This window comes from Mesorhizobium sp. M6A.T.Ce.TU.016.01.1.1 (assembly GCF_003997065.1).
GTDB classification, from domain to species: domain Bacteria; phylum Pseudomonadota; class Alphaproteobacteria; order Rhizobiales; family Rhizobiaceae; genus Mesorhizobium; species Mesorhizobium mediterraneum.
This window is the reverse complement of the sequence record NZ_RZTJ01000005.1, coordinates 228,187-279,991: the sequence shown is the minus strand read 5'-3', so window position 1 is coordinate 279,991 and position 51,805 is coordinate 228,187. Positions and strand designations below refer to the sequence as shown.

The following is a 51,805-nucleotide window of genomic DNA, read 5'->3' as shown; positions in this document are numbered from 1 at the left end:
GCCGCTGCACGAAGGCTGTAACGCTGATGCCGGCCTTGCGCGCCGCCGCCTCGATCTTGGTGCTTGTCGCTCGATCGCATCGGACCGAATACCGGTAGACGGCATCGGCGCGCTCGGCTTCCCTAAAGCTCAGCCCGCCCATCAAAACCCCCTCGGCGGCACGAACAGGCAAATGGTCTTGCCGTCATTGGCGCCGGCGACAGAGCACCAGTGGAACTTGCCGTCTGGGCTCCGCCTGATCTTCGGATCGGACATGTTGATCAGTTCGCCGGTGCGGCGAATTTCATAGCCGCGCGCGCCCTCGACGATGTCGGCGTCTGGCACCTCGCGGCAGTCGTAGCCGGAGCAGCAGGAGAACGGATAAGCCCAGCCTTGCAGCTTGGCGGCAGTTGGCTTTGCATCGTGCGGCCACGCGTCGGTGGCGCAGATCGCGACAATGCCAAGCGCCATGCCGCCTATGGCAAGGCCAACTGCGCAGGCGGCCGGAAGGGAATGGATCATGCTTTCGCCCCTGTTTTGCGCCAGGCTTTAAGGATTTGTTCGATGGTCGCCTCGGCCACGCCCGTCGCTTTCGAGATCGCGGCGACGTCACCATGACCGGCGCAGGCGAAAACCAGCGTCACCTGGCGGTCCAGCTCGGCATCGTCGACGGGCGCGGCGCGCTCCTGGCCGATGCGCGCGGCAAACGCCGCATCGAACAGCAGCTTGGCCAGCCCGGTCGGCGACAGGCCCTGCTCGCGGGCGCGCTTGGCCACCGCTTCATAGACCTTCGGCGACACCTGGATGGCGAACTGCTTGCGCTCGGCCGGCTCGAACATCAGGCCAGCCTTTCCAGCACGCGCGGCGCAGCACGCTCGGCTCCGGTGCCGCGCCCTTCGGTCAGGCGGCGGTGAAATCGGCAGTAACAGCGACCGGGAGCGCCCGGCAGCCAGTCGGCCTCGGACACTTCAGCGGCGCAGAAGCGCGTGGCGATTCCTTCGCCGCGCAGCGGAAAGCGACATTGATGGCTGCCCAGGTCGACCATCAGCCTCCCGATCGCATTGCCGCCGGGCGCCTGTGGCGGATCGATGCCTTGCAACATGTCGGCAACGGTCCTCATGCCGCACCGCTGCTGACGACTGAGAGCCCGCCGGCGGCGCGGGCAGACGCCACCACCTTGCGATACTCGGACAGCGCATCGACCAGGGCGGCCAGCGAACGGTCGATCCGCCCACTTTCAGACGGGGTTAGCTTGCCGTCGGCGAAGGCCATGGCGCCTTCGGTCATCAGTTCGCCCATCCGAACAACCGCGTCGGCATGGACCGCCATCAGCGACCCATTGGCGGCAACCGCCTCGACGTCCGCCAAACGGCGACCGCGAACGGCGACGATCGCCTCGCTCATGTCGAAGCGGCCGGATTCCTCTTCCAGCGCGAAGATCGCCGGCAGTTCCATCAGTTCCGGGCTGTCGAGATTGTTCCAGCGGCCGACCACGCTTTTGGAATAGGAGCAGACTTCCGCGGCGCGCTCGATGCCGCCGGCGGCCGCGATCAGGTCGCGCTGCTTGGCCTTGAGCAGGAAGTGTCGGGCATTGGCATGTGGCACCATGGCTTGTCCTCGCGGCAATAAGGTTTCCCGCGCCGGGAAATCCCGGCGCTGTTTCCCGTGGCGGGAAAGGTTTTTCAGGTTCAGTGTGCGGGCGTCAGTTCAACTCAAGGCCCGTCAGATGATGCATTCATGGTCCGCCCCGAAATCGGTTGGCCGCCTTGCGGGCAAAGCCCGGCAGGTCGGCAAGGTCGCCAATGTCTTGCGCCCCGCGCGCCAGCAGCGGCGACAGGCCGATGGCCTCGCCGGCAGATGCGATCAGGGCAGCGACGATGTCGCGCTCGGGTCGGCCCTCATGGGCGGCGACCAGCGACAGGATGAAGGCCGAGGCTTCGGAAAGTGCGACCGCGCCGGCCGTGGAGGAGTGATCGGCCGGCGCGGCAGGCTCTGCGCAACGATGATCGGCTTGGGAGGCCTGCGCAGTGGGGAAACGAGGAACCAGACGGCCCCTGAATTCGCTTCTGTCGGGTGCACCGCTCATGCGCTGGCCTCCTCGACCGGATACAGATCAGGCCGCAGCACCTGGCGCGGCACGCCGGAGGCGCGCTCGATCGGGATCGCCATTTCGGCGGGGATCATGCCGCGCAGCTTCCATGTCGAAACATGGCTGCGGCTCTTGCCGAGCAGTTCGCCGAGCTTGGCTTCGCCGCCGACGCGATCGCAAGCAGCGTTGAGCGCCGCCCGCCGTTCCGCCTTGATTCGCTCTTTGGGGTCTTGATTCATGGCGCGCACTCATACAAATGTAGGCAAGCCTGTCAATACCATTGTAGGCAATGTACCGAGTACATTCGTAGACATGAGTACTTTTGGCGATCGAGTGAGGGCGGAGCGCACGGCGCAGGGCCTGAGCTATCAGGAACTGGCCGACAGGGTCACCAAGGCCACCGGCATCAGCTGTCCGCGTGTCACCATCGAGAAGATCGAGGACCGCTCGAGCGAAATGTCGAAGTGGTCGACCGGTATCGCCGCGGCGCTAAAGGTCGATCACGACTGGCTGTTGACCGGCAAGGGCCAGAAGCAGGTGCTTGCCAGCGTCGACAAGCGCCTGAAGCGCTTGAAGCCGGACGCCTTCGAACGCCTGCATCGTCAGATCAACGCGCTGATCGACGACGAGGAACGTTCGCAGACGCACTGACGAATCGTTAACCGATCCGTCGGGAAGTTATCCACAGCCCCCTGAACGTGATTTGCATTTCAACCCCTCCGTGTTCTTAACCATTGCGTAAAGAATAGGCAGGGGTGAATAGCAAATGAGCGGAGTGCGTGACAACAGTGGTGTTGAGAAGACATCCAGCACTTTATTTACTGATGCTCGTATTAAAGCCGATCACGAGCTGCTGGCCGTTCGCGCAGCTGTTCATCCCGACGGAAACGAAGCAAAACTGACGCTGCACACAAGTCACGGCAGCGTGACCGTGACCGTGCAGCATGAACAGCTGGCGGCAATCCACGCCGAGATCCAGGCCGCCGCCGCGCTGATGCTATATCGCCAAGCGATGCAGGCTGACGAGGGCATGACGGCCTTCGAGGATGCTTTCCGCGCCGCGCTGATGCCGGCGGACTGTTCCGTCTCGATCGACCGCCAGACTTCCGACCGCTTGTTCATGCTGCAGTTCATCGACCGCTTGCCGCTGGCCATCCGCATGACGCCGGAGCAGGTCGCCGAAGCGCTTGAACAGCTCGGCATCGTCTCGCGCCTCTCCGCCAACTGACCTTCCCGCCTACGAAGCCCGCATCGATTCGCCGCCGCCGCCGGTTAGCTCATCCCGACTGATTTACTGTCTACATTTGTATTGACTGCGCCTACAAGTGTATGCCAATGATCTCCCGAGAAAAACGGGAGTGCGACAAATGTCGAAGCAGCCCAAGCCGTGCCCCTTCGCCCATCCGATCAATGTCGGCTCGGCGATCGAGCCGATAAACAACCATTTTCATGGCGTCTGCCACGACTGCGGCGCCGAAGGCCCGCAAGCCGAAACGTTCGCCGAAGCCCTGAAGGCCTGGAACGCACGCCGCAGCGGCGACGGGCACGGCAAGCAATGAACACCGCGCATAATCCCGCCGAAATGCTGATCGCCGCTGCCGCCATCTCGCCCGAGATCGAGGCCTGGATTTCACTGCAGCTGAAGGCCGGACGCAGGCCTTCCGAGATACTCGGCCTGATTGGCGGCACCAACGTCATCCCCTTCAAGCGCAAATCACCAGCTGAGGAAAACCGAAATGCTTGACAGCATCTGCTATTGCCTTGCCGACGACGTGCGCATCCATATCGCGCTGTCTTCGTCGTTCATGTTCGCGCTCACCTTCTGCAGCCTCGCCTTTGGTGTGCGGCCATGAACGCGAGGCTCAGCCAGATCCCACGCCGCTTCGTTCCGGTGGCGCCGCCAAAACTCTCGCGGGTGAGCGTGCCGCCGCACGGCAGCGTGCAGCTGATCTGCGCGCGCTGGCCGGATTGCCAGTGCGGCGACGACTGCATCGACATCTTGCCGGCGCGTTCACCGGCCGTTCGTCGGATCCTCGTCGCGATGCTGATCGCCGTCGCGCTGATCGGCGCCGGCCTGTTCTATGCGGGGCTGCGCTGATGGAACTAAGTGAGAAGCAGTCTCTAGCGCTCGCGGCCGCGCACCAGGCGGCTGAAGCCGTGGCCGAACTCCTCCGCTATGCCCGCGAGGGCGAATGGATCGACTCCGAATTCCATCCCGATATCGAACCGCTGGAAAAGCTTTGCGACGCCGCCAAGCTGACGGCCGAGATCCTTTCCGATGATCCCGACCCTGACGGCGACCGCAACCAACTCGCGGGTGCCCTCGAAAAGTTCCTATCGGGGTGGGCGTAATGGGCCTGCGGAAAGAAACCCTGGGCTACCCGAGCCGGACCGATGCCGTCCTGGCGCTCCGCAGGCTGGGCGTCTCGACATCAGAGATCGCGGCGCGCATCGGGATTAAGACAACGACAGTCTCAGCGCTCGAGCATTCGGCCGGCCGCGCCAAGCGCGCTCCGCGCCCAGTTGAGGAGCTGTGCCGTACGGTTCTCTTCCCTGTCGAAATCCTCGATGCGCTCGGCCCCCACGCGGCTAAGCGGAACATGCACCCGAACCGGCTGGCCCGTCTCCTCGTCGAAACCGTCGTCGACGAAAAGATGATCGATGCCGTCCTCGACGACGCCGACGATCTGGAGGGTTGGGCGTGATGGCGAACGGTATGCGCCCCTGTTTTCTGTCGACCGGTCAGGAACGCGTGTTCGAGATGCTGGTCGGATATGCCCGCTGCGGCATCTCATCATGCGGCGAAGATCATGCCCGTTTTGCTTTGGAAGGTTTGGTCCCGCTCACGCACGACATCAGCGCGATCATGCGCTGCGCCAAGGCCGATCTGGAGGTAACCCTCCATGACTGAGCGGACCGATCTGCACAACCTCCCTGACGCTCTTACCCGCCTCGCAGACCTACACACGGCGATGGCCGTCGAGCTCGCCGAAATCTGCAAAGAGCTCGGCTGCACGACAAAGCCGGGTGTCGCCCTGCGCTTCGTCAAGGAGTTGCGCCGTGATCTCGGCCGCGCCCACGAGCGGCATGGCGAGCTTCTGCACTCGTGGGACCAGGCCACTCCGACGGAGCGGCAAGAACTGGATCGCCTACGCCGTGGTTGGGGACCCTCAACCCCCACAGAACGGATGGCACGCAGAACTGACCTTCGCGAGGCCATGTCCGTCGTCGAGCGGGCGATGGACGCTGTCGCGCCTGATAGCAAGGCTGACGAGGATCTGACCGTCGATCACTTCCAGTCGGCCTACGAAAAGCTATCCGAGAGACATAGGGCAATCATCGCACTCCTTCATGCGATCCCTGCTTTGCAGGCTCCTGATTTGCCAGATCCCGCGCGGCCGGAGGAGGTGCAGCATGGCAATTGACCGCGCGCTCGCTGCCCAAGCTTACCACCTCAGCAAAAAAGGGCTGAAGGGCAAGGCCATCGGCGAGACGCTGAAGGTCACGACCGCCGAGGCGAACACGCTGGCCGGCTATCGCCTTACCGAGAGCGAACGGCTCGGCCTGCGGCTGCTGGCCGAAGAACACCGGTGGCGTCTTGATCGGGGCGACATCTCCAGTCCGAAGAGCCATCACATTTCGGCGCGAGCGCGCAAGGGTGCCGGCTGGTTCAACGCCATGGCGTCGAAGAGGCTGTTCACGCGACGCTGGTCGGACAAGGAAAAGAGGGACCTTCACGGCCTAGGCTTCGTCGACCTGGCTGGCAATGGGCATGTCTGGCTGACCGCCGCCGGCTGGGCGTTCGTGCTCGCTACAGAGGTGTCGCCATGAAGCTGCCCAAACCGGCCGTGCGAACATTGCGAGACAGGCCTAGCCAGCCCAGCCCAACGCTCGTCGCGGCGTTGAAGGCTGCCTCGCACGCGCTGCGCTCTTATCAGTACGGCAACAGCGCCACGGATCTCGCCCAGTCTACCGCGGACTTCTGCGATGAGGCCCTCAAGTCGGTCGGAGAAGCGCCATGAGCGACGCACCACGCAATCTCGACGAGAAGCTCGTATTCGCCGTCTCCCCTGCCGGGCAGGGCGACGGCGTTCCAATGCTCCTAGTTGGCGTCCCTAGTGGCGCATGGGAGTACATGAAGGACGGCAAAACACATCACTTCGACCTGACCAAGGCCGGGTTGCCAATAAAGCTGATGTTCTTCGGCGCCGAGAGCCACGCCGCGGCGATGAAAGTCATCGACGACGCCATGAAGGCGAGCAGGTCCGCCTATCTCGACGAGCGCCGCACCGACTTCGCCATCAAGCCGCGGGCGAAGTCATGAGCATGGAACAGGTCCGCAAAAACTACGGCGTCCCTGCCAAACGCGGCGGGCGCGTCGAATACACAGGCGAAGGCAAGCCCGAACTTGGAACGATCTGCAGCGCCAGCAATGGTCGCCTGAATATCCGCCTCGATCGCTTCAAGCAACCGATGCCGTTCCACCCAACTTGGGAGTTGCGCTACTTCGATGAGGTACTTTCATGAATGAAGATCAAATCAAGAAGATGGTTGACCGCTTCCTGACGTGGCGGTTGCCGGATGACTTCAACCCGGACGCGGGCATCAGTTTCGAGAAGACCTTCAACGAGCACACCGCGTTTCCGAGGAAGCATGAGCCGGTCGGGACTAATCTGTTCGATGCGACACAGGCCACGGCGATGGTGCGGCACATGGTTGAGGGGCTTCCCGCTGTTTCCGACAAGAGCACGACAGAGGCGTTGGACCGCGGCATCGCCCTTGTCGAAGCCTTCCTCCGCTACTTCAACCCGAACGACCTGCCAGAGGACCAGTCGCAGCAATGGCAGCAGCTTGAACATTGGGCAAAGTCCGCCGACATCGGCGCTGGATCAGGGCTGGGAACGACCGACATCGAATGCCACAAGTCGGACACGCCAGATCGGGTCTGCTTCTACGAACAGGACTTCTATGTCCTATCGAACTTTTCCTCATTCAGCATCATGTGGGAGTGGACGCCACGGGAGGGCGATGTTCGCTTTGACACGTCTGAGGCGGTTTACCACTTCCTGAAATTCAAGCCGACGATTCCGTCCGGCGAACAACGGAATTTGATGCGCTGCATTCGGTATGCGCCATCGGCTCACGAAGCCTTCAAAATTGCCGAACGACACAAGCATCTTCGCCGTCCCGATTGGGATGACGTGAAGGTCGACATCATGCGCGACATCCTCCGCGCGAAAGCCGAGCAGCACGAGTACGTGCGCCGCAAGCTGCTCGCCACCGGCGACCGCGAATTGGTCGAGGACAGCTGGCGCGACGACTTTTGGGGCTGGGGCCCGAACCGCGACGGCAAGAACATGCTCGGCAAGCTTTGGATGGGAATCCGCGCAGAGCTTCGCGCCGCCCAAATTTCGTCCGGAGGAGTGGACCATGGCTGACAAATCCGCCATCGAATGGACCGACGCGACGTGGAATCCCATCGTCGGCTGTTCCATCCTGACGGCTGGCTGCACGCATTGCTATGCCATGGGCATGGCCGCTCGCATCGAGGCGATGACGGCTGCGCAGCAGGCGAAGGGCCAGACTGGCGCACCGCACTACAACGGCACCACGCGCAAGGTGAACGGCAAGCCCGTCTGGACCGGCAAGCTGGCCATGGCGCCGGACCATATCCTGACCGAGCCGCTGACGTGGAAAAAGCCGCGCCGCATCTTCGTCAACTCCATGGGCGACCTGTTCCACGAGGACGTGCCCGACGAATGGATCGACAAGGTCTTCGCCGTCATGGCGCTGGCCCCGCAGCACACCTTCCAGGTGCTGACCAAGCGCGCAAGGCGCATGCGGGAGTACGTGAACGGAATGCGTTCTTCGGTCCCATTTCTCGGCAGGATGCCCCTTGAGCGCATCCACCTCGAAGCGTCCGGCCACATGGAAGGCGATGGCGGCTTCATGGACACGCTGAAACGCCATGGCAACGTCTACAGCCTGTATTGTTCCGTGCCCTGGCCCCTGCCGAACGTCTGGCTTGGCGTCTCCGCCGAGCGCCAGCAGGAAGCCGACCAGCGCATCCCCGAGCTGCTGGCGACGCCGGCGGCGGTGCGCTTCGTTTCCGCCGAGCCGCTGCTCAGGCCGATCGATTTCGGCAAGATCATTCGAGCCGCCACCTTCGCGGGAAAGATCCATCCGGACGGCAAGACGCATCCGATCGGATGGATCATCGTCGGCGGCGAGAGCGGTCCAAGCGCGCGGCCGATGCATCCCGCGTGGGCGCGCTCGATCCGCGATCAATGCCAGGCCGCCGGCGTGCCGTTCTTCTTCAAGCAATGGGGCGCGTGGAAACCGACGGGCTCGGTCGACGGATATTGGAACGGGCCGGACAAAAACAGGCGCGAGTTCCCTAACTCGGAAGGCATTTCGATGCTGGGAGACGGTCGCATCTGTTGCCGAGACTTCACCGTCGCCGAACACGCGCGCCGCATGCGAGAGCGGATCGCCTCTTCTGCGCGAGCGATCGAAGTCGACCACAACGCTCTGGAAGCTTTCCATCGGTCAAACGATGAGGAGACCCGGCAAGACGACAATCCGCTCGAATATCAGTGGATGTATTGCGTCGGCAAGAAAGCCGCCGGCCGGCTGCTTGACGGCATCGAGCACAACGACATGCCGGAGGCGCGCTGATGTCGAACCCCATCCTGCTAGTGACCAATGCCGGCCACGGCGAAACGCCGGTTCCGTCCGAAGCGCTGTTGAAACCGGGCGATGTCTTGAACATCCACAACTCAGAGGATGACACGCAGCGCCCGGCAAAATGCGTAGCCGTCGCGCCGACCGGCGTGCCTGTCGAATACGCCATCGCCGATCAGACCGGTGTTGCTCGGCCTCTGATGATCAGCAAGCCGAAGCACCGCGAGCCGCTTTACGTCCTCGAGTGGGAAGGCCGGCAGTTTTTGGTCACCCACGCGAAAATCCGCAAAGGCCTTGACCGGGCAGAGAAGGCAGGACTCAACGCAGTGCCGGAGGCGCGCCGATGAGCACCGAAAATCCGACGGTCAATCGCTACTTTGCCGACAAGCACATCGACCGCATCGACCACGCGCTTGGTCGGCCGGTATGGCCGCTGCGCGAGACATACCGGAATCACTTCGCCACCGACGCCAATGGCGAAAAGGCGGCGGAATTCGACGCCTCTCCGCATTGGACTAAAATTGGCCAGCGTGACGACATGGCCTTCTACAGCGTGACGGACCAGGGCCGTGCGGCGCTGGCTGACCACATCGCGTGCCAGCCAGATGCATGGCAGCCCTTCCTGATCAGCTTTGATGGCTTCACCCGCATCGTGCCGGAGCGGACGCGGTCCAAGGCGAAATATGCCTATTACCTCATTGTCAGCGACGCGTGGTCCGAGCTGACCTTCGGCGAGTTCTGCAAGCGCGCGAGCGTGCGGAGGGCAGCATGATCGAAAAGCTCGCCGGCCAGCAGCAGATCGTCTGCGAATGCGGCGCCAGCCAGACGCGCACCTATCAGGCCGACGAGTTCGACGTGATGGTGTCCGACGCGCGACGCGAAGGCTTTGTCATCACCAAGGTCTCCGGCGAATGGCAGCACACCTGCGAGGATTGTTCGCGGCCGGCCCGGGCCCAGCGGAGGCTGCTGTGATCGATCTTCCCGAGTTCGCCCTCTCCGTCCGCCAGCCATGGCCATGGGCCATCCTCCATGGTGGCAAGGACATCGAAAACCGCGACTGGCCGACGAAGATCAGAGGGCTGGTCTGTCTGCATGCCTCGAAGGGGATGACGCGTGACGAGTATGAGGATTGCCTCGCCACCGTGCACCACATCAGCCTTTCCCATCCCTTCCCGCCCGGCCTGACCATGCCGGCGTTCGACGACCTCACCCGTGGCGGCATCGTCGGGACTGTGGAAATTGCCGGATGCGTAACCGACAGCGCCAGTCCGTGGTTCTTCGGGCGCTACGGCTTCGTGCTGCGCAATGCCGAGCCGCTCGACGAATTCATTCCGGTCAAAGGCGCGCTCGGCTTTTTTAGGTGGCGTGACAATCTCGCTGCGCCGAAACCCGCTGCAGCGCCGCGGCAGGGCAGCCTGATATGACCAAGCCAGTCCGCCTCCGCCTCTCCCGCGCCAAGGGTTTCGACTTGCAGGCGCATTCCCGGTCATTCAACGGCTTGGACGGCGTCAACGTGGCGCGGCCGTCGATCTTCGGCAACCCGTTCAAGGCCAGCGCAAAGCACGATCGCGCCTATGTCGTCCATCTCTTCAGCCATATGGCGTGCGGCTACACCTGCCTCATCCCGGATCCGTCGCCTCAAAAGCAGGATGCCGCACGCCTTTCGCTCTTCCGCAGCATTGGCAGCCTGACGGGTAAGAACCTCGCCTGCTGGTGCGCGCTCGACGGCAAGCCCTGCCACGCCGACGTCCTTCTCAACATCGCCAACGACCCCGAACAAGTCGCCAGCCGGCAGCGCTTCGCCGCCCGGTGCGAAGTGGTGAAGCCATGACTGAGGCACTGGACCCGAATGCGCTGGAATGCGCGATTGCCGCACACGATCGCATCCTTGCCCTGCCGGCAAGCCATGGCGACAAAATCCTGATCGCCGAAATCATCCGCGCCTATCTCGCCGCTCTCGGCTCACAGCCTGTTCCTGTGGCGGTGAAGGGGCTGCACTACCGGCCAATGGAATACGATGATTGGGGCATTATTCGCCATGGCGATAGTGACCGCATTTTCGCAGTCGTTCGCAGGCCTCTTTCCGAGGATGAGGCCGCTGAACACCGGAAAGCCGGAACAGACCCATTCGCTGAGTTGGCAAAAAGGCTAATCGCATCGTTCGCCCCTCCCTGGCGCCCCGGAACTGACTATTTTGGCGGAAAAGAGGATGCCATCGCAGCATGGAACCGCCGCGCCGCTCTCGGCACACAGCCTGTTCCTGTGGCGGTCACAGATGCGATGGTTCATGCCTACAAGTGCGCATTCGGCGAATATATGGACAAGTTCGCGCTCGGCCATATCACACCGCCAACGCCTGATGTCGGCTTCCATGCTGCCCACTACGCGCTCGGTGTTGCCCTCGCCCCTGCCCAGGCAATGCCGGGAGATATGACAGAGACGATAGCACTGATCCGAAAGCGCATGAACAGCGGCGAGTGCGACTTGCGCGATGTCGGCCGGATACTGACTGGCAGATGGGATCAAGACGTTCCGGCCGCAATTCTTGCCGCGGCTGCCGCAGTCGAAGACCTATCGGCACGGCTGGAGGCTGCCGCGCGGGCCAATAGCACTCGCCCCGACTATAACCTGACGTGTGAAGAATGCGGTCGCGCCCATATTCTCGACACCGTTATCCCAAGCGAAATCTGGAACCAGATTGCAGAGCCGCACAGCCTTCTTTGCACGCTCTGCATCGATAGGCGCATGCTTGCCAAGGGGCTGAAAGCCGAGTGTGAATTCTACTTCGCTGGCGGCGCCATGGAAAGCAAGTTGTACCCCGCGGCTGCCGCAACGCCTGTTCCTGTAGCGGTGAAGGGGCTGGAGTGGGAGGGTAACTACGCCAAGACACCATTCGGTGCCTACACAGTTTGCGAGAACACGGAAGAGCGGTGGGAATTCACGTTTCACAGTTACCCATATGGCGTCGCTGACGATACCACCTTCGACAAGGAAGGCGAGGCCAAAGCAGCCGCCCAAGCCGATTACGAAGCTCGCATCCGCGGCGCCATCGCCCCTGTGCAGGACGCTCTCAGGGTAGATGCCGAGAAGCTTTCGGCCATGACGGGCGAGGAACACACCGTCAAGTTCTTCGACATATGGAAGCCCATAGCAGAATACGACAGAGAGAAATGCCCTCTCGCCGCTGTGCTGGACTGGTTCACCTACCGAACCGACGAGACAAAAACGAACCACCCCGCCCGGTATGTCGCGAGCCTCAACGGCGAAACTAACACTTGGTTCGATGACGACGGCATGGAGTTGGACATTGATCCAACGCACTTCATGCCGCTCCCTACCCCTCCCAAGCCTTCCAACACCAGATGAGGAACGCCCCGATGACAACCCTGAATGCGATCGATCAACGCTGTGACTACTGCAAGTCCAATATGTTTCAGACTCCCAACCTCTGCGAGGATTGCCGGGAGAAAGGCCTCAATGAAGTTGGCCCTACCACCACCACCGCCGTTCTGTGCGCCCATGAGCCGATAGCTCACATCGTTGAAAAGCTGGATGGATCCAAGCGCACGGTGATGCTTGTCGAGAAATACGATCCGCGAAAGCTTAGCTTTTGGGAGAGCGAAGAAGCAAGGGATGAGCATCGCATCATCCCACTGTACCGCAAGTTTCATCATGAATAAGCAAAAGCTCATGTCGGCTCTTCAAGCCGAACTCAACCGGCAGTTCGAATACGGCGCGATCATGTTCCACCCGGATATGGGCGGTCAGCCGATGATCTCCTACCCGATAGGACACCCCGCGCCAAGGCCGGTCATCGATGTGGAGCGTTTGGCGGATGCTGGGCTTGGCGCGCTGGCCGAAGCCCATGCCCAGGCAGTGCCGGGAGATATGGTGCCCTTCGGCCTTGATGCCGAGAGCATTGAGGCTTTCAGGTTCAACAGCCTTAAGCCAGAAGAAATTGCCGGAGATGCGCTCACACAGGCAAAACGCATTGGAGAGTTGCTGCACTGGTTCGCCCGTTTGCAGCGCGGATCGGCCAACCCGAAATGGACCAGGGCGCACGCCATGGAGTTGGCGTATTACATCGCCACCACCGACGACCGCGCCCCTATCGATATCGCTCAAATTGAAAAGGATGCTTGGCTCAAGGGCGTAAAAGCAACGCACGACGAGCGCGGCATGATGCTTCGACTTGGCATGATCACAAAGGCCGAGTTTGACGCCGCCATAGCCGGTCAAGCCTCTCTCCCCGGGAGGCAGGAATGAGCCAGGCCGCCGAAGATGACACACCGATGCGCCTCCAGGAGGCCTGCGATTTGTTCTTCGGCGGCCGGGTCACGCCGAAGGGCCTCCGCGCCGAGGCCCGCAAGGGGAATTTGACAATCGAGCAGATTGCCAACAAGGATTTCGTCACGCCGTCCGCAATCAGGGAAATGCGACTCAAATGCCGCGTCGAAAAAGCCCGCCCCGCATCGTCCCAAGGCTCGACCGGGACGGGGTCAAGCGGCTCGTCATCCGCGACGGGTCCGTTTACAAGCGAACGGGATGCCTTGTTGGCGAAACTGATGTCGCGGCGGAAAAGCTCGCGGAATACATCGGGCAAAAAAAGCAAAAGCCCGTCGTCGTCGAACGTGGTCCCGATCACATCGCGTGCGCAGCAGCGCTAGATTATTACGTCACCGCCAAGCTGTCCCGCGACGAGGATACCGGCCCGCTAGAGGGCCGCGTCGCCTTCCTGACCATATTCTGGGGCGACAAGCCCTTGTCGGCGATCGACGGCGAAACCTGCCGCGAGTACGCCGAAAGCCGCATCCATCAAGCGGCTGCGCGCCGCGAACTGGAGGATCTTCGTGCCGCCGTCTACATGTTCTGCAAGGAGAAGCGGCTCAATTTCCGGCCGTATTTCGACCTGCCTGACAAGCCGGTCGCCCGTGAGCGCTGGCTTACCCGAAAGGAAGCCGCCGAGCTACTGCGCGGCGCGCTGCGCCTGCGGCGCGCCAGGCCAAAGACCTATGAATGCCTGCCGCGCTTCATCCTGATCGGCCTCTATACCGGCACCCGACACGCGGCCATCCTCGACCTCAACTGGAACCGCGGCCCCGCCGGCGGCTGGCCGGACCTCGATGCCGGCGTGCTCTACCGCAAAGGCGAGCGCGTGCGCGAGACGACCAAGCGCCGGCCGCCGATGCGGCTGCCGAGACGGTTGATCGCTCATCTAAAGCGGTGGAGGGCTAAAGACCACGGCAAAGGGCCGGTGATCCACGCCAAAGGCGGCGAGCCGATCGGCCTGATGCGCAAGTCGTTCGACGCGGCGCGCGTCGAGGCCAAGCTCGGCGAGGAGGTCACGCCACACATCATGCGCCACACGCGCGCGACCTGGTTGATGCAGCGCCGCGTGCCGATCTGGGATGCCGCCGGGTCGCTCGGCATGACCGTCAAGCAGATGGAATCGACCTACGGTCATCATCATCCCGACTTCCAGCAGGCTGCCGCCGATGCCTACTAGAGCGCCCCAAAATCGTCGTTTCTGGGCGCATAGCTGGGCGCACCGGCCGCAGTCCGCCTTCGAGCCAAGGCAGACCGCATTGATTTCATTGGTAAAAAGTGGTGGGCGATGACGGGCTCGAACCGCCGACATCTTCGGTGTAAACGAAGCGCTCTACCAACTGAGCTAATCGCCCGCTCCGGGCCGGACCTTTAAGCAGTTAGGGCAAGCTTCGCAAGGCCAAATGAGCGCACAATGCCCTTGCCGCTGATCGGATTCGGCAACAAAATCCTGCCTGTCAAAAAACCTTCTCCTGTTTGCTGTTATGCTGTCCTGCTCCGCTTGACACCCGGCGGCTTACCCCTTATCCACCGCCCCAACGACGAACACGGCTGACACGTGCTCGTCTTGCGCGGGTGTAGCTCAGTTGGTTAGAGTGCCGGCCTGTCACGCCGGAGGTCGCGGGTTCGAGCCCCGTCACTCGCGCCATTCTTTTTTGAATGGCTCAAGTCCTTTCGTACAAAAAGTTTCAACTTTCAGTTTCCTGAGAGTTTCAACTTTTTGTACTCGTTGCGTCACAAGCCGGCCATATGCGTTTGAGCATTGGATTTTCCCAGATCCGGTTCCCACTTTTGGGCCCGGTTCCCACTTTGGGTCGATGCTCTAACGGAGAAGAAGCCTTGGACGCCCTGAAATCGCTCATCGAATCGCACCGCTTCGACCTCGCGATCATGGTCCTGATCCTGATCAACGCCGTCACGCTCGGCCTCGAGACCTCGCCCGACGCGATTGCTGCTTTTGGCCCTCTCCTGACGGCCATCGACCGCGTAATCCTCAGCGTCTTCGTGCTCGAGCTCGCAATCCGGGTGATCGTCTACAGGACGCATTTCTTCCGCGATCCGTGGCGCATCTTCGACCTCCTCGTCGTCGGTTTCGCGCTTATCCCCGCGACCGGTTCGCTCTCCGTGCTGAGAGCGCTGCGCATCCTGCGGGTCCTGCGCCTGATCAGCATCGTTCCGTCGCTGCGCCGTGTGGTCACCGGCTTCATCACCGCCCTGCCCGGCATGGGCTCGATCATGCTGTTGCTCGGACTGGTGTTCTACGTCTTTGCGGTGATGGCGACGAAGCTCTACGGCTCGTCCTTTCCCGAGTTGTTCGGCGGCATACCGGAGTCGCTCTTCACGCTTTTCCAGGTCATGACTCTCGAAGGCTGGTCGGACGGCGTGGTACGCCCGGTCATGGAGGTCTATCCGACCGCCTGGCTGTTCTTCATCCCGTTCATCATCGCGACCTCGTTCACCGTGCTCAATCTGTTCATCGGCGTGATCGTTTCGGCGATGGAGGCCGAGCACGAGGCGGTAGAATCGGCCGACAGGGCAACGCTGCATAGCGATCAGGCCACCATCCTCGCGGAGATCCAGGCGCTGCGGGCAGAGGTCCGGGAATTGTCGGGCGTTCGCGGCTAACTAGCTACCGCAGACCCAGCAGCAATTTAGGCGGCTTTCAAACTCAGCCGTGAAAGAGCCTGCCGCTCCATTTGCGAAGCGGCAGGGTCCCCCAGACTACCCCCCAGACTGCCGGGGCAAGGTTGGCCCCGGTATTGTTGTCCATGCAATTGCGGCGCCAGACCCAGTGACCCATTACGGGACAACTATGCCAATGGCACAAGACAGGTTTGCTGATTCACATTAACTGTGGCTAATATGTCACCCTTGGTCGGAACGGAACAAAGTTGAGAGCGCCGGTGAGGCTGCGCGGCCTCAACCCTTAGCCAGCAACGCCTCGACCTCCTGCAACGTCGGCATCGACGGTGCGGTGCCGGGCCGGGTGACTGAAATTCCCGCGACGGCGCAAGCGAAGCGGACTGCTTGAAGCGGCTCCACCCCTCTCGCAAGTGCTGCGGCCAGGCCGCCGTTGAAGGCATCGCCCGCGCCGGTGGTCTCGACCACAGGGCCGGCGTTGACCACGGGAACATGGTCGGAACGGCTGGCCGTGTGCAGCAGCGCGCCTTTTTCGCCAAGCGTGATGATCACCGCACCGACGCCCTTGCCGAGCAGGCTTTCGGCGGCGCGGCGGGCATCGTCGAGGGAGGAAACCTTGATGCCGGTCAATTCCTCGGCTTCGGTCTCGTTGGGTGTGACATAATCGCAGAGCGTATAGATGCGCTCAGGCAGGCTCGCCGCCGGCGCCGGGTTGAGGATGGTCGTCACCCCTGCCCCGCGCGCGATCTCCAGCGCCCGCAGCGCCGCCTCGATCGGCTGCTCGAGCTGGGTGACGAAGACGCCGGCCGAGCGGATCAGGCCGGCGTTAGCCGCGATGTCGTCGGGCGAAATCAGCATGGCGGCACCGGGGCTGACGATGATGGCGTTGTTGCCGGTCGCCTCCTCGACGAAGATATAGGCCGCACCCGTATAACTCTGCGGCGTGTCGATGACGGCGCTCCTCACGCCGGCCTGCGCCCAGGTCTGCCTGGCCATATCGGCAAAGGGATCGACACCGAGGCGCGTCAAGAAGGTGACGTCGGCGCCAAGACGGCCGGCCGCAACCGCCTGGTTCGACCCCTTGCCGCCCGGGCCAAGCGTGAAGGATGTGCCAAGGATCGTCTCGCCCATGCGCGGCTGGCGGCTGGCGCGGTAGGCAGTGTCGGCGACGAAGACGCCCAATATGACGACAGGCTTGCCTGGCATCTCCCTACTCCGCGTTCGGCGGAACAACGCCCTTGCGGAACGCAAAACAGCCATAGAAGCGGCGCTCGCCGGTCTGGATGACGCAATAGGCCTTCTTGGCGCGTTCGTAGAAGGCGTAACGCTCGACCGAGATCATCGGCCATGGCTTGCCCTCGGCAGCGTCGATCTCCCTTTGCACTTCCTGTTGCACGGTGGGGATTTCGTCCGGCTTGCCGACGATCTCCATGCGGGCGGCCGCATCGTCGACGAAATTGTCCAACGGATAGAGCGACAGCACCGCCTTGACCGCGTCCGCCGCCGGCGCGTCGATGCGCAGCAATCGGCCAAGCACGGTCTGGCGCGCCACCGAATCGGAGGGGAAGTTGGTGTCGGCGATGATCAAATCGTCGCCATGGCCCATCGCCCGCAGCGCCTGGAGCACGTCGGCATTGAGCAGCGGATTGATCCCTTTGAGCATGGCATTCCTCCCGAACGGGCTTTTTTTGATGTGAAGTTAGAGACGACGGCCGGTCTCTGAGTCGAAGAGATGGACCTGGTCGAGCCGTGGTTTCAGGTGCAGCGTGTCGCCCGGCTTGAAGTCGTGGCGCTCACGGAACAGCGCCACCATCTCGCCTTCACCGAAACGCAGGAAGACCAGCGTTTCAGAACCGGTGGGCTCGACCACGGAAATCTTTGCCGGCACGCCGTCGGGTTGGATTTCGAGATGCTCGGGCCGCACGCCGTAAACGACGTTGCGACCATCCTCCACCTTACTGTTCGCGGCAATCGGGAACGGCGTCCCGGCAATCTCGACGACGGGCTTGTCGCCTTTGCGCACCACGCCCTTGAGCAGGTTCATCGACGGCGAGCCGATGAAGCCGGCGACGAACAGATTGGCCGGCCGGTCGAACAGTTCCAGCGGCGCGCCGACCTGCTCGATGCGGCCGTCGCGCATCACGACGATCTTGTCGGCCATGGTCATGGCCTCGATCTGGTCGTGCGTGACATAGATGGTGGTGGTCTTCAGCCGCTGGTGCAGTTCCTTGATCTCGGTGCGCATCTGCACGCGCAGCTTTGCGTCGAGGTTAGACAGCGGCTCGTCGAACAGGAATACCTGCGGGTTGCGCACGATGGCGCGGCCCATGGCGACACGCTGGCGCTGGCCGCCCGAGAGCTGGCGCGGATAGCGCTTGAGGTACGGATTGAGGTCGAGGATATCGGCTGCGCGCTTGACCCGCTCGGCGACCACCGCCGGGTCGGTCTTCCGCAGCTTCAGCGCAAAGGCCATGTTCTGCTCGACCGTTTTGTGCGGATAGAGCGCGTAATTCTGGAACACCATGGCGATGTCGCGCTTGGCCGGCGGCAGATGGTTGACGACGCGGTCGCCGATGGCGATCGTGCCGCCTGAAACGGTTTCCAGCCCCGCCACCATCCTGAGCAGCGTGGACTTGCCGCACCCTGAAGGACCGACCAGCACCACGAACTGCCCGTCGGCGATGTCGACGCTGACGTCGTGCAGGACCTTGACGGTTCCGAACGCCTTGGCCACATTGCTGATCGCGACTTGAGCCATGGGCCCCCCTTTCGTTGCGGTGAAGCTAAACAACGCAAACGGCTAGGGCAAGTCAGTCTTTTATAGATAAAAAACCCCATTCTCGTTGACACGGCACTTGGTTGTGAGAATAGTGAAAGGGCTCGGGTTATGACCCTGTTCCGGGCGCACCGGCACGCCAGTCCGGACCACGGAAATCGAAGCGTCGCGGGAGGAAACTTGGGCCGCTATTTCTAGGAGTCGCTGTTGTTGGGGAACACGTCCGGCGCTCCAAACGTCCGAAACAATCACCATTGAAATTCTGGGAGGAATAAAATGAAAGTCAGCCTTTACAACCAATTTATGCGCGCGGGAGCCACTCGCCGCGATGTCCTCAAGGGTGCGGCCAGCATGGCCGCGATCGCAGCGGCATCCGGCGCCGGGCTTGGCGCGCTGACGCGACCGGCCTCCGCAGCAAGCGAGCTGCGCGCGCAGATCCTGCAAATCCCCGGTGTCGGCAAGGGCCAGCCGACAGATGCCGACTTCCAGCAGGTCGGCGAGCTTTGCCTGGAGGCGACCAAGTCCAACGTCAAGGAAGGCGAGTTCGCCGGCGTCGAGCTCACCTTCATGGGGCTCAACAACCAGAACCTGCACAATGTGCTGTTTCGCGGCTTCCTGAAGCCGTGGGAGACCTATACCGGCGCCAAGATCAACTGGATCGACCTGGCGCAGGCGGACTACAACGCCCGCCTGCAGCAGTCGATCGCCACCGGCACCGTCGATTTCGACATCATCGAAATGGGCGCGCCGTTCGAAGGCGACGTCTGCGGCAAGGGCCTGACCTCCGAAATGCCGGACTGGGTCAAGGACCAGATCGACATGAAGGACGTCGTGGCCTATTTGCAGCCTCCGGTCGGCACCTGGGACGGCAAGCAGTATCGCGTGACCGTCGACGGCGACGCGCATAACTTCAACTACCGCACCGACGTGTTCGCCGATGCCGACCTCGCCAAGGCGTGGAAAGATGGCGGCGGCGAAGGCGAATGGGGCGTGCCGAAGACCTGGCAGCAGGTGCAGGCCGTGACCAAATTCCTCAAGGGCAAGCAGTTCCAGGGCCAGGACGTCTTTGGCTATCTCGACGCGCCCAAGGCGTGGGGCGGTTTCGGCTTCTACTTCCTCGGCAGCCGCGCCAGCGCTTACGCCAAGCATCCCGACGACAAGGCCTGGCTGTTCGACGCCGACACGATGAAGCCGCGCATCAACAATCCGGCCTGGGTGCGGGCGATCCAGGATGTGATCGACGCGCTGCCGTCGGAACCCGCCGACCAGATCAACGCCGACCCGAACACCACCGCCTTCCAGCAGTTCCTGGCCGGAACCGGTTCGATGGTCACCTGGTGGGGCGACGTCGGCTCCAACGTCAAGACCAACGACTCGTCGGTCGTCGGCGATGTCACCGGCTTCTCGATCCTGCCGGGCTCGGACGACGTCTACAATTCCAAGACCGGCCAGTGGGACAAGCTGGCCAGCGGCCCGAACTATGCGCCGAACTGCGCCTATCTCGGCTGGGGTGTCTATGTCATGGCCCGCGTCGACAGCGACGAAAAGAAGAAGAAGGCGGCCTGGTCTGCCGCGGCGCATCTCGGCGGCAAGGACCTATCGCTCTGGTGCGCGGCATATCCGTCCGGCTTCCAGCCCTACCGCAACTCGCATTTCGACATTCCGGAATGGGTGGCGGCCGGTTACGACGAGGCGTTCATCACCTCGTATCTCAAGTCGGAAGCCGACAGCTACAACCATCCGAACGCCGCGATCGAGCCGCGCATCCCCGGCATCTTCCAATATTACAGCGCCGCCGAGGACATTCTGGCCAACACGTTCGCCGGAAAGATGAAGGCGCAGGAAGGCGCCGACGCCATCGCAGCCGCCTGGGAGAAGCTGACCGACCAGATCGGCCGCGAAAATCAGGTCAAGCTCTACAAAGCCTCGCTCGGCATGTAGGCTGAGACTGTGGTGAACCGTGGTCCGGCGACGCGAAGCCGCCGGACTGCACCTAGACCGGCGAGCCGGTCATTAAAGCATTTAGTGAACGGACGAGACGCGTGGCTGACCAGACCTTGCCCACGAATGCGTGGCCGGCAAACGCCGCTCCATCCGATCTGATATCGCCGGGCCGCAAGCGGCTCGGCCGGGCTTTGATGGCCGCTGCGACGCTCGGCCTTCTGGCGGTGATCGCAGTTCAGATCCTTTACAAGACAGAGGTCGACACCATCGGGTTCGAGACCTGGCGGCCGGTCGTCTATGCCTATGTGCTGTGGGGTGTTGCGCTCGGCATCGGCCAGGTGCTGACACGCGGCGAAGACGGCCAGCGCGCGCTGTTCCTGCTGCCGGCGCTGCTGTTCACCATCGCCATGGTGATCTTCCCGACACTGTTCGGTTTCTACATCGCGCTAACCGACTGGAACCTCAGTTCCTTCTCCGGCCGGAAGTTCAACGGGCTCGACAATTTCTGGCAGATGCTGGCCGACCCTTACTACCGCAACGCGCTGTTCAACATGGTGCTCTATGTGCTCGCGGTGCTGGTCGAATATGTCATCGCTTTTGGTCTCGCACTGCTTCTCAACGCACAGATCCGGGCGCGCAAATTCTTCCGCGTCGTCTTCCTCATGCCGTTGATGCTGTCGCCGGTCGCAGTGTCGTGGATGATCGGCAAATCGCTGATGGAGTACCGGTTCGGGCCAGCCGCAACGCTGGCGCGCCAGCTCGGCTGGGAAAATCCCGCCTTCTTCTCCAACCCGATCACCGCCCGCATCTCGATCATGGTGCTGGATGCCTGGACGTTCATCCCGTTCATGATGATCATGCTGCTCGCCGGCCTTCAGGCGATGTCACGCGAGGTGCTTGAGGCGGCCAGGGTAGATGGCGCCAATGCCTGGCAGACCTTCTGGCAGGTCACCTTCCCGCTGATGCTGCCGGTGTCAGTGACAGCAATCATCCTGCGCATCATCTTCAAGCTGAAGCTTGCCGACATCATCATCACCGTCACCTCGGGCGGCCCGGGTGGTGCAACCGATTCCGTCTCAAGCTTCATCTATCGCGAGTATCGCGACCGCTCGAATGTCGGCTACGGCACCATGCTGGCGATGGCTTATTTGATCATCATCATCGTGTTCGTGACGTGGCTGTTGAAATTCGCCAACCGCTTCGTGCGCAACGTCAATTGATTGGGGCGGCAACATGAGCGTTCAGACCACCGAGTATGCCGCTTCCGAAATCCGCTCGCCGGCAAGCTTTTTCGCCAACCGCGTCTTCATCTATGGCGCGCTGGTGTTCTGGGCCTTCATCTGCCTGTTTCCGATCTACTGGACGATAACCACCTCCTTCAAGACGGCCGTCGACGTCACCCAGGGCCATCTCATCCCCTTCGTCGACTTCCGGCCGGACTGGAAGGGCTGGCGCTCGCTCGGCCTGTCACCGGATTCGATCTTCCGGACGTCGACGGTACGCGACGAGTTCATCAAGCGCTTCATGAATTCGGTCATCACCTCGGTCGGCGCGTCGAGCCTCGCCATTGTCATCGGCAGCCTCGCCGCTTACGGCCTCACCCGCTACCGCTATCACTTCGCCTGGTTCAAGAATGAGGACATCTCCTTCTTCTTCCTGTCGCAGCTGATCCTGCCGCCGGTGGTGCTCGCTTTGCCCTTTCTCGTGCTGTATCGGGAAGTCGGCATGCTCGACACGCGCATCGGGCTGATCCTGCTCTACACGCTGATGGTGCTGCCGATCGTCATCTGGATCATGCGCGACCAATTCAACTCGATCCCTGTCGAGCTGGAGGAGGCAGCGCTCGTCGACGGCCTGTCGATCTGGGGCGCCTTCTTCCGCATCGTCATGCCGATCGCCCTGCCGGGCATGGTCGCCGCCTTCATCCTGGCAATGGTGCTGTGCTGGAACGAGTATTTCTTCGCCGCACTCCTGACCTCGACTGACGCCAAGACCATTCCCGTGATGGTGGCGAGCCAGACCGGCTCGCAAGGCATCAACTGGTGGTCGATGGCGGCGCTGGCCACCGCCGCGATCACGCCGCTTGCCGTCATCGGCATCGCGCTGGAGCGCTATCTGATCATGGGCATGACCGCGGGCGCGGTGAAATAGACACCTGTCTTCCCTTCTCCCCTTGTGGGAGAGGGTGGATTGGCGCGTAGCGCCAAGACGGATGAGGGGTGTTGGAAGAAATGCGGCGCGCAAATGTCGAGGAATTTAAAGTGCTTACGTCTTCGAGGTAGAGATCCTTCCAGCACCCCTCATCCGACCGAGCTTCGCTCGGCCACCTTCTCCCACAAGGGGAGAAGGAAGAACCGCGCTAGGCCGTCAACATCGCCCTCAAATGATCGAGGATCATCGCGACGCCCTTTTGCCCCAGCTCCATCGAGGCCTCAGGGGCAGTCGCCGTGTACCATCCCGTATTGTCGGCGAAGTGGCTGGCGTCCACCGCTTGCGGGCACAGCGCCAGCATCAGCGACGTCTCGCCAATGCCGGCATGGTCGAACGGATATTGGCCGTTCATCGCCGCCGGCATGAGCGGATGCACCTGCACCCAGTTGAAGAAATTGGCGCCTTCGGCATGTTCGGCATAATAGCCGGCCATCGCCTCGGAGCCCCACCAGCCCTCGCCGCGCTCCTTCTCGAGGAAGCGAAAGATCGCCTGGCGGCCGGCGGTCTTGAAGGCGAGATCGGTCGGCATGCCGGCGGCAAAGTTCTCGGTCTGGTGGTGGATGATGGCGTGGATATTGCGAAAACCGATGCGCAGCAGACTATAGAACAGCTCTTCGCCGAACGGCGCCAGCACACTGCCACCGACCTGAACCGACCCATTGCCCTCCGGCCCCGCCACCGCGTAGCTCGCCGCGCCGTAGTAGAACGGCGGCAGGATGACGATGTCGGCTTCCTTTTCGAACAGATCCAGCATCTTGACGACCGCCAGCGTGTCCATGCCGACGGCCATGTGCTCGCCATGGTATTCGAGCACGCCGAGCGGGAGCACGACCGGCCAGTTCTCGGCGATCGCCTTGCGGATCTGGTGCGGCAGCATCAGCTCGTAGCGCATGAGCGCTTACTCCATGTCAGCGTGGTGGGCGCGCTTCGCCGCCCCTGGTCGCCGGCCATTCTGAGCCGGGACAGGCAAGGTGAAATCGGCAAGTCTTGCGGCGCTACCCTCGCCCATTCTGAACAGGTTTTTGTCGGCATTGGTCATGACGGTTCCACCAATTTGCCGGGACCCCAAACCTGCCTGAACGTTTTGGGCACGTTTCCTCCGAACAGCTTGTTTTTGCTCATGCTATCACCGTGAAATTCCGTGTCCAACGGCCCGAAGTGCTTCTGAAGTGCCACAGGCGTGATAGTGTCACGGCAATTGCGTAGGTGAGGAAATAGCAGGACATGAAGACACGGCATTTCGACCGCATCGGCAACGGCGGCATCAGTTTCACGGAACTCGGCTTCGGCACGGCGCCGCTCGGCAACCTCTATCGCGTCGTCTCCGACGACGATGCCAATGCCACGCTGGAAGCGGCATGGCAGGTCGGCTGCCGCTACTACGACACCGCGCCGCTCTACGGGCTCGGCCTGTCGGAAACGCGGCTCAATCCGTTCCTGCGTTCGAAAAAGCGCGACGACTATGTGCTGTCGACCAAGGTCGGCCGCATCATGCGCGCCTGCCCGCCGGAGCAGCGCACCGGTATCGGCAAATTCTTCGACACGCCGTCGCGCCGCGAGGTCTACGACTACAGCTATGACGGCGTCATGCGCTCCTTCGAAGCGTCGCTCGAACGTCTGGGCGTCGATCGCATCGACATCCTTTTCGTGCATGACGTCGACGTCTTCACCCATGGCAGCAAGGAGGCCTCGGACCAACGCATCGAGGAGTTCATGCGCTCGGGCTATTACGGGCTGCTGGCCCTGCGCGACCAGGGCGTTATCAGGGCGTTCGGCGGCGGCATCAACGAATGGCCGGTTGCCCAGACACTTGCCGAACGTGGCGACTTCGACCTTTTCCTGCTTGCCGGGCGTTATACGCTGCTGGAGCAGGAAGCGCTGCAATCCTTCCTGCCGCTATGCCAGAAGCGCGGCATCGGCATCGTTCTCGGCGGGCCGTATAATTCCGGGATCCTGGCAACCGGACCGAAGCCCGGCGCCTACTACAATTATTCCGAGGCGCCGCAGGACATTCTCGACCGCGTCACGCGCATCGAGGCCGTCTGCAAACGCCACGGCGTGCGCCTGATCGAGGCGGCACTGCAATTTCCGCTGCTGCACCCTTCGGTCGTGTCGGTGATCCCCGGCGGCCAGCGGCCGAGCGAGGTCGAAAGCAACCGCTCGCTGCTCGACGCGAAGCTGCCTTCGGCACTCTGGGCCGACCTCGAGAAGGAGGGGCTGATGCGCGCCGATGCGCCGACGGCATAAAGCCGCCTGCTTTCATCGGCTCGACACCTTCGGCCTCGCTTGGGTACAAGCGGCAATCCCTGACTGCATTCAATCTTGGACGCTTGCGCCTGCCGAACCGCGCTTGTGCAGGCGGGCGAAATAGATGCGCCTGCCCGACACGGATCCGAACAGCTCTTTCCCGACTAGCGTGCCGGTTTGGCTGCTGAGTTCGTAGTCTGCTTGCCGCAAGATCTCTACTAATGCCGGATCGGGCTGGTTTTCGTCCAGCCACATCAACACCGCAGGGTCCTGGAATAGCTCTTTCAGCTCCGGAACTTCGGGATTGAGCAGCACGAGGTCGCCCTCAGCAAGACGGAAATTTCCGACCCAAGAGGAATTGCCGAGGATCGTGCGCACCGGCCCGGTGGCCTGCAGGTCGTGATAGAGCTCTTTGAAGTCCAGCCTTGCGGTGCGAGATTTGCCTTCCCCGCCCATCAGTTGCGCATACCAAGTGAACGGTGTCACAAGCAGAGCTGTAACGACAGCCAAGGCGATCACGAAGCGCTGAACCTCTCGGCCGAACGCGCCCAGCTTTTCCATGCGTGCGGCAAGATAGAGCGGCAGCAGGAAAAGAACCGGCAGCAGCCAGCGGTTGCGCAACGACGTGCTGCCGCTTGCCAGCACCAGCAGCAGCACAGCAAGAAGGCCTATCAGCAATGCACGCTCAAGCAGCTTGTCCCGCGGTGCATTGAAGGCGTCCTGCCGTCGGGGGAAACTCCGTTTCCAAACGAAGCCGAGGACGTAGATGACAAGAGTCACGATGCTGAATGACGCGGTGGCATATATGATTTTGAACAACCCCTCGCCGCGGATGCCGATCATTCCGTCGTCATCATCGGCTATGCCAAACTTGGATATACGGGCGAAAATTGCGTCCGAATGGTAGTAGCTCCAAACTGTCGTCGGGGTCAGAACAAGCACGAAGACCGCCATGCTGAGCAGTATCCATGGTGAAACCAGCGTTGGTCGATAGGCGCGCACAGTCATCGCCGCCGGGAGCAGCGCTCCCAGCATGAGGACATCATTGAACTTGGCGAGCGTGGCCAGTGCGGCCGCCAGGCCGAAGCTCGCATAGGCCAGCGGCGTCCGGACATGGACGAGATGGGCGAAGGCGAGCAGCGTGACCGCGCAAAAGGCGAAGGCGGCTACCGAATGCGTCAAGCTGTGTTGCGCTTCCCAAAATAGCAGCGGCACCGTCATTAGTCCGAACATAGCGGCGGCGGCAGTGACCTGCTTATAGCCAAGCTTGCGCATCGCAGCATGGCTGGCGGCAAAGCCGACGAAAAGCAGGACATATCTGACGAGCTTGAGGCTGACGATGCTCGTCCCGAACCCTTGGCTTATTGTCCAGGCAATCCAGTTGTAGAGCGGTGGCTGCGAACCACCATAGCCGGCGGCGAGATGCGGCAGATAGATCAGTTGCTCGGCATCGTCGATGTTCACGCCGTTGCCGGCCCAAAGGCCAAGGAGCGACAGCGTCGCGGTTTGGAAGGCGAAATAAAGAGCGACGACGAGCACCGCGACGTAAAGCCGGCCGACCTTGTCGTCGGCAAGCCAATCAATCAGTTCTTCTACCTTCTGCAAGATGTGGTCGTCCCTTCGTGCCGAAGGAACGGCGTTACACGACTGGGGAGCAGAGGACAATTGGTGGCCGGGTTGCCCCAAAGCGCGTCGCGTTCGAACGGATTCATGCGACGCGCTTTAAACCCTTGTTTCTATGCATATCGTTATCGCAAAACCGCTGCGCACTTTTGCGCGACATGCATTAGGCGTCGGCACGATACTCCCATTGCCGGCTCCGGAACCATTCACCTTTGGTCCGACACTTTAATCGGACGCAAAAGAAAAGCCGGGCATGCCCGGCTTTTCTGATCTCTGAAAAGGGTAAGAAGGCGCTTAGTTTACTGCGTCCTTGAGGCCCTTGCCGGCCGAAAACTTCGGCACGGTGCGCGCCGGAATCTTCACTTCCGCACCGGTCTGCGGGTTGCGGCCGGTCGACGCGGCGCGTTTTGACACGGTGAAATTTCCGAAGCCGACAAGCCGGACATCGCCGCCCTTCTTCAGTTCGCCGGTGATCACGGAAAACACCGCATCAACCGCCGACTGCGCGTCACCCTTCGAAATACTCGCGGCATCGGCGACAGCGGACACCAGTTCGTTCTTGTTCATAAAAATTCCCTTCCATGAGAAAACCGGAACGTACGACTCATCCGGCAGGAAACGGACTTTAGAAAGAAGCGCTTCCGCAACCAAGTCGAAAAGCGCGAAAAAAATCAAAAAAAGCCCGGAATTCCGGGGTTTTTCACATGAAAAAGCCGGGCTCAAGGCCCGGCTCTCTGTTTGTGCATTGCAACTTTAGCAAGAGCTAATGAGCCAGCGACTTGCTGGCGTCGTCTCCGGCATCCACCGCAGCCGGCGCATTGACCGGCTCGACCCACTCGATCGGCTCCGGCATACGCACCAGCGCATGGCGCAACACTTCGCCGACCCGCGCGACCGGAATGATCTCCATGCCGTTCTTCACGTTGTCCGGAATCTCCGCCAGATCCTTGGCGTTGTCTTCCGGGATCAGCACCTTTTTGATGCCGCCGCGAAGTGCTGCAAGCAGCTTCTCCTTGAGCCCGCCGATCGGCAGCACCCTGCCGCGCAGCGTGATCTCGCCGGTCATCGCCACATCGGCCCTGACTGGGATGCCAGTCAGCACCGAGACGATCGCCGTCGCCATCGCCACACCCGCCGACGGTCCGTCCTTGGGCGTTGCGCCCTCGGGCACGTGGACGTGGATGTCGCGCTTGTCGAACAGCGGCGGCTCGACGCCGAAATCGATAGCCCGCGAGCGGACATAGGAGGCCGCCGCCGAGATCGATTCCTTCATCACGTCGCGCAGATTGCCGGTCACCGTCATGCGGCCCTTGCCGGGCATCATGACGCCTTCGATCGTCAGCAACTCGCCGCCGACTTCCGTCCAGGCGAGCCCGGTGACGACGCCGACCTGATCGTCGGCCTCGACCTGACCGAAGCGGAAGCGCGGGACACCAAGATAATCGGCAAGATTGTCTGCCGTGATGTCGACCGTCTTCTTCTTCGTCTTCAGGATCTCGGTCACCGCCTTGCGGCCGAGCTTCATCAGCTCGCGCTCCAGGCTCCTGACGCCCGCCTCACGGGTGTAGGTCTGGATGATGCCGCGGATCGCGTCCTCGCCGACGGAAAACTCCTTCGGCTGCAGCGCGTGATCGCGGATCACCTTAGGCATCAGGTGGCGCTTGGCGATCTCGATCTTCTCGTCCTCGGTGTAGCCGGCGATACGGATGATCTCCATGCGGTCCATCAAGGGCGCAGGGATGTTCAATGTGTTCGCGGTCGTCACGAACATCACGCTCGACAGGTCGTATTCAACCTCGAGGTAATGGTCCATGAACGTCGAGTTCTGCTCAGGGTCGAGCACCTCGAGCAAAGCCGATGACGGATCGCCGCGGAAATCCTGGCCCATCTTGTCGATCTCGTCGAGCAGGAAGAGCGGGTTGGACTTCTTCGCCTTCTTCATCGACTGGATGACCTTGCCGGGCATCGAGCCGATATAGGTGCGCCGGTGACCGCGGATTTCGGCCTCATCGCGCACGCCGCCCAGCGCCATGCGGATGAACTCGCGGCCGGTCGCCTTGGCGATCGACTTGCCGAGCGAGGTCTTGCCAACGCCGGGAGGTCCGACGAGGCACAGGATCGGCCCCTTCAGCTTCTTCTGGCGGCTCTGCACGGCGAGATATTCGACGATGCGGTCCTTGACCTTGTCGAGGCCGAAATGGTCGGTGTCGAGCACGTTCTGCGCGAAGGACAGGTCCTGCTTGACCTTGGAGTTCTTGCCCCACGGTATCGACAGGATCCAGTCGAGATAGTTGCGCACGACGGTCGATTCAGCCGACATCGGCGACATCGTCCGCAGCTTCTTCAGTTCGGCCTCCGCCTTTTCGCGGGCCTCCTTGGAGAGCTTGGTCTTCTTGATGCGCGCCTCGATCTCGGCGGCCTCGTCGCGGCCGTCCTCACCCTCGCCGAGCTCCTTCTGGATCGCCTTCATCTGCTCGTTGAGGTAGTATTCGCGTTGCGTCTTCTCCATCTGGCGCTTGACGCGCGAACGGATGCGCTTCTCAACCTGCAGGACGGAGATTTCGGCTTCCATGAAGCCCATCGCTTTTTCCAGCCGCTCCTTGACCGAAAGCGTGGCCAGCATCTCCTGCTTTTCGGGGATCTTGATGGCAAGATGCGAGGCAACCGTATCGGCGAGCTTGGAATAGTCGTCGATCTGGCTGGCGGCACCCACCACTTCTGGCGAGATCTTCTTGTTCAGCTTGACGTAGTTCTCGAAGTCGGTGACGACGGAACGGGCCAGCGCCTCGACCTCGACCTCTTCCTCCTCCGGTTCGACCAGCGCCGTGGCGCGGGCCTCGTGGAAGTCGGGACGGTCGGTGAACGAAACGATTTTCGCGCGCGAGGCGCCTTCGACCAGCACCTTCACGGTGCCGTCCGGCAGCTTCAGCAATTGCAGCACATTGGCGAGCGTGCCGATGTCGAAGATCGCATCGGACTCGGGATCGTCATCGGCGGCATTCATCTGGGTCGCAAGCAGGATCTGCTTTTCCTGACCCATCACCTCTTCCAGCGCCTTGATCGACTTTTCACGCCCGACGAAGAGCGGAACGATCATGTGCGGGAACACCACGATGTCGCGCAGTGGGAGGACTGCGAAGACGCCGTCGCTGGGAGCCTTGGATATTTTGGCCATTGTCCAACCTTTCATGTCGCGGCTTCCAATCGGCCAACCGCGAATCTCATATTAACGACCGAGGATCGTTCCGCCTACCACCGTTTGTGACGGGAGTTTTACAGCACAGAATTCGGCACCCCGGCCTTCCTCAGTTAGTTGGAGGCACGGGGGGCAAAGATCAAGGGTCAACACGAAACCGTTCATCCAATCTGTCACAATCCGTTCATCACAAGTCGGCCCGACCGCAATAGCAAAAACGGCGCCTCGCGGCGCCGTTTCAAAAAAAATCCATTGTGCAGGCTCACGTCAGGCGCTGACGTTGCCCTTCTTTTCCTTCTGCTCGGAATAGATGTAGAGCGGCCTGGCGTTGCCGGACACCACCTCTTCCGAAATAACCACTTCGCGCACGCCTTCCAGCGCCGGCAGCTCGAACATCGTATCGAGCAGGATCGCTTCCATTATCGAGCGCAGGCCGCGCGCGCCGGTCTTGCGCTCGATGGCGCGCTTGGCGATCGCCGACAGCGCATTCTCATGGAAGGTCAGGTCGACATTCTCCATCTCGAACAGCCGCTGATACTGCTTAACGAGCGCGTTCTTAGGCTCGGTCAGGATCTGGATCAGCGCCGGCTCGTCGAGGTCCTCCAGCGTCGCCAGGACCGGCAGACGGCCGACGAACTCGGGAATGAGGCCGAACTTCAACAGATCCTCAGGCTCGACCAGGCGGAAAACGTCGCCGGTGCGGCGATCCTCGGGCGAAGCGACGGTGGCGCCGAAGCCGATCGAGGTCTTGCGGCCGCGATCCGAAATGATCTTGTCCAGGCCGGCGAAGGCGCCGCCGCAGATGAACAGGATGTTGGCGGTGTCGACCTGCAGGAACTCCTGCTGCGGATGCTTCCTGCCGCCCTGAGGCGGCACGGAGGCGACCGTGCCTTCCATGATCTTCAACAGCGCCTGCTGGACGCCCTCGCCCGACACGTCGCGGGTGATCGAAGGATTGTCCGACTTGCGCGAGATCTTGTCGATCTCGTCGATGTAGACGATGCCGCGCTGGGCGCGCTCGACATTGTAGTCGGCCGACTGCAAGAGCTTCAGGATGATGTTCTCGACATCCTCGCCGACATAGCCGGCCTCAGTCAGCGTCGTCGCATCGGCCATGGTGAAGGGAACGTCGATGATGCGGGCCAGCGTCTGCGCAAGCAGCGTCTTGCCGCAACCGGTCGGGCCGATCAGCAAAATGTTGGACTTCGCCAGCTCGACGTCGTTGTTCTTGCCGGCATGCGCGAGACGCTTGTAGTGGTTGTGGACGGCCACCGACAGCACGCGCTTGGCGTAGGGCTGACCGATGACGTAGTCATCGAGAACCTTGAGGATCTCCTGCGGGGTCGGCACGCCCTCGCGCGACTTCACCATCGAGGTCTTGTTCTCCTCGCGGATGATGTCCATGCAGAGCTCGACGCATTCGTCGCAGATGAACACCGTCGGGCCGGCGATCAGCTTGCGCACTTCGTGCTGGCTTTTGCCGCAAAACGAGCAATAAAGCGTGTTCTTGGAATCACCGCCGTTGCTGCCGACCTTGCTCATTTTCATGTCCTTTCATAGCCGCCCGCCGATGGTCTGGTTGAAAGGGCGCATATTCAAATCTATCGCGGGAAATCGCCGCCGCCAGTGTCCCGGCTCCCGCAACGCATTCCATACGAAACACATATCAGAAAACGTCGCAATGATTCGCACCAACCCCGCACAAAGCTAAGCCGTCGAAAATCAACATAGGCTTAACGTAGGCAATTGCTCCCGTCGAGGGAACAGCCAATTGTGGCCGAAATGCCGCAAGCGGCGTCAAAAGCGTGTTTTCCCACCATCCAGCTGCCACCAAGCTTATGCGGCGGCAACCTCAGCCGGCTCGCGCGACGAAATGACCTTGTCTATGAGGCCGAAATCCTTCGCCTCGTCGGCGGTCATGAAGTGGTCGCGGTCGAGCGTCTTTTCAATTTCGTCATAGCTCTTGCCGGTGTGCTTGACATAGACTTCGTTGAGACGACGCTTCAGCTTGATGATGTCCTGGGCGTGGCGCTCGATGTCGGAAGCCTGGCCCTGGAAGCCTCCGGAAGGCTGGTGGACCATGATGCGGGCGTTGGGCGTGGCGAAGCGCATGCCCTTCTCGCCTGCGGTCAAGAGCAGCGAGCCCATCGAGGCCGCCTGGCCGATGCACAGCGTCGCCACCGCCGGCTTGATGAACTGCATGGTGTCGTAGATCGCCATGCCGGACGTGACGACGCCGCCAGGCGAATTGATGTAGAGGTTGATTTCCTTCTTCGGATTCTCCGCTTCGAGGAACAGGAGCTGCGCGCAGACCAGCGTCGCCATGCCGTCCTCGACCGGACCGGTGATGAAAATGATGCGCTCTTTCAGCAGCCGCGAGAAAATGTCGTAGGCCCGCTCGCCGCGATTGGTCTGTTCGACCACCATCGGAACGAGGTTCATGTAGGTTTCGACGGGGTTCTTCATGGACTATCCCTTTTCAAAGGTGGGATTCCGGCGCCGGGAGATTAGCAAGTCGGGCAGAATCGGTTCTGGATCGTTGTCCTGTAAATAGGATGTCGGCTCACCCTAGCGCAAGGCCGCCTCTCCTAGCCATCCGGTTAAGTCGAATCAAGCTTTCTGCGCAGCATTCGCCCGAAGCTGCGCCGGCAGCCTTCTGCTGCTCTTGAAGCGGCGCCGCCGCGTAGCACTTTCCTAACCGCGTCGCTTAACGAAATGTCTCGAAACTGCTTTCCCGCGATACGGCTTCCCCTACAATTCAACGTTGAGCTTGCTCTGAAGGTTCAACAGCGGCGTGCCATGATCAGACCACCTCGGCTCGCAGCCACGCCTTTAAACCGGCGACGTCGCCATTGCCGATGGTCGCTGCGACGCGCCTGCCGACAGCCGCGCCGAACTTGTAGCCGTGGCCGGAGCAGGCCGAGACAACAAGGCATCTGCCCTTCTCATGCGCCAGGAATTTTTCGTCGGCGGTGAAAGTGTAGGCGCAGGTGACGACTTCGGTCACCCTATACTCCTCGATACGGGCGATCGGCGGCGAAAACAGGTTGCGGATCGCTTCGCCCTCGCCCGCCACTGGCCGCCGGTTCCAGTCGGCGTCGCTGGTCGGCACCCTGTGCAGCCCTGAGCCGAATTTCATGCCGGCCCCGCCGGAGGGCGGGATCACGTAGCCGTCGACAGCACCACCGACATCGAGGATGACCGGGGCCTCCTGCCACGCCGCTTTCAAGTCCGCCGGCGGTTCGACATAGGCGAGTGCGTTGCGCCAGGTCTTCAGTTCGCCGTCCAGTTCCGGAAACAGCTTCAGCACCCAGGCGCCTGATGTGGCGACGATGCGGTCGGCCTGCATCGTCTCGCCGCTTTCAAGCACGATGTGACCGGCCTCAGCGTCGATCTTCGTCACCTTGCTGTTTTCGTAGACGTTGGCGCCGTTGGCCCGCAGCCATTTGGCGAGTCCCGCCGCGATCTTGCGGCAATGCAGTGCGCCGCCCTCCGGCGAGAAGAAAGCGTAGCGAAAACTTCCGCTCTCGAGGAACGGCCAGCGCGCAACGGCCTCGCCCGGCTCGATCATCTCGAAGGGAAAATCGCCGGCCGCCAGCCCGTCGCGCATCTGCTCGGCGTCATCACCCTCGTTGCGCGAAATGCAGATGAAGCCGCGCGGATCGAGATGGTTTTCGCCGAGATCAACCCACATCTCGTCCCAAGCCTCATAGGCTTCGGTGATCAGCCGGCCATAGCCCGCCGCTGCACCATAAGCGCGGCGGATGATGCGGTGATGATCGCCCGAGGCGGCAAGCGGATTGGGAATCGGTCCCTGCTCGACGATCGTCACCCGGTGCCCGGCCTCGACCAACGACCACGCCGTCGAAAGCCCTGCAATGCCTGCGCCAACCACGATCACATTCATCAAGTCAGTCTTTCCGCAGCCGTGTCGGCTGGCTCAACGCGCTTTTGTGCATGTCGTTGTCCCAAAACCGCTTCACACTTTTGGGCGACATGCATCGGACTATCGGGCGCCCAACATACGGTCTGGCATCAAGCTGGCAAGCCTTGGAGCGCCGCGCGTCGTTCGACGCGCAAAGGACGCTCCAAGACTTTGAATCTGCGCATGATCCCCAGCGAAAACCGATTCCGGTTTTCGGGGTCATGCGCTAATGGTCTGGTATGACCGACTTGACGCCGCCTCCCTACCTTGCCTTCGATCCAGCCACCCGTCGTGTGCGGATGGATCCGCACGAGCCGGCTTTTTTCCAGAACCCATACGAGGCCTATGCCTTCATGCATGGCGCATCGAACGCCTTCTTCTGGGAGGAGTTCGGCTTTTGGTGCTTCGGCGGCTTCGACGACGTCAGCCGGTTGTTGCGCCACCGCCGCTTCGGCCGCCAGAACCCGGCCGGCATTCCCGACAGCCGGGGCACCGGCCAGGACCGCACGCATCTCAACGCCTTCGACGGCATCGAGGCCAATTCGATGCTGGAGCTGGAACCGCCCGTTCACACCAGGCTCAGAACGCTGGTCAACCGCGCCTTCGTCTCGCGCCAGGTCGAGCGGCTTCGGCCGCGCGTCGAGGCGCTCGCCAATGCGCTGATCGACCGTTTCGAACCGGACCAAGTCGATCTGCTGCCGGCTTTCGCGTCACCTTTGCCGATCACCATCATTGCCGAGATGCTCGGCGTGCCGGTCGAGATGGGGCCGCAACTGCTCGACTGGTCGCATCAGATGGTCGCCATGTACATGCATGGCCGGACACGCGAAACGGAAGAGACAGCCGATCGCGCCGCGCGTGACTTTTCCGATTTCCTGCGCGGCTATGTTGCGGAACGGCGTAAGAAACCCGGCGACGATCTGTTGTCGCTGCTGATCTCGGCGCAAGACGACGGCCAAAAACTCTCCGAGGACGAACTGGTGTCCTCCGCCATCCTGCTGCTCAACGCCGGCCATGAGGCAACCGTCCACCAGACCGGCAACGCGGTGCGCTCGATCCTTGCGCAGGGCGGCGACCCGCGCCGCTTCTTCATTTCTACGGAAGCGACCGCGGCGGCTGTCGAGGAATGCCTGCGCTTCGACGCGCCGCTGCACATGTTCACGCGTTATGCCTATGAAGAGATCGAGGCTGGTCCCGGTGTCATCGTGCGGCCGGGCGAGACGATCGGCCTGCTGCTCGGGATGGCCAATCACGACCCGGCGGCCTTTGCCGAACCCCTCGCCTTCAGGCCGGATCGTGCGGACCAGAAGAACGTCTCGTTCGGCGCCGGCATCCATTTCTGCATCGGCGCGCCGCTCGCCCGGCTCGAATTGCAGGTGTCGCTGAAAACCCTGTTCGACCGGCTACCGCGGCTCTATCTCGCCGAACAGCCGCGCTTCCGCGACACCTATCATTTCCACGGGCTGGAAGCGCTCGTGGTGACCTTTTGAAAGCCCGACCCGAGGCCCAGGCCACATGACTGAAAAATTGACCTTCGCTTTTCTGCAGGAGCCGCCCTTCTGCTTCACCGACGCTTCCGGGGAAGTCGCTGGTTGCGACACGGAGCTTGCGCGGAAGGTTTGCCAGACCCTTGGGTTAAAGGCCTTTTCGCCTGTCGAAACCGAGTTCGCCAGATTGCTTCCAGGATTGACCAGTGGCGAGTGGAACATGACCACCGGCCTGTTCATCTCGGACGAACGCAAGAAATCCGTCGACTTCACGCGACCGATCTGGGTGTTGCAGGACGGGTTGCTCGTCGCAAAAGGCAATCCGCGCGAATTCAAGGGCTATCGATCCATCGCCGGAGATGAGTCGGCGTTGATCGCCGTCATATCGGGCCAGATCCAACATCAGACAGCCTTGCAAAATGGCGTTCCACCCGAGCGGATAAGAATTTTCGCCACGCAAGCGGGCGCGGCCGATGCTGTCGCTGCCGGCGTCGTGCATGCCTATGCCAGTGTCGCCATGGCGCATCGGGGCTACCTGGCTCAGCGTCCCGACGCGCCTCTTGCGGTCATCGACGTTCCGGCAGCCGAAAAAGAGCCGGCCGCCGGTGCTTTCGCTCTCGCCAAGGGCAACGCGGCGCTCCGCCGGCGCATCGATTCATGCCTGGAAGATTTGCTGGGAAGTTCCTGGCACAGGGACATGATGAGCGGATACGGATTTTCCGATACCGACATCGATCGGCTTCTGTGAAGCCCAACGCTCTAAAGGCGGATCACATACTCCTTGCGCGTCGTTTCAAGCACTTCCCAGCTGCCCCTAAAGCCCGGCCTGAGCACGAAACTGTCGCCGGCCCTGACGGTGCGCGCCTCGCCGCCCTCCTCGGCGATCACTGAAACGCCCGACAGGATGTGGCAGAACTCCCACTCGTCATACTCGATGCGCCATTTGCCCGGCGTCGCCTCCCAGATGCCGGCATAGAGCCCGCCGTCGCGTTCCTCGACATTCCAGGTGCGAAACTTCGGATCGCCCGAGATCAGGCGACCCGGCGCCGGCGCGCCAAGTTCCGGTTCGACGCTGTCGACATGGACGGACAGAAATTTCGGCGCGGTCATGGAAACTCCTTCCAGCGGGGATCAAACCTTGGCGAGAGCCTGTTCCAGATCGGCGACGATGTCGTTGACATCCTCGATGCCGACCGAGAGCCTGACCGTATCTGGCCCAGCGCCAGCCGTAACTTTCTGCTCGTCCGACAATTGCCGATGCGTGGTCGATGCCGGGTGGATGACCAGCGACTTGGTGTCGCCGACATTGGCGAGGTGCGAGAACAGTTCGAGCGCCTCCACGAATTTGATGCCCGCCGCATAGCCGCCCTTCAGGCCGAAGGTGAACACCGCACCGGCGCCAAGCGGCGAGTATTTTTTCTGTAGCGCATTATTCTTGTCGCTGGGCAGGCCGGGATAGGAGACCCAGGCGACCTTGGGGTGGTTGGACAGCCAGGCGGCGACAGTGACCGCATTGTCGCAATGGCGCTGCATCCTGAGCGGCAGGGTTTCCAGGCCGGTCAGGATCAGGAACGCATTGAAGGGTGAGATCGCCGGACCCATGTCGCGCAGGCCAAGCACGCGCGCGGCAATGGCGAAAGCGAAGTTGCCGAAGGTTTCGTGCAGGACGAGGCCGCCATATTCGGGGCGCGGCTCCGACAGCATCGGATATTTGCCGGATTTCGACCAGTCGAAGGTGCCGCCGTCGACAATGGCGCCGCCGATCGAATTGCCATGGCCGCCGATGAACTTGGTCAGCGAATGCACGACGATGTCGGCGCCATGCTCGATCGGCCGCACCAGATAGGGCGAGGCCAGCGTGTTGTCGACGATCAGCGGCAGGCCGTGCTTGCGGGCGATGTCGCCGATCTTCTCGATATCGACGAAGACACCGCCCGGATTGGCCAGGCTCTCGATGAAGATCGCCTTGGTCTTTTCATCGATCTGGCTTTCGAAGGTCGATATGTCGTTGGTGTCGGCCCAGCGCACCTGCCAGCCGAAATTCTTGAAGGCGTGGCCGAACTGGTTGATCGAGCCGCCGTAAAGCCTTGTCGCGGCGACGAAATTGTCGCCGGGCTGCATCAGATTGTGGAAGACAAGCACCTGCGCGGCATGACCCGACGCCACCGCCAGCCCTGCCGTGCCGCCTTCGAGCGCCGCGATACGCTCTTCCAGCACCGCCTGGGTCGGGTTCATGATGCGGGTGTAGATGTTGCCGAAGGCTTTTAGCCCGAAAAGCGAGGCGGCATGGTCGGCATCGTCGAAGACAAAGGAGGTCGTCTGGTAGATCGGCGTGGCACGCGCGCCGGTCGCCGGATCGGGCTTGGCACCGGCATGGACGGCGAGCGTGTTGAAACCGGGCGTGCGGGTCATCGAATACCTCCCTTTGAACCTTCTGAAAAGCGCCGGGCATTCTTGGCGAAGCCCGATCACGAATGCAAAGAAGAAAATGCCCTTCGACGCACGTTCTGTGATCGAGGCGCGAGAAAATGTTCCGATTACCGGAATAAATTTCCGTCTCGAGCCTGATCCACCTCGATAGGATCGGGATGGGGTCTATCTTTCTTGTTTGACCATGATCTTTTCCGAAAACCGGTTTCCACTTTTCGGGATCATGGTCTACTTCTGGCGAACGCCGAAGCTCTGGAATCCCGGCCGCATCAGCGGCTTCTTCGACGACAGCACGCCGGAGTTGACGCCCGTCCAGCCGATCTCGCCCGACAGCTTGCCATACTCGATCTTGGGGCAGCGGTTCATCACCACCTTGATGCCGGCGGCCTCGGCGCGCACGGCCGCCTCGTCGTGGCGCACGCCGAGCTGCATCCAGACGACTTTCGGCAGCGGGTCGAGCCGCAGGATCTCGTCGATGACGCCCGGCACCGCCGCGGAAGCGCGAAAGATGTCGACCATGTCGACGGGCTCGGGGAGATCGGCGAGCCTAGCATAGACTGTTCGGCCGAGGATTTGCTTGCCGGCCTGTCCCGGGTTGATCGGAAACACCGAAAACCCTTTGGCGAGCAGATATTTCAGCACGAAGTAGCTCGGCCGCACATCATTGGCGGACGCGCCGACCATGGCGATGGTCTTCACCGAATTGAGGATGCCGGCGATATAGGCATTGTCGTAGGCGTCGTGGTTCATGCCTCGTCCTCATACAGAGCTTCGGCGAGAAAACCATCCGGATCGTTGCAGAAACTGCGCATCATCCGAAAATGATCGGTATCGCTGAAATCGGTCGGGTCGAGGCCGAACCGGCTGATGCGGAACAGCCGCGCGCCGGGACAGGCCATCAGCAGCGGCGAATGCGTCGCCATGATCACTTGCGCCGTGCCGGATTGGTCCATCCGCCGCAGCATCTTGAGAAGCTCGATCTGGCGCGTCGGCGAAAGCGCGCTTTCGGGCTCGTCGAGGATGTAGATGCCTTGCCGGCGGCAGCGCTCCTCGAAGAAACGGATGAAGCCCTCGCCATGCGACCAGGACAGGAAATCGGGCGGAGGTGGCTTGAACGGATCTTCGAGTGCCGCCTGATCGAGATAACGGGCGACGGAGTAAAAGGATTCAGCGCGAAAGAACCAGCCGGCGGTGACTTTCGGCAGCCAGTGACCGCGCAGCGTCTTAGCCAGTGCGGCGCCGCTCGTATCGATGGCAGCTGAATGGTCGATGGGCATGTAGCCCTTGCCGCCGCCGGCCTCGTCGTATCCGGCCAGCGCGCCGATCGCCTCGAGCAGCGTGGATTTGCCGGTGCCGTTCTCGCCGACGATGATGGTGATCGGCGTGGTGAATTCGAGCTCGAAATCGTGGCTGCGGAAGATCGGCAGGTTCCAGGGGTATTTTTCCCAATCTGCGACCCGCGCCGGCTCTATCAGGATGCGCTTGAGATAGGGAGCCTTCAGTCGCGTCAGTTGCTTGCGAGGAGCCATGCGGCAGCGATCAGCCCGGCAGCGAGATCGTTCCGTCTTCCGCGATCGGAAAAGCCGGATTGTGCGCCACTTCCCAGACATGCCCTTCCGAGTCGGCGAAATAGCCATACCAGCCGCCCCAGAAGGCGCGGCCGGCCGGCTTGACGATACGACCGCCGGCCTTCTCGGCCATCGCAAGCACGTCGTCGACTTCCGTGTCGGAGCGGGTGTTGTAGGCGAGATGGACCGCCGACGGCGCCGTGCCGAAGGTGATGCCCGAATCCTCTTCGGCGCTTGCGCGCGGGAACAGGCCGAGAATGACGCCGCCCATCTGGAAGAAGGCGACGCCGTCGGTGATCCCGGCATGGCGGGTCAGGCCCATCGCCTCGTAGAAGCGTGTGGCGCGGTCGAGATCGTCGACGGCGATTGTGATGATGGAGATGCGGGGTTCCATCTCTAATCGTCCGTCCATTCCGGCTTGCGCTTGCCTATGAAGGCGCCAATCCCCTCTTCCGCGTCGCGTGCCAGCATGTTGTCGACCATGACTCGGCCGGTGTAGACATAGGCCTCGGCCAGCCCCATCTCGGCCTGCGCGTAAAAGGCTTCCTTGCCGGTCTTCACGACCAAAGACGATTTCGCAGCAATGGTTTGCGCGTATTTGGTGACAATCTGATTCAGATATTCGCGCGGCACGACGCGATTAACCAGGCCGAATTCCTTGGCCGTCGCCGCATCGATCGTCTCGCCGGTCAAAAGCATCTCCATCGCGTGCTTGCGCGAGACGTTGCGTGACAGCGCCACCATCGGCGTCGAGCAGAACAGGCCGATATTGACGCCGGGCGTGCAGAAGGTCGCCTCATGCGAGGCGATCGCCAGATCGCAGCTCGCCACCAGTTGCGCCCCGGCCGCCGTCGCCAGACCATCGACCTCGGCGATCACCGGCCTGGGATGGCGCACGATCGCCTGCATCAGTTCCGCACAAGCGGAAAATGTCTCCTCGAAGAATGCCTTGCCGCGATCGGCATCAGTGCGGCGCGCGGTCATTTCCTTGAGGTCGTGTCCGGCGCAGAACACTTTTCCGGCCGCTGCCAGGATAATGGCGCGGACGGATCTGTCTGATTTCGCGCGGTCGAGTTCCGCCGTCAGCGCCGCCATCACCGCCAGCGACAGCGCATTGGCCGGCGGATTGGCGAGCGTGAGGCGCAGCACGCCCTTGTCCAGTCTCGCGACAACAGGACCTTCGGCAACGGCCGGCTTGATGGCGACGATTTCGGCCATGTTCTCCAACCTCTTCATTGGCCAGCGGCATCGGATTCGTGGGCCATGGAACAAAAGAACTAGCACGCTGCCGATTGAAGAACAGCCTTGAGACGTGTTTTCTCAAACCCGACAATTGGCCCAGGCGTCCACCTGACCCCGTGCCGGCTCCATATAGGAAACCGCTTATGCCCGTCCAAGACAATCTCAAACCGGTGCTGACGGCGGCTGAAATCAATGCGCTGATGGCAACCGTCTACCCACAGCTCAACGACCAGTTCACCTTCTACGAGGCGATCGACGTGTTTCCGGGCGGCTGCATGGTGCGGCTCAATGCCGACGAGCGGCATTTGCGCCCCGGCGGAACCGTGTCCGGCCCGTCGCTGTTCACGCTGGCCGACATAGGCGGCTATGTCTGCGTGCTTTCGCATGCCGGGCCAGATGCGCTTTCGGTCACCACCAACCTCAACATCAATTTTGTCCGCAAAGCCGAGGCCGGCCCGATCGACGGCCATTGCCGCATCCTGAAGCTGGGCAAAAGCCTGATGGTGTTCGATATCGACATCATCGCCGGACCGGACGGACACACGGTAGCGCACGCGACGGGAACCTATTCGATCCCGCCGAAGAAGAGCGTTCAATCGCAGGCCTGATTTGCAGGACGGATACGTGTTTTCCGCTCGTTCCAGACGACCCCTACGGAACGAAATGTCCGACAACACGTTCGCAGGCCAATCAGGTCCGCAAAAAACATGCCCGAACTTCCCACTTTTCTGGCATTCCTGGTCGCCGTGCTCGGCTACCAACTGTCCGGTCCGGGGCCGGACATGCTTCTGGTGATCAGCCGCGGTATCGGACAGGGCTGGCGGGCAGCACTGGCGACTGCAACCGGGTGCGTTTTCGCAGGCATGATCCAGATTCCGCTGCTGGCAATGGGACTTGCATCGCTGGTCACGTCCTCGCCTGTCGCGTATGGCCTGCTGCAACTGCTCGGAGCGGCGTACTTGATCGCAATCGGGACGAAGTTCTTGCTCACGCGCAAGGGAGCGGAAACAACCAGCATCGTCGCAGCCAAGGAGGGAGGTTTGGCAGGTGCCTTTCGGCAAGGCATGATCTGCAACCTGACCAACCCTACCGCACTGGTTTTCATGCTCGCAGTACTGCCGCAGTTCGTCCATTCCTCCACAGGATCGCCGGCGATGCAATTTATCGTGCTCGGGGCCACGATGAAGGCTACGGGCCTTGTAGTCCTGGGAGCTGTAGCCTTGGCCTCAGGCGCGGTCGGCCGCTGGCTGGCACGCAACGCCGGTTTTCTTGTCTGGCAAGAACGCCTGGCTGGTGCGATCATGATCGCTGTCGGGATCAAACTGCTGCTGGCTGCGATTATTCCGGGACGGCGCTAGTCAAATTGTCGGATTCAAGTGCGGTATAATAGTACCTCACATCTAACCTTTTGATTTAGCAATATAATCCTTCTGAGGTGGCCAGAAATGCAACTTGACTGGCTAATTCCCCTCGCCTATAAGCCCTCACGGAACAGCGGCCCGCCAACGGCCGCCGTTTTGTTATTGGCGGCGGGCGAGCGCCCTGCGTCAATCCAAGCAACAAGAAACGCCTTCCCTTTTCGTTCTTGAATGGGGGAAGGTCCGAACCGAAAGCAACAAATCCATGACAACCTTTTCGCAGAAGCCTGCGGATGTGGTGAAGAAGTGGGTGCTGATCGACGCCGAGGGTCTCGTCGTCGGCCGTCTCGCCACTGTCATCGCCAATCATCTTCGCGGCAAACACAAGCCCACCTTCACCCCGCATGTCGACGACGGCGACAACGTCATCGTCATCAATGCCGACAAGGTGGTGTTCACCGGCAAGAAATTCACCGACAAGGTTTATTACTGGCACACCGGCCACCCCGGCGGCATCAAGGAGCGCACCGCGCGCCAGCTGCTCGAGGGCCGCTTCCCCGAGCGTGTCGTCGAGAAGGCCGTCGAACGCATGATCCCGCGTGGCCCGCTCGGCCGTCGCCAGATGAAGAATCTCCGCGTCTATGCAGGCACGGAACATCCGCATGTCGCCCAGCAGCCCGTCACGCTCGACGTGGCCAAGCTGAACGCCAAGAACAAGAAGGTTTCGTAAAATGGCTGAGCTTTCCTCGCTCGCAGAACTCGGAACTGCCACCGGCAACACCAACACGCAGCCGGCTGCACCCGTCCATGTCCAGAAGCTCGACAAGTCGGGCCGCGCCTATGCCACCGGCAAGCGCAAGAACGCCATCGCGCGCGTCTGGGTGAAGCCCGGCTCCGGCAAGATCGTCGTCAACGACAAGGTGTTCGCCGAATATTTCGCGCGTCCGGTCCTGCAGATGATCCTCAACCAGCCGATCATCGCCGCCAACCGCGCCGGTCAGTACGACATCGTCGCCACTGTCATCGGCGGCGGCCTTTCCGGCCAGGCCGGCGCCGTGCGCCACGGCATCTCCAAGGCGCTGACCTACTACGAGCCGGCGCTGCGCGCCGTGCTCAAGAAGGGCGGCTTCCTGACCCGCGACAGCCGCGTTGTCGAACGCAAGAAGTACGGCAAGGCGAAGGCCCGCCGCAGCTTCCAGTTCTCGAAGCGCTAAGCACTGCGCAGCTTCGAAAAGGCCGCCTCCGGGCGGCCTTTTCTTTAGGTGATTACTAACCTGGTCCAAATTCAAGACCGATCAGCCGTCCTTGACGAAGTCGATAAACGCCCGCAACGGCGCCGGCACGAGACGCCGGCCGGGATAATAGAGGAACGGCCCGGGGAAGCTCTGCCACCAAGATTCGAGGACGGGTTCGAGCGCACCGCTCTCAAAGTAAGGGCGAAGCCAATCCTCGAAAAGGCTGACAATGCCGGTGCCGGCGATGGCCGCATCGACGGCGAGATCGGCCGCTCCGCCCAAAGTCACGAGAAGCGGCCCCGTCGGATCGACCCGCACCACCTCGCCGCCACGCTCGAATTCCCATGGCGGCATCGCACCACTGGCGAAGCGGCCGCGCAGGCAGGCGTGACCGAGAAGGTCGCGCGGGTGTTCCGGCCGGCCATGGCGATCAAGGTAGGCAGGACTGGCTGCGGTGGCGAAGCGTTGCACGCGCGGTCCGATCGGCACCGCGATCATGTCCTGCTCCAGCCGCTCGTCGTAACGGATTCCGGCGTCGCATCCTGCCGCCACCACGTCGACAAAGCTCTCCTCGGCGATCACCTCCAGCCGAATACCGGGATAGGCGGCGAGGAAGCGCGGAACAATGCTGGGCAGCACCAGCCGCGCTGCGCTGACCGGCACGTTGAGACGCAATGTACCTGCCGGCCGATCGCGGAAGCCGTTCACCACGTCAAGTGCTGTCTCGACCTCGGTCAAGGCTGGACCTAGCCGGGTCAGCAAGCTCGCACCCGCTTCGGTCAAGACGACGCTGCGGGTCGTCCTGTTGAGCAGCCTGACCCCGAGCTGCGTCTCGAGGCGGCGCACCGCCTCGCTCAAGCCCGACGCACTGCCGCCGCTGGCACGGGCGCCATCGCGAAAACCCTTGGCCCGCGCTACGGCCACGAAGGCGTTCAGATCTCCAAGATCGATCTTCATTGTTCGATATTCCGTACAGCCCGTGCGGAATGTAGCCAATTATCGTGAGGTCCAACAGCGCCTATCTCAGCCTTATCTTGAACGGAGATAGACCATGTCCAGCATCGACCAGTCCGGCTCATTCACTCTCGGCGACCGCACTGTGAAGCGGCTCGGCTACGGCGCCATGCAGCTCGCAGGACCCGGCGTATTTGGTCCGCCTAGAGATCACGACGCAGCCTTGGCCGTGCTGCGCGAAGCCGTTGCGCGCGGGATCAATCACATAGACACCAGCGATTTCTACGGCCCGCACGTCACCAATCTACTCATCCGTGAGGCGCTCGCGCCCTATTCCGACAATCTGACGATCGTCACCAAGATCGGTGCGCGGCGCGGCGCAGATGGCTCGTGGCTCCCGGCCTTCTCGCCCGAAGCGCTGATGGAGGCGGTGCACGACAATCTGCGCAATCTCGGGCTCGACGTGCTGGATGTGGTCAACCTCAGGATCATGTTCGACGCGCATGGCCCCGCCGAAGGGTCGATCGAGGCGCCGCTCACTATGCTGGCCGAGCTGCAGCGACAGGGCCTGGTGCGTCATATCGGGCTAAGCAATGTCACGTCAGCACAGATCGAAGAGGCGCGGCGGATCGCCAAGATCGTTTGCGTGCAGAACCAATACAATCTGGCCCACAGGGGCGACGATGTCTTGATCGATGAACTTGCTCGTGACGGCATCGCGTACGTGCCGTTCTTTCCGCTCGGCGGCTTCAACCCGCTGCAGTCGTCTACCCTATCCGGCGTCGCTCAGCGCCTGGGCGCCACGCCGATGCAGGTCGCGCTCGCTTGGCTGCTCCGTCGCGCGCCGAATATTCTTTTGATTCCAGGCACCTCGTCGGTCGCGCATCTCAGGGAGAATCTCGCCGCAGCCGAACTCGAACTGACGGAGGACGCCGTGAGCGAGCTGGACGGCGTGGCGATGGCTGCCTGGTGACCATCCAAGCGGCTCCTTGCCCGCCTCGATCCAGTCTAGTTGATGCTAGCGGTGTTCGCCGGCTCCGCTGACCGCGCCTCATCAGGATAAGGCACGCGGTAGCCATTCGCCGCCAGCCAGTCTATCGCCGCTTTCGGCTCGTCGGTCTGGATTATGGTGGCGCCGCGCTCGGCCCAGAAGCCGTACGTCTCGCGCGGCAGGCTGGCGAGCACCGCCAACTCGTCGCCGCGACCGCCGGCAAGGAAGCCGCCCGGCTTGTTGACGATGGCGTAGGTGTTGGCCCAGATGTGCCAGTCGCCCCTTATCGCCGCTGCGCGCATGCGGGGGCTGAACAGCGGGCCACCGGTCTCGGTCAGCGTCTCCGACCCCGCGCGCCAGTTGATCATCTCGACCGCGCGCGGCGAAAAGGTCCCGCTGACTTTCTCGGCGAAACCGGCGTCGCGAACCGCGTCGTCGGCGATAATCGGCATGAACTGGAAACCACTGCCGATCGCGCCCATGGCGGCCTTGACAGTGGTGATCCTGGCCGGATTCCACAGGTTCTCCTTGACGATCACCTGTTCGGCCATGCCTAGATCGCGCGCGACCGCGATCATGCCGGCCAGGCTGTCGACATCAAGCTTGTTGTCGATGTTGATGAGGATCCTGTCCTTGGTCGCCATCAGCATTTCGCGCAGGGTCGAAACCGGCTCTTCGGTGACGGCGCCGGTGCCCTCGATCACCAGTCTGCAGGTTTTGAGCTCGGCCAGCGTGCGCTTGACCACCTCGCCCCTGCAATTCGTCGTGCGGTCGAGCCAGCTGTCATGCATGACGACGAACTGGCCGTCCTTCGAGCGCCTGACGTCGACCTCGACGATTTCGGCACCAAGCGCGATCGATGCCTCGACGGCGGCGATCGAGTTCTCCGCATAGAGCGTCTTGCGGGCCTGCATGCTGCCGGCGCGGTGTGCCGCCACCATCACGTGGTCGCGCCACTGGTTGGCGTGTTCGAAACGGTCGAGAATCTGTCTGGCGCGTGTTTCGCCTGCCGATGCCGGGCCTGTGAAGAGCGCCAAGGCAACGGAAAGCAGAAGGTTCAGCCAGGTCGTTCGCATGAGAATCGCTCCGTACCGGATGGAGACCCGGTTAAGCGACTCACGTGACAGCCCAGTGAACGAAGCCGGCTTCGCAAATGCCGGAAAGTCAGGTCAATGCCGGTTGAAACGGCCGTTCTGCGACCTCGAATCATAACGGCAATCAGCAGGTCGCTGCCAATCAGCTTGCCGAGATCGATGCCGCCGCTGTCGCGGTCGGTGTGGCCGACACCGTCCGACGATGGGGCGGCTGGCTACTTTCGGTTGCATTCGTGCTTAGCTGGACAATTCCCGGGCCAGCCATGCGGGCTCACCTGGCAAGCAAGAATTTGTGACTGGCTCGAATGACCATGGTCCCCGGAAGGGGTCGCATTTCTGAGAATTATGTCCAATAAGGTTGCGCCTCGACGCACAGGAGATCGCTTCATGCCGAACAGCAACATCGACCACGCCTTCACCGCCCGGGCCAGGACGGGCGCGTCCTTCGAGCCGACCTATGCCGGCGCGTTGTCGTTCATGCGACGCAAATACACGAAGGACGTGAAAGGCGCGGACGCAGTGGTGTGGGGCATCCCTTTCGACGCAGCCGTCACCAACCGGCCGGGCGCGCGCTTCGGGCCGCAGGCGATTCGCCGCGCCTCGACCATCCTCGACAATGATCCGCAGTATCCGTTTTCGCGCGATCTGTTCGAACATCTCGCCGTGGTCGATTATGGCGATTGCCTGCTCGACAGCGGCAATCACCAGAAGACGCCAGGAACGATCGAGCGTGAGGCGGCGAAAATCCTGAAATCCGGTGCCTTCCTGCTATCGCTCGGCGGCGACCATTTCGTCACCTGGCCGCTGCTCAAGGCGCATGCCGCCATCCATGGACCGCTGGCCCTGGTGCAGTTCGACGCCCACCAGGACACCTGGCCGGACGACGGCAAGCGCATCGATCACGGCTCCTTCGTCAGCCGCGCGGTCAAGGAGGGAATTATCGACCCCGACCGTTCGATCCAGATCGGCATCCGCACCCATGCGCCTGATACCTTCGGCATCAAGATCCTGTACGGCCACGAAGTCGAGGAAATGCGCGCGTCCGATATCGCTTATGCCATCGTCGACCGCACCGGCGGCAAGAAGGCCTATGTCACCTTCGACATCGATTGCCTGGACCCGGCCTTCGCGCCCGGCACCGGCACGCCGGTCGCTGGCGGGCCGTCCTCGGCAAAGATCCTGTCGGTGCTGCGCCAGATCAATCAGGTCGATATTGTCGGCGCCGATATCGTGGAGGTTGCGCCGGCCTATGATCACGCCGATATAACGGCAATTGCCGGGTCGACGGTGGCCATGCACTATCTCGGGCTCCTGGCGGAACGAAAGGCCCGGCTCGAAGAGCTGAACAGCGGCAATCACGTCGTTGCCGCGTTGAACCAGGCAAGCGGCATATAACTTTGAGATAACAGGAATTCAGGCAGGCAATGAAACCGAAAATCTTCATCGACGGCGAGCACGGCACCACCGGTCTCCAGATCAGGGCGCTGCTTGCCGAGCGCGGCGACCTGGAGATCATCTCTATCCCGACCGAGCGACGCAAGGAAGCGGCAGCTAGAGCCGAGTTCCTCAACGCTGCCGATGTCGCGATCCTGTGCCTGCCGGACGCAGCCGCGAAAGAAAGCGTCTCGCTGATCACCAACGACACCACCAGGGTCATCGATGCCTCGACCGCGCATCGCGTGGCCGAAGGTTGGGAATACGGTTTCGCCGAAATGGACAAGGAGCAGGCGAAGAAGATAGCCAATGCGAAGCGCGTCGCCAATCCCGGCTGCTGGCCGCAAGGCCCGATCGCAACGCTCAGGCCGCTGGTGGCGGCCGGGCTGTTGCCGCCGGATTTCCCAGTCACCGTCAACGGCATTTCGGGCTATTCGGGCGGCGGCCGGCCGATGATCGAGGACTATGTCGCCAAGGGCGAGGATGCGTCGGAATTCCTGCCCTACGGGCTGACCCTCCAGCACAAGCATGTGCCGGAGCTCAGGACCTATGCGAAGCTGTCGCATGACCCGATCATGCAGCCGGCGGTCGGCAATTTCGCGCAAGGCATGATCACGGTGGTGCCGCTGCAGCTCGGCGGCCTCGACTATGTGCCAACTGGCGCCGAGCTTCATGCGGTGATCGCCGACCATTTCGCCGCCATCGAAGGCGGCATGGTCGAGGTGGCGCCCTATGAGCAGCTGGAGCGCGTGCCGGAGATCGATCCCGAAATCTACAACGGCACCAACCGGATGAAGCTCTATGTCTTCGCCAATGACGACAGGGCCCAGGCGCTGCTGCTCGCCGTCTACGACAATCTCGGCAAGGGCGCCTCGGGTGCTGCCGTGCAGAACATGGATCTGATGCTCGGCCTCAAGCACTGAATGGACGCTCCGGCATTTCCAAAACGCTGGAACGTCAACGCGCCAGAACTGATCGCCGAGACCTTCAGCAGCCGCATCTGGAAGGTTGTTCGCCAGGACGGCTCGCCGGCGATCGTCAAGGCCCTCAAACCTTTCGACGACGTCGAAGACGAGTTGCGCGGCGAGCATTTTCTTGCCTGGCGGCGCGGCGAAGGCGCGGTGCGGCTGCTTGGCAGCGACGGCCACTGCATGCTGCTCGAATATGCCGGCGAAACCTTGCTGTCACAGGTTCTCACGGAGCAGGGAGACAATGCCGCCACAGCAATCGCGGCCGAAGTGATGGCAAGACTGTTCTCGCCATCTGACCACCCTGCCCCACCGGATCTTCAGCCGCTGCGGGCAAGGTTTTCCAGCCTGTTTAAGAAGGCGAAGACGGATCGCGACGCCGGCGAAAAGAGCCTCTATGTCGAAGCGGCTGCGACCGCGGAACGGCTGTTGGCGGATCCTGTCGACGTGCTGCCGCTGCATGGCGACCTGCATCACGACAACATCATGCACGGATCGCGCGGCTGGCTGGCGATCGACCCCAAAGGCGTTCTCGGCGATCCCGGTTTCGATGCGGCGAACATGTTCTACAACCCGCTCGACCGCGATGACCTTTGCCGCGATCCCCGGCGCATTGCCCACATGGCCGAGATCTTCGCCAGAACGCTCGGCCAGACACCGCTCGCCATTCTGGATCACGCCATCGCCTATGGCTGCCTGTCGGCGTCATGGCACCATGAGGACGGCAACGCGATCGAGGAAAGCCGCGAATTGTCCATTGCCACGGCGATCAGGACGGTGCGGCTCAGCCTCTGATGGCGATCCGGTTGGGCAGCGGATAGGCGCCCTTGGTACCGCGCCAATGCGCTGCTGCAAAACCAAGCAGGACAAGCGCGAAGGCCTGATGCGTCAGCGCCATGTGCAGCGGCACGTGCATCATCAGCGTGCCGATGCCGATCAAGGCCTGCGCCAGCACCAGCAGAAACAGCAGCGTCGCGCGACGCGCATGCGTCGTTTCAGGCAGGCGGCGGTGCGTCGCGATCATGTGCCAAAGTGCTGCTACGAAGATCGTGTAGGCGCCGAGCCGGTGGATGAACTGGACCGTCTTCGGGCTCTCGAAGAAGTTGCGCCATGCCGGCTCTAGGATCAGCAGGTCACCGGGGATGAGCTTGCCGTCCATCAGCGGCCAGGTGTTGTAGCTCAGGCCGGCATCGAGCCCGGCGACCAGCCCGCCGAGATAGATCTGGATCAGCGCCAGCAACACCAGAAAGCCGGCCAGACGCTGCGTCGAACGGTCGGCGGCGGGCTCTGAATGAGGCGCGAGCCCGCGAGCCACCACCATGGTCGCGGTGAAGATCAGTGCAGCCAGCGTCAGATGCGTCGCCAGCCGGTACTGGCTGACGGAGACCCGCTCGACCAGCCCGGACGCCACCATCCACCAGCCGATCGCGCCCTGCAGGCCGCCGAGAAGAAGAATCCCGATAAGTTTCGGCCCCAGGCCGCGCTCGATGCGGCGCGTCGCCCAGAAAAACACCAGCGGCACGGCGAAAACCAGGCCGACACCGCGCGCCAGGATCCGGTGCACCCATTCCCACCAGAAGATCGACTTGAACGCTTCGATGCTCATACCCTTGTTGAGCTCGGCATATTGCGGGATCTGCTGGTAACGCTGGAACTCCTCCTGCCATTCGGCGTCGTTGAGTGGCGGGATGATGCCGTGGATCGGCTTCCATTCGGTGATCGACAGGCCGGACTCAGTGAGCCTGGTGGCGCCGCCGACCAGGACCAGGACAAACAGCACCAGAAGCACGACGTAGAGCCAGCCGCGCACCAGCGCCCGGTTGCGCAGGTCGCGGTCGCGGGCCACGAAAGGCGCGGCAGCTGATATGGCAGCCATAGGCTCGTCCCGACAGATTGCAGTCGCGGATTGGTGAACCATCGCCATCCCGCTGGCAAGACCGGACAGCGCGGCACGCCGTCGCGCCGCTTCTTGCGGGTTGCGCGCCTCTTTCGTTGGGCCTAAGCGATAGAGATCAACGGGATCGCGGAATGCCCATTCGCCTGAAGAAGCTGATCGGAACAATCCTGCTGGTGGCGCTGGTCATCGTCTATGCGCTGGTCGCATCGATCGTGGCGGTTGCCCAACTGGCGGAATCAGGACCGTGGGCGCATTTCCTGTTCTTCCTGCTCAGCGGCATGCTCTGGGTGCTGCCGGCTATGGGCATCATCAAATGGCTGATCCTGGAGCCGCCGCGGCCGAAGAATTGAGGCTCGCCGCCGTTAGATGGTGAAAGCCTGACGCTTGCTACCCGACGTGTAGGGCAGCTCAGGGTGGTTTTCTGCCTTCCGTGTCGCCGATCGGAACGCGCAGGCAGCGCCATGAGCGGACATCTCGGGGCGCTCGGTCAAACTCTGGCTTCCAATGCTACAACGGACATTTGGCCGTGTGGTTAGCTGGGCAGTTGCCGCATCTTGGCTGTCTGCCCCTTCGCTAGTCTGCACCGTCCGTTCTTGCCCTTTCGATGAATTTGCCCGCGACGGCTTTACCGAGCGCGACGCCTGCCGTGTTGTCCATTTCGTAGTGGATGCCAGCCCAGATGCGGGAATCGCCCGCCTCCTTGCCGACCGCACGAATAAATTCCGCATGGCCGGGGAACAGGTACGCAAGGACCTCGCATCGGGCAGTCGAGAGCGTGGAGTGGTTCGACGGATAACTGGGATGGCCCGGCACCGCGAACAGGGGAGTGATGCTCCGGTCAAGCATGTTGGGCCGCAGGTACCAATACGCATACTTCCCGTCGTTGCTTGCAATGAAGGCGTCGTAGTGGACCGTTGCAAGCAACGCGTAAGCCCGTGCGGCGCGCGGGGGGTTCGAATCCGTCTTGTCCTCGGACATCCATTTGCTGGCATAGTGATACCAGTCGGTGAACAGGCCGGATGGACTTTGCCAGTAGAACGCTTTGTAGTTGGTTGGAAATTTCCGCTCGAACTGTAGAACTGAATCAGCCTCGGCCCTCACCGTCTCCGACGCACAGTCGGGTGGAGCCGGTGGCCTGAATTCATTGGCTGTCTTCAGCAATATCGGCTTCCAGTTCGGCATGGTTGCATTACCCGGTTTGTCTCCGACCCACATGCACGGCCCGGTCGGCACCGTACCGGTCCAAACGGCGTCGGAGCCATCGGCCTTTGCCCGTGCAATCACCTGCTCTGCCACGCGTCGCCCCAATTCCAGGCCGGCGGAAGAGTCGCTTGGGAACTGGACACCGGCAAGGACACGAGACTGCGCCGCTTCTTCCGCCATTGACTGGAACGACGACGCCTCGTCGGGAAAGAAATGGGAAAGAACCGCCGCGGCGGCTCCGGCAGCTGCCGCGTGTTCAGAAGGATAGGATGGACTGCGAGGCGTCGGCAGCGCAGTCGGCAGC

67 protein-coding genes and 2 tRNA genes (2 of these 69 running past the window's edge) are annotated in these 51,805 nt (G+C 62.1%); 41 read left to right on the top strand and 28 right to left on the bottom strand.

The window, feature by feature from the left end:
• From EOC94_RS12740 to EOC94_RS12710, 7 genes are all read right to left on the bottom strand, one after another.
• On the bottom strand, nucleotides 1–142 hold the beginning of the coding sequence (locus EOC94_RS12740) for a hypothetical protein (RefSeq protein ID WP_127290811.1). Its footprint begins 329 nt before the window's first position; only the first 142 of its 471 coding nucleotides appear in the window; its start codon is at nucleotides 140–142; the stop codon falls past the left edge of the window.
• The gene (locus EOC94_RS12735) at nucleotides 142–501 is read right to left on the bottom strand and encodes a hypothetical protein (RefSeq protein WP_245465550.1); all 360 of its coding nucleotides are present in this window, start codon (nucleotides 499–501) and stop codon (nucleotides 142–144) included. The genes EOC94_RS12740 and EOC94_RS12735 overlap by 1 nt, the downstream gene beginning before the upstream one ends.
• Nucleotides 498–818 carry a hypothetical protein gene (locus tag EOC94_RS12730; RefSeq protein ID WP_127290809.1) on the bottom strand — a complete coding sequence of 107 codons (321 nt, stop codon included), beginning with the start codon at nucleotides 816–818 and terminating at the stop codon, nucleotides 498–500. Before EOC94_RS12730 ends, EOC94_RS12735 begins: the two co-directional genes overlap by 4 nt.
• Nucleotides 818–1,081: a hypothetical protein gene (locus EOC94_RS12725; RefSeq protein WP_127290807.1), complete on the bottom strand. Its 264-nt coding sequence runs from the start codon at nucleotides 1,079–1,081 to the stop codon at nucleotides 818–820. The genes EOC94_RS12730 and EOC94_RS12725 overlap by 1 nt, the downstream gene beginning before the upstream one ends.
• A 14-nt stretch (nucleotides 1,082–1,095) precedes the next feature.
• Complete coding sequence (locus EOC94_RS12720; RefSeq protein WP_127290805.1) at nucleotides 1,096–1,587, bottom strand: phage regulatory CII family protein; 492 nt, start codon at nucleotides 1,585–1,587, stop codon at nucleotides 1,096–1,098.
• 127 nt (nucleotides 1,588–1,714) lie between these two features.
• Nucleotides 1,715–2,065, bottom strand: a complete 351-nt coding sequence (locus tag EOC94_RS12715) for a hypothetical protein (RefSeq protein ID WP_127290803.1) — start codon at nucleotides 2,063–2,065, stop codon at nucleotides 1,715–1,717.
• A complete protein-coding gene (locus EOC94_RS12710) occupies nucleotides 2,062–2,307 on the bottom strand; it encodes a YdaS family helix-turn-helix protein (RefSeq protein WP_127290801.1) in 246 nt (81 codons plus the stop codon). The genes EOC94_RS12715 and EOC94_RS12710 overlap by 4 nt, the downstream gene beginning before the upstream one ends.
• A gap of 73 nt (nucleotides 2,308–2,380) precedes the next feature.
• On the opposite strand from EOC94_RS12710, the gene EOC94_RS12705 reads away from it, so the two are divergent.
• The 24 genes from EOC94_RS12705 (at nucleotide 2,381) to EOC94_RS12585 (ending at nucleotide 14,258) form a co-directional block, all read left to right on the top strand.
• Nucleotides 2,381–2,719: a helix-turn-helix domain-containing protein gene (locus tag EOC94_RS12705; RefSeq protein WP_127290799.1), complete on the top strand. Its 339-nt coding sequence runs from the start codon at nucleotides 2,381–2,383 to the stop codon at nucleotides 2,717–2,719.
• A 115-nt stretch (nucleotides 2,720–2,834) separates the two neighbouring features.
• Nucleotides 2,835–3,296, top strand: a complete 462-nt coding sequence (locus tag EOC94_RS12700) for a hypothetical protein (protein WP_127290797.1) — start codon at nucleotides 2,835–2,837, stop codon at nucleotides 3,294–3,296.
• A gap of 139 nt (nucleotides 3,297–3,435) precedes the next feature.
• Nucleotides 3,436–3,627, top strand: a complete 192-nt coding sequence (locus tag EOC94_RS12695) for a hypothetical protein (RefSeq protein WP_127290795.1) — start codon at nucleotides 3,436–3,438, stop codon at nucleotides 3,625–3,627.
• Nucleotides 3,624–3,812, top strand: a complete 189-nt coding sequence (locus tag EOC94_RS12690; protein ID WP_127290793.1) for a hypothetical protein — start codon at nucleotides 3,624–3,626, stop codon at nucleotides 3,810–3,812. The genes EOC94_RS12695 and EOC94_RS12690 overlap by 4 nt, the downstream gene beginning before the upstream one ends.
• 105 nt (nucleotides 3,813–3,917) lie before the next feature.
• The gene (locus tag EOC94_RS12685) at nucleotides 3,918–4,166 is read left to right on the top strand and encodes a hypothetical protein (RefSeq protein ID WP_127290791.1); all 249 of its coding nucleotides are present in this window, start codon (nucleotides 3,918–3,920) and stop codon (nucleotides 4,164–4,166) included.
• Nucleotides 4,167–4,225: 59 nt separating this feature from the next.
• Nucleotides 4,226–4,420 (top strand): hypothetical protein, encoded by a 195-nt coding sequence (locus tag EOC94_RS12680; protein ID WP_245465549.1) that lies wholly within the window; start codon nucleotides 4,226–4,228, stop codon nucleotides 4,418–4,420.
• Nucleotides 4,420–4,773, top strand: coding sequence for a hypothetical protein (locus EOC94_RS12675; RefSeq protein WP_127290787.1), 354 nt, complete (start codon nucleotides 4,420–4,422; stop codon nucleotides 4,771–4,773). The genes EOC94_RS12680 and EOC94_RS12675 overlap by 1 nt, the downstream gene beginning before the upstream one ends.
• Entirely contained in the window at nucleotides 4,773–4,979 is a 207-nt protein-coding gene (locus EOC94_RS12670; RefSeq protein WP_127290785.1) for a hypothetical protein, read from the top strand. Before EOC94_RS12675 ends, EOC94_RS12670 begins: the two co-directional genes overlap by 1 nt.
• Nucleotides 4,972–5,493 (top strand): hypothetical protein, encoded by a 522-nt coding sequence (locus EOC94_RS12665; protein WP_127290783.1) that lies wholly within the window; start codon nucleotides 4,972–4,974, stop codon nucleotides 5,491–5,493. Before EOC94_RS12670 ends, EOC94_RS12665 begins: the two co-directional genes overlap by 8 nt.
• Nucleotides 5,483–5,899: a hypothetical protein gene (locus tag EOC94_RS12660; RefSeq protein WP_127290781.1), complete on the top strand. Its 417-nt coding sequence runs from the start codon at nucleotides 5,483–5,485 to the stop codon at nucleotides 5,897–5,899. The genes EOC94_RS12665 and EOC94_RS12660 overlap by 11 nt, the downstream gene beginning before the upstream one ends.
• Nucleotides 5,896–6,090, top strand: coding sequence for a hypothetical protein (locus tag EOC94_RS12655; protein ID WP_127290779.1), 195 nt, complete (start codon nucleotides 5,896–5,898; stop codon nucleotides 6,088–6,090). The genes EOC94_RS12660 and EOC94_RS12655 overlap by 4 nt, the downstream gene beginning before the upstream one ends.
• The gene (locus EOC94_RS12650) at nucleotides 6,087–6,392 is read left to right on the top strand and encodes a hypothetical protein (RefSeq protein WP_127290778.1); all 306 of its coding nucleotides are present in this window, start codon (nucleotides 6,087–6,089) and stop codon (nucleotides 6,390–6,392) included. The genes EOC94_RS12655 and EOC94_RS12650 overlap by 4 nt, the downstream gene beginning before the upstream one ends.
• A complete protein-coding gene (locus EOC94_RS12645) occupies nucleotides 6,389–6,595 on the top strand; it encodes a hypothetical protein (protein ID WP_127290776.1) in 207 nt (68 codons plus the stop codon). The genes EOC94_RS12650 and EOC94_RS12645 overlap by 4 nt, the downstream gene beginning before the upstream one ends.
• Nucleotides 6,592–7,506 (top strand): NADAR family protein, encoded by a 915-nt coding sequence (locus tag EOC94_RS12640; RefSeq protein WP_127290774.1) that lies wholly within the window; start codon nucleotides 6,592–6,594, stop codon nucleotides 7,504–7,506. The genes EOC94_RS12645 and EOC94_RS12640 overlap by 4 nt, the downstream gene beginning before the upstream one ends.
• On the top strand, nucleotides 7,499–8,746 hold the full coding sequence (locus EOC94_RS12635) for a phage Gp37/Gp68 family protein (RefSeq protein ID WP_127290772.1): 1,248 nt from the start codon (nucleotides 7,499–7,501) through the stop codon (nucleotides 8,744–8,746). The genes EOC94_RS12640 and EOC94_RS12635 overlap by 8 nt, the downstream gene beginning before the upstream one ends.
• Nucleotides 8,746–9,099: a hypothetical protein gene (locus EOC94_RS12630; protein ID WP_127290770.1), complete on the top strand. Its 354-nt coding sequence runs from the start codon at nucleotides 8,746–8,748 to the stop codon at nucleotides 9,097–9,099. The genes EOC94_RS12635 and EOC94_RS12630 overlap by 1 nt, the downstream gene beginning before the upstream one ends.
• A complete protein-coding gene (locus tag EOC94_RS12625; RefSeq protein ID WP_127290768.1) occupies nucleotides 9,096–9,524 on the top strand; it encodes a hypothetical protein in 429 nt (142 codons plus the stop codon). Before EOC94_RS12630 ends, EOC94_RS12625 begins: the two co-directional genes overlap by 4 nt.
• Entirely contained in the window at nucleotides 9,521–9,724 is a 204-nt protein-coding gene (locus EOC94_RS12620) for a hypothetical protein (RefSeq protein ID WP_127290766.1), read from the top strand. Before EOC94_RS12625 ends, EOC94_RS12620 begins: the two co-directional genes overlap by 4 nt.
• Nucleotides 9,721–10,176: an ASCH domain-containing protein gene (locus tag EOC94_RS12615; protein ID WP_127290764.1), complete on the top strand. Its 456-nt coding sequence runs from the start codon at nucleotides 9,721–9,723 to the stop codon at nucleotides 10,174–10,176. The genes EOC94_RS12620 and EOC94_RS12615 overlap by 4 nt, the downstream gene beginning before the upstream one ends.
• A complete protein-coding gene (locus tag EOC94_RS12610) occupies nucleotides 10,173–10,583 on the top strand; it encodes a DUF4326 domain-containing protein (protein WP_127290762.1) in 411 nt (136 codons plus the stop codon). Before EOC94_RS12615 ends, EOC94_RS12610 begins: the two co-directional genes overlap by 4 nt.
• Nucleotides 10,580–12,118: a hypothetical protein gene (locus EOC94_RS12605; RefSeq protein WP_127290760.1), complete on the top strand. Its 1,539-nt coding sequence runs from the start codon at nucleotides 10,580–10,582 to the stop codon at nucleotides 12,116–12,118. The genes EOC94_RS12610 and EOC94_RS12605 overlap by 4 nt, the downstream gene beginning before the upstream one ends.
• Before the next feature lie 11 nt (nucleotides 12,119–12,129).
• Nucleotides 12,130–12,432 carry a hypothetical protein gene (locus EOC94_RS12600; protein ID WP_127290758.1) on the top strand — a complete coding sequence of 101 codons (303 nt, stop codon included), beginning with the start codon at nucleotides 12,130–12,132 and terminating at the stop codon, nucleotides 12,430–12,432.
• On the top strand, nucleotides 12,386–13,018 hold the full coding sequence (locus EOC94_RS12595; protein WP_185928218.1) for a hypothetical protein: 633 nt from the start codon (nucleotides 12,386–12,388) through the stop codon (nucleotides 13,016–13,018). The genes EOC94_RS12600 and EOC94_RS12595 overlap by 47 nt, the downstream gene beginning before the upstream one ends.
• Before the next feature lie 178 nt (nucleotides 13,019–13,196).
• Nucleotides 13,197–14,258 (top strand): site-specific integrase, encoded by a 1,062-nt coding sequence (locus tag EOC94_RS12585; RefSeq protein WP_185928217.1) that lies wholly within the window; start codon nucleotides 13,197–13,199, stop codon nucleotides 14,256–14,258.
• Nucleotides 14,259–14,357: 99 nt separating this feature from the next.
• Here EOC94_RS12585 and EOC94_RS12580 read toward each other — a convergent pair.
• A tRNA-Val gene (locus tag EOC94_RS12580) sits at nucleotides 14,358–14,433 on the bottom strand.
• 216 nt (nucleotides 14,434–14,649) lie between these two features.
• Here EOC94_RS12580 and EOC94_RS12575 point away from each other — a divergent pair.
• Nucleotides 14,650–14,726 (top strand) — tRNA-Asp (locus EOC94_RS12575).
• Between the two features lie 191 nt (nucleotides 14,727–14,917).
• A complete protein-coding gene (locus EOC94_RS12570; RefSeq protein WP_127290750.1) occupies nucleotides 14,918–15,703 on the top strand; it encodes an ion transporter in 786 nt (261 codons plus the stop codon).
• A gap of 294 nt (nucleotides 15,704–15,997) precedes the next feature.
• Here the strand turns inward: EOC94_RS12570 and rbsK are convergent, their stop codons facing one another.
• From rbsK to ugpC, 3 genes are read right to left on the bottom strand one after another with little or no spacing between them, the layout of a single operon-like run.
• Complete coding sequence (gene rbsK / locus EOC94_RS12565) at nucleotides 15,998–16,924, bottom strand: ribokinase (protein ID WP_126106855.1); 927 nt, start codon at nucleotides 16,922–16,924, stop codon at nucleotides 15,998–16,000.
• A 4-nt stretch (nucleotides 16,925–16,928) separates the two neighbouring features.
• Nucleotides 16,929–17,381, bottom strand: a complete 453-nt coding sequence (locus EOC94_RS12560; protein WP_127290748.1) for an RbsD/FucU family protein — start codon at nucleotides 17,379–17,381, stop codon at nucleotides 16,929–16,931.
• Between the two features lie 36 nt (nucleotides 17,382–17,417).
• Nucleotides 17,418–18,476: a sn-glycerol-3-phosphate ABC transporter ATP-binding protein UgpC gene (gene ugpC / locus EOC94_RS12555; protein ID WP_127290746.1), complete on the bottom strand. Its 1,059-nt coding sequence runs from the start codon at nucleotides 18,474–18,476 to the stop codon at nucleotides 17,418–17,420.
• A 294-nt stretch (nucleotides 18,477–18,770) separates the two neighbouring features.
• Between ugpC and EOC94_RS12550 the strand changes: the two genes are divergently transcribed.
• The 3 genes from EOC94_RS12550 (at nucleotide 18,771) to EOC94_RS12540 (ending at nucleotide 22,589) form a co-directional block, all read left to right on the top strand.
• Nucleotides 18,771–20,435, top strand: coding sequence for a sugar ABC transporter substrate-binding protein (locus EOC94_RS12550; protein ID WP_095489663.1), 1,665 nt, complete (start codon nucleotides 18,771–18,773; stop codon nucleotides 20,433–20,435).
• Nucleotides 20,436–20,536: 101 nt separating this feature from the next.
• On the top strand, nucleotides 20,537–21,658 hold the full coding sequence (locus EOC94_RS12545) for a sugar ABC transporter permease (RefSeq protein ID WP_095489664.1): 1,122 nt from the start codon (nucleotides 20,537–20,539) through the stop codon (nucleotides 21,656–21,658).
• 13 nt (nucleotides 21,659–21,671) lie between these two features.
• Nucleotides 21,672–22,589: a carbohydrate ABC transporter permease gene (locus tag EOC94_RS12540; protein WP_029353494.1), complete on the top strand. Its 918-nt coding sequence runs from the start codon at nucleotides 21,672–21,674 to the stop codon at nucleotides 22,587–22,589.
• A 208-nt stretch (nucleotides 22,590–22,797) separates the two neighbouring features.
• On the opposite strand, the gene EOC94_RS12535 is transcribed toward EOC94_RS12540, so the two are convergent.
• A complete protein-coding gene (locus tag EOC94_RS12535) occupies nucleotides 22,798–23,541 on the bottom strand; it encodes a creatininase family protein (RefSeq protein ID WP_127290744.1) in 744 nt (247 codons plus the stop codon).
• A 332-nt stretch (nucleotides 23,542–23,873) separates the two neighbouring features.
• On the opposite strand from EOC94_RS12535, the gene EOC94_RS12530 reads away from it, so the two are divergent.
• Nucleotides 23,874–24,896, top strand: coding sequence for an aldo/keto reductase (locus tag EOC94_RS12530; protein ID WP_127290742.1), 1,023 nt, complete (start codon nucleotides 23,874–23,876; stop codon nucleotides 24,894–24,896).
• Nucleotides 24,897–24,965: 69 nt separating this feature from the next.
• Here the strand turns inward: EOC94_RS12530 and EOC94_RS12525 are convergent, their stop codons facing one another.
• The 6 genes from EOC94_RS12525 to EOC94_RS12500 all read right to left on the bottom strand — a co-directional run bounded on the left by EOC94_RS12525 (nucleotide 24,966) and on the right by EOC94_RS12500 (nucleotide 33,622).
• Complete coding sequence (locus EOC94_RS12525) at nucleotides 24,966–26,561, bottom strand: glycosyltransferase family 39 protein (RefSeq protein ID WP_210212075.1); 1,596 nt, start codon at nucleotides 26,559–26,561, stop codon at nucleotides 24,966–24,968.
• Between the two features lie 252 nt (nucleotides 26,562–26,813).
• Nucleotides 26,814–27,086 carry an HU family DNA-binding protein gene (locus EOC94_RS12520; protein WP_006201846.1) on the bottom strand — a complete coding sequence of 91 codons (273 nt, stop codon included), beginning with the start codon at nucleotides 27,084–27,086 and terminating at the stop codon, nucleotides 26,814–26,816.
• A gap of 196 nt (nucleotides 27,087–27,282) precedes the next feature.
• Nucleotides 27,283–29,694 (bottom strand): endopeptidase La, encoded by a 2,412-nt coding sequence (gene lon / locus EOC94_RS12515; RefSeq protein WP_127291051.1) that lies wholly within the window; start codon nucleotides 29,692–29,694, stop codon nucleotides 27,283–27,285.
• 288 nt (nucleotides 29,695–29,982) lie between these two features.
• Nucleotides 29,983–31,257 carry an ATP-dependent Clp protease ATP-binding subunit ClpX gene (gene clpX, locus EOC94_RS12510; protein ID WP_095485846.1) on the bottom strand — a complete coding sequence of 425 codons (1,275 nt, stop codon included), beginning with the start codon at nucleotides 31,255–31,257 and terminating at the stop codon, nucleotides 29,983–29,985.
• 294 nt (nucleotides 31,258–31,551) lie between these two features.
• A complete protein-coding gene (clpP, locus tag EOC94_RS12505) occupies nucleotides 31,552–32,181 on the bottom strand; it encodes an ATP-dependent Clp endopeptidase proteolytic subunit ClpP (protein ID WP_095485814.1) in 630 nt (209 codons plus the stop codon).
• Nucleotides 32,182–32,518: 337 nt separating this feature from the next.
• Nucleotides 32,519–33,622 carry an FAD-binding oxidoreductase gene (locus tag EOC94_RS12500; RefSeq protein WP_127291049.1) on the bottom strand — a complete coding sequence of 368 codons (1,104 nt, stop codon included), beginning with the start codon at nucleotides 33,620–33,622 and terminating at the stop codon, nucleotides 32,519–32,521.
• 257 nt (nucleotides 33,623–33,879) lie between these two features.
• Between EOC94_RS12500 and EOC94_RS12495 the strand changes: the two genes are divergently transcribed.
• Nucleotides 33,880–35,130, top strand: a complete 1,251-nt coding sequence (locus EOC94_RS12495; protein WP_127290738.1) for a cytochrome P450 — start codon at nucleotides 33,880–33,882, stop codon at nucleotides 35,128–35,130.
• Between the two features lie 25 nt (nucleotides 35,131–35,155).
• Nucleotides 35,156–35,875 (top strand): transporter substrate-binding domain-containing protein, encoded by a 720-nt coding sequence (locus EOC94_RS12490; protein ID WP_127290736.1) that lies wholly within the window; start codon nucleotides 35,156–35,158, stop codon nucleotides 35,873–35,875.
• Nucleotides 35,876–35,886: 11 nt separating this feature from the next.
• On the opposite strand, the gene EOC94_RS12485 is transcribed toward EOC94_RS12490, so the two are convergent.
• The 6 genes from EOC94_RS12485 to EOC94_RS12460 form a co-directional block, all read right to left on the bottom strand.
• Complete coding sequence (locus EOC94_RS12485; protein WP_127290734.1) at nucleotides 35,887–36,237, bottom strand: cupin domain-containing protein; 351 nt, start codon at nucleotides 36,235–36,237, stop codon at nucleotides 35,887–35,889.
• A 21-nt stretch (nucleotides 36,238–36,258) separates the two neighbouring features.
• Complete coding sequence (locus EOC94_RS12480; protein ID WP_095485809.1) at nucleotides 36,259–37,539, bottom strand: O-acetylhomoserine aminocarboxypropyltransferase; 1,281 nt, start codon at nucleotides 37,537–37,539, stop codon at nucleotides 36,259–36,261.
• A 246-nt stretch (nucleotides 37,540–37,785) separates the two neighbouring features.
• Nucleotides 37,786–38,307: a CoA-binding protein gene (locus EOC94_RS12475; protein ID WP_127290732.1), complete on the bottom strand. Its 522-nt coding sequence runs from the start codon at nucleotides 38,305–38,307 to the stop codon at nucleotides 37,786–37,788.
• Complete coding sequence (locus EOC94_RS12470) at nucleotides 38,304–39,086, bottom strand: AAA family ATPase (RefSeq protein WP_095485807.1); 783 nt, start codon at nucleotides 39,084–39,086, stop codon at nucleotides 38,304–38,306. Before EOC94_RS12470 ends, EOC94_RS12475 begins: the two co-directional genes overlap by 4 nt.
• Before the next feature lie 10 nt (nucleotides 39,087–39,096).
• Nucleotides 39,097–39,519: a VOC family protein gene (locus EOC94_RS12465; RefSeq protein ID WP_127290730.1), complete on the bottom strand. Its 423-nt coding sequence runs from the start codon at nucleotides 39,517–39,519 to the stop codon at nucleotides 39,097–39,099.
• Nucleotides 39,520–39,521: 2 nt separating this feature from the next.
• Nucleotides 39,522–40,343 carry an enoyl-CoA hydratase gene (locus EOC94_RS12460; RefSeq protein WP_095485805.1) on the bottom strand — a complete coding sequence of 274 codons (822 nt, stop codon included), beginning with the start codon at nucleotides 40,341–40,343 and terminating at the stop codon, nucleotides 39,522–39,524.
• A gap of 167 nt (nucleotides 40,344–40,510) precedes the next feature.
• Between EOC94_RS12460 and EOC94_RS12455 the strand changes: the two genes are divergently transcribed.
• From EOC94_RS12455 to rpsI, 4 genes are all read left to right on the top strand, one after another.
• Nucleotides 40,511–40,975, top strand: coding sequence for a PaaI family thioesterase (locus tag EOC94_RS12455; RefSeq protein WP_127290729.1), 465 nt, complete (start codon nucleotides 40,511–40,513; stop codon nucleotides 40,973–40,975).
• A gap of 99 nt (nucleotides 40,976–41,074) precedes the next feature.
• Nucleotides 41,075–41,725, top strand: coding sequence for a LysE family translocator (locus EOC94_RS12450; RefSeq protein WP_127290728.1), 651 nt, complete (start codon nucleotides 41,075–41,077; stop codon nucleotides 41,723–41,725).
• Nucleotides 41,726–41,990: 265 nt separating this feature from the next.
• Nucleotides 41,991–42,455: a 50S ribosomal protein L13 gene (rplM, locus tag EOC94_RS12445; protein ID WP_091591498.1), complete on the top strand. Its 465-nt coding sequence runs from the start codon at nucleotides 41,991–41,993 to the stop codon at nucleotides 42,453–42,455.
• Nucleotide 42,456: 1 nt separating this feature from the next.
• Nucleotides 42,457–42,939, top strand: coding sequence for a 30S ribosomal protein S9 (gene rpsI, locus EOC94_RS12440; RefSeq protein ID WP_023717316.1), 483 nt, complete (start codon nucleotides 42,457–42,459; stop codon nucleotides 42,937–42,939).
• Nucleotides 42,940–43,020: 81 nt separating this feature from the next.
• Here the strand turns inward: rpsI and EOC94_RS12435 are convergent, their stop codons facing one another.
• Entirely contained in the window at nucleotides 43,021–43,917 is an 897-nt protein-coding gene (locus EOC94_RS12435; RefSeq protein WP_127290727.1) for a LysR family transcriptional regulator, read from the bottom strand.
• 94 nt (nucleotides 43,918–44,011) lie between these two features.
• On the opposite strand from EOC94_RS12435, the gene EOC94_RS12430 reads away from it, so the two are divergent.
• Entirely contained in the window at nucleotides 44,012–44,887 is an 876-nt protein-coding gene (locus tag EOC94_RS12430) for an aldo/keto reductase family oxidoreductase (RefSeq protein ID WP_127290726.1), read from the top strand.
• 35 nt (nucleotides 44,888–44,922) lie between these two features.
• On the opposite strand, the gene EOC94_RS12425 is transcribed toward EOC94_RS12430, so the two are convergent.
• The gene (locus tag EOC94_RS12425) at nucleotides 44,923–45,981 is read right to left on the bottom strand and encodes a glycerophosphodiester phosphodiesterase family protein (RefSeq protein WP_127290725.1); all 1,059 of its coding nucleotides are present in this window, start codon (nucleotides 45,979–45,981) and stop codon (nucleotides 44,923–44,925) included.
• Between the two features lie 405 nt (nucleotides 45,982–46,386).
• Here EOC94_RS12425 and speB point away from each other — a divergent pair, with 405 nt between their 5' ends.
• The 3 genes from speB to EOC94_RS12410 are packed head-to-tail and all read left to right on the top strand — an operon-like array spanning nucleotide 46,387 to nucleotide 49,196.
• On the top strand, nucleotides 46,387–47,394 hold the full coding sequence (speB, locus tag EOC94_RS12420; RefSeq protein ID WP_127290724.1) for an agmatinase: 1,008 nt from the start codon (nucleotides 46,387–46,389) through the stop codon (nucleotides 47,392–47,394).
• A 29-nt stretch (nucleotides 47,395–47,423) separates the two neighbouring features.
• Nucleotides 47,424–48,356: an N-acetyl-gamma-glutamyl-phosphate reductase gene (argC, locus tag EOC94_RS12415; RefSeq protein ID WP_127290723.1), complete on the top strand. Its 933-nt coding sequence runs from the start codon at nucleotides 47,424–47,426 to the stop codon at nucleotides 48,354–48,356.
• Nucleotides 48,357–49,196 (top strand): aminoglycoside phosphotransferase family protein, encoded by an 840-nt coding sequence (locus tag EOC94_RS12410; RefSeq protein WP_127290722.1) that lies wholly within the window; start codon nucleotides 48,357–48,359, stop codon nucleotides 49,194–49,196. It begins immediately after the preceding gene.
• Here EOC94_RS12410 and EOC94_RS12405 read toward each other — a convergent pair.
• Nucleotides 49,186–50,277 (bottom strand): COX15/CtaA family protein, encoded by a 1,092-nt coding sequence (locus EOC94_RS12405; protein WP_095485798.1) that lies wholly within the window; start codon nucleotides 50,275–50,277, stop codon nucleotides 49,186–49,188. The two genes, EOC94_RS12410 and EOC94_RS12405, sit on opposite strands and share 11 nt — an antisense overlap.
• Before the next feature lie 152 nt (nucleotides 50,278–50,429).
• On the opposite strand from EOC94_RS12405, the gene EOC94_RS12400 reads away from it, so the two are divergent.
• Nucleotides 50,430–50,648: a DUF2842 domain-containing protein gene (locus EOC94_RS12400; RefSeq protein WP_023798362.1), complete on the top strand. Its 219-nt coding sequence runs from the start codon at nucleotides 50,430–50,432 to the stop codon at nucleotides 50,646–50,648.
• A gap of 223 nt (nucleotides 50,649–50,871) precedes the next feature.
• Here EOC94_RS12400 and EOC94_RS12395 read toward each other — a convergent pair whose 3' ends face one another.
• A protein-coding gene (locus EOC94_RS12395; RefSeq protein WP_245465548.1) for a phosphatase PAP2 family protein crosses the window boundary here: on the bottom strand, nucleotides 50,872–51,805 show its 3' portion. Its footprint extends 326 nt past the window's final position; only the last 934 of its 1,260 coding nucleotides appear in the window; its start codon lies beyond the right edge, outside the window — the gene reads right to left on this strand; the stop codon is at nucleotides 50,872–50,874.

Bases quoted from the DNA above. Each gene is read 5' to 3' on its own strand.
- EOC94_RS12735 (WP_245465550.1), bottom strand. From the start codon at position 501: ATGATCCATTCCCTTCCGGCCGCCTGCGCAGTTGGCCTTGCCATAGGC.
- EOC94_RS12730 (WP_127290809.1), bottom strand. From the start codon at position 818: ATGTTCGAGCCGGCCGAGCGCAAGCAGTTCGCCATCCAGGTGTCGCCG.
- EOC94_RS12725 (WP_127290807.1), bottom strand. From the start codon at position 1,081: ATGTTGCAAGGCATCGATCCGCCACAGGCGCCCGGCGGCAATGCGATC.
- EOC94_RS12720 (WP_127290805.1), bottom strand. From the start codon at position 1,587: ATGGTGCCACATGCCAATGCCCGACACTTCCTGCTCAAGGCCAAGCAG.
- EOC94_RS12715 (WP_127290803.1), bottom strand. From the start codon at position 2,065: ATGAGCGGTGCACCCGACAGAAGCGAATTCAGGGGCCGTCTGGTTCCT.
- EOC94_RS12710 (WP_127290801.1), bottom strand. From the start codon at position 2,307: ATGAATCAAGACCCCAAAGAGCGAATCAAGGCGGAACGGCGGGCGGCG.
- EOC94_RS12705 (WP_127290799.1), top strand. From the start codon at position 2,381: ATGAGTACTTTTGGCGATCGAGTGAGGGCGGAGCGCACGGCGCAGGGC.
- EOC94_RS12700 (WP_127290797.1), top strand. From the start codon at position 2,835: ATGAGCGGAGTGCGTGACAACAGTGGTGTTGAGAAGACATCCAGCACT.
- EOC94_RS12695 (WP_127290795.1), top strand. From the start codon at position 3,436: ATGTCGAAGCAGCCCAAGCCGTGCCCCTTCGCCCATCCGATCAATGTC.
- EOC94_RS12690 (WP_127290793.1), top strand. From the start codon at position 3,624: ATGAACACCGCGCATAATCCCGCCGAAATGCTGATCGCCGCTGCCGCC.
- EOC94_RS12685 (WP_127290791.1), top strand. From the start codon at position 3,918: ATGAACGCGAGGCTCAGCCAGATCCCACGCCGCTTCGTTCCGGTGGCG.
- EOC94_RS12675 (WP_127290787.1), top strand. From the start codon at position 4,420: ATGGGCCTGCGGAAAGAAACCCTGGGCTACCCGAGCCGGACCGATGCC.
- EOC94_RS12670 (WP_127290785.1), top strand. From the start codon at position 4,773: ATGGCGAACGGTATGCGCCCCTGTTTTCTGTCGACCGGTCAGGAACGC.
- EOC94_RS12665 (WP_127290783.1), top strand. From the start codon at position 4,972: ATGACTGAGCGGACCGATCTGCACAACCTCCCTGACGCTCTTACCCGC.
- EOC94_RS12660 (WP_127290781.1), top strand. From the start codon at position 5,483: ATGGCAATTGACCGCGCGCTCGCTGCCCAAGCTTACCACCTCAGCAAA.
- EOC94_RS12655 (WP_127290779.1), top strand. From the start codon at position 5,896: ATGAAGCTGCCCAAACCGGCCGTGCGAACATTGCGAGACAGGCCTAGC.
- EOC94_RS12650 (WP_127290778.1), top strand. From the start codon at position 6,087: ATGAGCGACGCACCACGCAATCTCGACGAGAAGCTCGTATTCGCCGTC.
- EOC94_RS12645 (WP_127290776.1), top strand. From the start codon at position 6,389: ATGAGCATGGAACAGGTCCGCAAAAACTACGGCGTCCCTGCCAAACGC.
- EOC94_RS12640 (WP_127290774.1), top strand. From the start codon at position 6,592: ATGAATGAAGATCAAATCAAGAAGATGGTTGACCGCTTCCTGACGTGG.
- EOC94_RS12635 (WP_127290772.1), top strand. From the start codon at position 7,499: ATGGCTGACAAATCCGCCATCGAATGGACCGACGCGACGTGGAATCCC.
- EOC94_RS12630 (WP_127290770.1), top strand. From the start codon at position 8,746: ATGTCGAACCCCATCCTGCTAGTGACCAATGCCGGCCACGGCGAAACG.
- EOC94_RS12625 (WP_127290768.1), top strand. From the start codon at position 9,096: ATGAGCACCGAAAATCCGACGGTCAATCGCTACTTTGCCGACAAGCAC.
- EOC94_RS12620 (WP_127290766.1), top strand. From the start codon at position 9,521: ATGATCGAAAAGCTCGCCGGCCAGCAGCAGATCGTCTGCGAATGCGGC.
- EOC94_RS12610 (WP_127290762.1), top strand. From the start codon at position 10,173: ATGACCAAGCCAGTCCGCCTCCGCCTCTCCCGCGCCAAGGGTTTCGAC.
- EOC94_RS12605 (WP_127290760.1), top strand. From the start codon at position 10,580: ATGACTGAGGCACTGGACCCGAATGCGCTGGAATGCGCGATTGCCGCA.
- EOC94_RS12600 (WP_127290758.1), top strand. From the start codon at position 12,130: ATGACAACCCTGAATGCGATCGATCAACGCTGTGACTACTGCAAGTCC.
- EOC94_RS12595 (WP_185928218.1), top strand. From the start codon at position 12,386: ATGAGCATCGCATCATCCCACTGTACCGCAAGTTTCATCATGAATAAG.
- EOC94_RS12585 (WP_185928217.1), top strand. From the start codon at position 13,197: ATGCCGCGTCGAAAAAGCCCGCCCCGCATCGTCCCAAGGCTCGACCGG.
- rbsK (WP_126106855.1), bottom strand. From the start codon at position 16,924: ATGCCAGGCAAGCCTGTCGTCATATTGGGCGTCTTCGTCGCCGACACT.
- EOC94_RS12560 (WP_127290748.1), bottom strand. From the start codon at position 17,381: ATGCTCAAAGGGATCAATCCGCTGCTCAATGCCGACGTGCTCCAGGCG.
- ugpC (WP_127290746.1), bottom strand. From the start codon at position 18,476: ATGGCTCAAGTCGCGATCAGCAATGTGGCCAAGGCGTTCGGAACCGTC.
- EOC94_RS12550 (WP_095489663.1), top strand. From the start codon at position 18,771: ATGAAAGTCAGCCTTTACAACCAATTTATGCGCGCGGGAGCCACTCGC.
- EOC94_RS12540 (WP_029353494.1), top strand. From the start codon at position 21,672: ATGAGCGTTCAGACCACCGAGTATGCCGCTTCCGAAATCCGCTCGCCG.
- EOC94_RS12535 (WP_127290744.1), bottom strand. From the start codon at position 23,541: ATGCGCTACGAGCTGATGCTGCCGCACCAGATCCGCAAGGCGATCGCC.
- EOC94_RS12530 (WP_127290742.1), top strand. From the start codon at position 23,874: ATGAAGACACGGCATTTCGACCGCATCGGCAACGGCGGCATCAGTTTC.
- EOC94_RS12520 (WP_006201846.1), bottom strand. From the start codon at position 27,086: ATGAACAAGAACGAACTGGTGTCCGCTGTCGCCGATGCCGCGAGTATT.
- lon (WP_127291051.1), bottom strand. From the start codon at position 29,694: ATGGCCAAAATATCCAAGGCTCCCAGCGACGGCGTCTTCGCAGTCCTC.
- clpX (WP_095485846.1), bottom strand. From the start codon at position 31,257: ATGAGCAAGGTCGGCAGCAACGGCGGTGATTCCAAGAACACGCTTTAT.
- clpP (WP_095485814.1), bottom strand. From the start codon at position 32,181: ATGAAGAACCCCGTCGAAACCTACATGAACCTCGTTCCGATGGTGGTC.
- EOC94_RS12500 (WP_127291049.1), bottom strand. From the start codon at position 33,622: ATGAATGTGATCGTGGTTGGCGCAGGCATTGCAGGGCTTTCGACGGCG.
- EOC94_RS12495 (WP_127290738.1), top strand. From the start codon at position 33,880: ATGACCGACTTGACGCCGCCTCCCTACCTTGCCTTCGATCCAGCCACC.
- EOC94_RS12490 (WP_127290736.1), top strand. From the start codon at position 35,156: ATGACTGAAAAATTGACCTTCGCTTTTCTGCAGGAGCCGCCCTTCTGC.
- EOC94_RS12485 (WP_127290734.1), bottom strand. From the start codon at position 36,237: ATGACCGCGCCGAAATTTCTGTCCGTCCATGTCGACAGCGTCGAACCG.
- EOC94_RS12480 (WP_095485809.1), bottom strand. From the start codon at position 37,539: ATGACCCGCACGCCCGGTTTCAACACGCTCGCCGTCCATGCCGGTGCC.
- EOC94_RS12475 (WP_127290732.1), bottom strand. From the start codon at position 38,307: ATGAACCACGACGCCTACGACAATGCCTATATCGCCGGCATCCTCAAT.
- EOC94_RS12470 (WP_095485807.1), bottom strand. From the start codon at position 39,086: ATGGCTCCTCGCAAGCAACTGACGCGACTGAAGGCTCCCTATCTCAAG.
- EOC94_RS12465 (WP_127290730.1), bottom strand. From the start codon at position 39,519: ATGGAACCCCGCATCTCCATCATCACAATCGCCGTCGACGATCTCGAC.
- EOC94_RS12460 (WP_095485805.1), bottom strand. From the start codon at position 40,343: ATGGCCGAAATCGTCGCCATCAAGCCGGCCGTTGCCGAAGGTCCTGTT.
- EOC94_RS12455 (WP_127290729.1), top strand. From the start codon at position 40,511: ATGCCCGTCCAAGACAATCTCAAACCGGTGCTGACGGCGGCTGAAATC.
- EOC94_RS12450 (WP_127290728.1), top strand. From the start codon at position 41,075: ATGCCCGAACTTCCCACTTTTCTGGCATTCCTGGTCGCCGTGCTCGGC.
- rplM (WP_091591498.1), top strand. From the start codon at position 41,991: ATGACAACCTTTTCGCAGAAGCCTGCGGATGTGGTGAAGAAGTGGGTG.
- rpsI (WP_023717316.1), top strand. From the start codon at position 42,457: ATGGCTGAGCTTTCCTCGCTCGCAGAACTCGGAACTGCCACCGGCAAC.
- EOC94_RS12435 (WP_127290727.1), bottom strand. From the start codon at position 43,917: ATGAAGATCGATCTTGGAGATCTGAACGCCTTCGTGGCCGTAGCGCGG.
- EOC94_RS12430 (WP_127290726.1), top strand. From the start codon at position 44,012: ATGTCCAGCATCGACCAGTCCGGCTCATTCACTCTCGGCGACCGCACT.
- EOC94_RS12425 (WP_127290725.1), bottom strand. From the start codon at position 45,981: ATGCGAACGACCTGGCTGAACCTTCTGCTTTCCGTTGCCTTGGCGCTC.
- speB (WP_127290724.1), top strand. From the start codon at position 46,387: ATGCCGAACAGCAACATCGACCACGCCTTCACCGCCCGGGCCAGGACG.
- argC (WP_127290723.1), top strand. From the start codon at position 47,424: ATGAAACCGAAAATCTTCATCGACGGCGAGCACGGCACCACCGGTCTC.
- EOC94_RS12410 (WP_127290722.1), top strand. From the start codon at position 48,357: ATGGACGCTCCGGCATTTCCAAAACGCTGGAACGTCAACGCGCCAGAA.
- EOC94_RS12405 (WP_095485798.1), bottom strand. From the start codon at position 50,277: ATGGCTGCCATATCAGCTGCCGCGCCTTTCGTGGCCCGCGACCGCGAC.
- EOC94_RS12400 (WP_023798362.1), top strand. From the start codon at position 50,430: ATGCCCATTCGCCTGAAGAAGCTGATCGGAACAATCCTGCTGGTGGCG.